This window comes from Acidovorax sp. (assembly GCF_046294525.1).
In the GTDB taxonomy this organism is placed as follows: domain Bacteria; phylum Pseudomonadota; class Gammaproteobacteria; order Burkholderiales; family Burkholderiaceae_C; genus Acidovorax.
The window spans coordinates 113132-168763 of record NZ_JBKBKQ010000001.1; the positions used below are offsets into that span (position 1 = coordinate 113132).

Annotated in this window: 53 protein-coding genes (2 of these 53 only partly in view); 20 read left to right on the plus strand and 33 right to left on the minus strand. The window is 66.6% G+C overall.

The annotated features are described in order from the left end of the window. Nucleotides 1-144, plus strand: the end of a protein-coding gene (locus ACK4HJ_RS00465; RefSeq protein WP_409826694.1) for a GNAT family N-acetyltransferase. Its footprint begins 303 nt before the window's first position; the window shows 144 of its 447 coding nt (coding positions 304-447); the start codon falls outside the window, past its left edge; the stop codon is at nt 142-144. Nucleotides 145-247: 103 nt separating this feature from the next. Here the strand turns inward: ACK4HJ_RS00465 and ACK4HJ_RS00470 are convergent, their stop codons facing one another. Next, nucleotides 248-556, minus strand: coding sequence for a hypothetical protein (locus ACK4HJ_RS00470; protein ID WP_409826696.1), 309 nt, complete (start codon nt 554-556; stop codon nt 248-250). 299 nt (nt 557-855) lie between these two features. On the opposite strand from ACK4HJ_RS00470, the gene ACK4HJ_RS00475 reads away from it, so the two are divergent. Further along, nucleotides 856-1149, plus strand: a complete 294-nt coding sequence (locus ACK4HJ_RS00475) for a hypothetical protein (RefSeq protein ID WP_409826698.1) — start codon at nt 856-858, stop codon at nt 1147-1149. A 47-nt stretch (nt 1150-1196) separates the two neighbouring features. Here the strand turns inward: ACK4HJ_RS00475 and ACK4HJ_RS00480 are convergent, their stop codons facing one another. From ACK4HJ_RS00480 to apbC, 18 genes are all read right to left on the minus strand, one after another. Next, nucleotides 1197-1622 (minus strand): group II truncated hemoglobin, encoded by a 426-nt coding sequence (locus ACK4HJ_RS00480; protein ID WP_409826699.1) that lies wholly within the window; start codon nt 1620-1622, stop codon nt 1197-1199. Nucleotides 1623-1707: 85 nt separating this feature from the next. Continuing rightward, entirely contained in the window at nt 1708-4227 is a 2520-nt protein-coding gene (locus ACK4HJ_RS00485) for an ABC transporter permease (protein ID WP_409826701.1), read from the minus strand. Nucleotides 4228-4308: 81 nt separating this feature from the next. Beyond that, on the minus strand, nt 4309-6045 hold the full coding sequence (locus tag ACK4HJ_RS00490; protein WP_409826703.1) for a C13 family peptidase: 1737 nt from the start codon (nt 6043-6045) through the stop codon (nt 4309-4311). 75 nt (nt 6046-6120) lie between these two features. Beyond that, nucleotides 6121-7068, minus strand: a complete 948-nt coding sequence (locus ACK4HJ_RS00495) for a formate dehydrogenase accessory sulfurtransferase FdhD (RefSeq protein WP_409826705.1) — start codon at nt 7066-7068, stop codon at nt 6121-6123. Between the two features lie 160 nt (nt 7069-7228). Then, nucleotides 7229-7624 (minus strand): hypothetical protein, encoded by a 396-nt coding sequence (locus ACK4HJ_RS00500; RefSeq protein ID WP_409826707.1) that lies wholly within the window; start codon nt 7622-7624, stop codon nt 7229-7231. A gap of 13 nt (nt 7625-7637) precedes the next feature. Beyond that, nucleotides 7638-8855, minus strand: coding sequence for a formate dehydrogenase subunit gamma (locus tag ACK4HJ_RS00505; protein WP_409826709.1), 1218 nt, complete (start codon nt 8853-8855; stop codon nt 7638-7640). 8 nt (nt 8856-8863) lie between these two features. After that, entirely contained in the window at nt 8864-9109 is a 246-nt protein-coding gene (locus ACK4HJ_RS00510; protein WP_409827371.1) for a hypothetical protein, read from the minus strand. Next, nucleotides 9109-9729 (minus strand): formate dehydrogenase FDH3 subunit beta, encoded by a 621-nt coding sequence (gene fdh3B / locus ACK4HJ_RS00515; RefSeq protein WP_409826710.1) that lies wholly within the window; start codon nt 9727-9729, stop codon nt 9109-9111. Before fdh3B ends, ACK4HJ_RS00510 begins: the two co-directional genes overlap by 1 nt. Before the next feature lie 23 nt (nt 9730-9752). Continuing rightward, nucleotides 9753-12710: a formate dehydrogenase subunit alpha gene (locus ACK4HJ_RS00520; RefSeq protein WP_409826712.1), complete on the minus strand. Its 2958-nt coding sequence runs from the start codon at nt 12708-12710 to the stop codon at nt 9753-9755. Nucleotides 12711-12721: 11 nt separating this feature from the next. Then, nucleotides 12722-12931 carry a formate dehydrogenase gene (locus ACK4HJ_RS00525; RefSeq protein ID WP_409826714.1) on the minus strand — a complete coding sequence of 70 codons (210 nt, stop codon included), beginning with the start codon at nt 12929-12931 and terminating at the stop codon, nt 12722-12724. A gap of 142 nt (nt 12932-13073) precedes the next feature. Then, a complete protein-coding gene (locus tag ACK4HJ_RS00530; RefSeq protein WP_409827372.1) occupies nt 13074-13685 on the minus strand; it encodes a molecular chaperone in 612 nt (203 codons plus the stop codon). A gap of 20 nt (nt 13686-13705) precedes the next feature. Next, on the minus strand, nt 13706-15775 hold the full coding sequence (locus ACK4HJ_RS00535; protein ID WP_409827374.1) for a 4Fe-4S binding protein: 2070 nt from the start codon (nt 15773-15775) through the stop codon (nt 13706-13708). Then, complete coding sequence (locus ACK4HJ_RS00540) at nt 15735-16436, minus strand: DUF3306 domain-containing protein (RefSeq protein ID WP_409826716.1); 702 nt, start codon at nt 16434-16436, stop codon at nt 15735-15737. Before ACK4HJ_RS00540 ends, ACK4HJ_RS00535 begins: the two co-directional genes overlap by 41 nt. Next, nucleotides 16429-16989, minus strand: a complete 561-nt coding sequence (locus tag ACK4HJ_RS00545; protein WP_409826717.1) for a DUF3305 domain-containing protein — start codon at nt 16987-16989, stop codon at nt 16429-16431. The genes ACK4HJ_RS00540 and ACK4HJ_RS00545 overlap by 8 nt, the downstream gene beginning before the upstream one ends. A 65-nt stretch (nt 16990-17054) precedes the next feature. After that, nucleotides 17055-19940 (minus strand): formate dehydrogenase subunit alpha, encoded by a 2886-nt coding sequence (gene fdhF, locus ACK4HJ_RS00550; RefSeq protein ID WP_409826719.1) that lies wholly within the window; start codon nt 19938-19940, stop codon nt 17055-17057. Next, a complete protein-coding gene (locus tag ACK4HJ_RS00555) occupies nt 19937-21844 on the minus strand; it encodes an NADH-ubiquinone oxidoreductase-F iron-sulfur binding region domain-containing protein (protein WP_409826721.1) in 1908 nt (635 codons plus the stop codon). The genes fdhF and ACK4HJ_RS00555 overlap by 4 nt, the downstream gene beginning before the upstream one ends. A 204-nt stretch (nt 21845-22048) precedes the next feature. Next, entirely contained in the window at nt 22049-23008 is a 960-nt protein-coding gene (locus ACK4HJ_RS00560; RefSeq protein WP_409826723.1) for a LysR family transcriptional regulator, read from the minus strand. Between the two features lie 207 nt (nt 23009-23215). Further along, nucleotides 23216-24307, minus strand: coding sequence for an iron-sulfur cluster carrier protein ApbC (apbC, locus tag ACK4HJ_RS00565; RefSeq protein ID WP_409826725.1), 1092 nt, complete (start codon nt 24305-24307; stop codon nt 23216-23218). 132 nt (nt 24308-24439) lie between these two features. Between apbC and ACK4HJ_RS00570 the strand changes: the two genes are divergently transcribed. The 3 genes from ACK4HJ_RS00570 (at nt 24440) to metG (ending at nt 28634) form a co-directional block, all read left to right on the plus strand. Next, the gene (locus ACK4HJ_RS00570) at nt 24440-25021 is read left to right on the plus strand and encodes a restriction endonuclease (protein ID WP_409826727.1); all 582 of its coding nucleotides are present in this window, start codon (nt 24440-24442) and stop codon (nt 25019-25021) included. A 119-nt stretch (nt 25022-25140) separates the two neighbouring features. Beyond that, nucleotides 25141-26418: a patatin-like phospholipase family protein gene (locus ACK4HJ_RS00575; RefSeq protein WP_409826729.1), complete on the plus strand. Its 1278-nt coding sequence runs from the start codon at nt 25141-25143 to the stop codon at nt 26416-26418. 116 nt (nt 26419-26534) lie between these two features. After that, the gene (gene metG / locus ACK4HJ_RS00580; RefSeq protein WP_409826731.1) at nt 26535-28634 is read left to right on the plus strand and encodes a methionine--tRNA ligase; all 2100 of its coding nucleotides are present in this window, start codon (nt 26535-26537) and stop codon (nt 28632-28634) included. Between the two features lie 54 nt (nt 28635-28688). Here the strand turns inward: metG and ACK4HJ_RS00585 are convergent, their stop codons facing one another. Both ACK4HJ_RS00585 and ACK4HJ_RS00590 read right to left on the minus strand, forming a co-directional pair. Continuing rightward, nucleotides 28689-28931: a hypothetical protein gene (locus tag ACK4HJ_RS00585; RefSeq protein ID WP_409826733.1), complete on the minus strand. Its 243-nt coding sequence runs from the start codon at nt 28929-28931 to the stop codon at nt 28689-28691. Nucleotides 28932-28940: 9 nt separating this feature from the next. Continuing rightward, on the minus strand, nt 28941-29255 hold the full coding sequence (locus tag ACK4HJ_RS00590; protein ID WP_409826734.1) for a hypothetical protein: 315 nt from the start codon (nt 29253-29255) through the stop codon (nt 28941-28943). 262 nt (nt 29256-29517) lie between these two features. On the opposite strand from ACK4HJ_RS00590, the gene ACK4HJ_RS00595 reads away from it, so the two are divergent. After that, nucleotides 29518-29907 (plus strand): hypothetical protein, encoded by a 390-nt coding sequence (locus ACK4HJ_RS00595; RefSeq protein ID WP_409826736.1) that lies wholly within the window; start codon nt 29518-29520, stop codon nt 29905-29907. A gap of 27 nt (nt 29908-29934) precedes the next feature. Here ACK4HJ_RS00595 and ACK4HJ_RS00600 read toward each other — a convergent pair whose 3' ends face one another. Next, nucleotides 29935-30558, minus strand: a complete 624-nt coding sequence (locus tag ACK4HJ_RS00600; RefSeq protein ID WP_409826738.1) for a YitT family protein — start codon at nt 30556-30558, stop codon at nt 29935-29937. 300 nt (nt 30559-30858) lie between these two features. Here ACK4HJ_RS00600 and ACK4HJ_RS00605 point away from each other — a divergent pair, with 300 nt between their 5' ends. After that, nucleotides 30859-32556 carry a SulP family inorganic anion transporter gene (locus ACK4HJ_RS00605; RefSeq protein WP_409826739.1) on the plus strand — a complete coding sequence of 566 codons (1698 nt, stop codon included), beginning with the start codon at nt 30859-30861 and terminating at the stop codon, nt 32554-32556. A 41-nt stretch (nt 32557-32597) separates the two neighbouring features. Here the strand turns inward: ACK4HJ_RS00605 and ACK4HJ_RS00610 are convergent, their stop codons facing one another. Continuing rightward, on the minus strand, nt 32598-33110 hold the full coding sequence (locus tag ACK4HJ_RS00610) for an outer membrane protein assembly factor BamE (protein WP_409826741.1): 513 nt from the start codon (nt 33108-33110) through the stop codon (nt 32598-32600). A 74-nt stretch (nt 33111-33184) separates the two neighbouring features. On the opposite strand from ACK4HJ_RS00610, the gene ACK4HJ_RS00615 reads away from it, so the two are divergent. From ACK4HJ_RS00615 to bioF, 9 genes are all read left to right on the plus strand, one after another. Next, the gene (locus ACK4HJ_RS00615) at nt 33185-33391 is read left to right on the plus strand and encodes a DUF3460 family protein (RefSeq protein ID WP_409826743.1); all 207 of its coding nucleotides are present in this window, start codon (nt 33185-33187) and stop codon (nt 33389-33391) included. Between the two features lie 77 nt (nt 33392-33468). Next, nucleotides 33469-34332 carry a segregation and condensation protein A gene (locus ACK4HJ_RS00620; RefSeq protein WP_409826745.1) on the plus strand — a complete coding sequence of 288 codons (864 nt, stop codon included), beginning with the start codon at nt 33469-33471 and terminating at the stop codon, nt 34330-34332. Nucleotides 34333-34395: 63 nt separating this feature from the next. Continuing rightward, the gene (gene nadB, locus ACK4HJ_RS00625; protein ID WP_409826747.1) at nt 34396-35985 is read left to right on the plus strand and encodes an L-aspartate oxidase; all 1590 of its coding nucleotides are present in this window, start codon (nt 34396-34398) and stop codon (nt 35983-35985) included. After that, complete coding sequence (gene queE / locus ACK4HJ_RS00630) at nt 35982-36617, plus strand: 7-carboxy-7-deazaguanine synthase (protein ID WP_094291292.1); 636 nt, start codon at nt 35982-35984, stop codon at nt 36615-36617. The genes nadB and queE overlap by 4 nt, the downstream gene beginning before the upstream one ends. Before the next feature lie 25 nt (nt 36618-36642). Further along, the gene (locus ACK4HJ_RS00635; RefSeq protein WP_409826748.1) at nt 36643-37017 is read left to right on the plus strand and encodes a 6-carboxytetrahydropterin synthase; all 375 of its coding nucleotides are present in this window, start codon (nt 36643-36645) and stop codon (nt 37015-37017) included. 60 nt (nt 37018-37077) lie between these two features. Beyond that, nucleotides 37078-37458, plus strand: a complete 381-nt coding sequence (panD, locus tag ACK4HJ_RS00640) for an aspartate 1-decarboxylase (RefSeq protein WP_409826750.1) — start codon at nt 37078-37080, stop codon at nt 37456-37458. Between the two features lie 2 nt (nt 37459-37460). Further along, nucleotides 37461-38783, plus strand: coding sequence for an adenosylmethionine--8-amino-7-oxononanoate transaminase (bioA, locus tag ACK4HJ_RS00645; RefSeq protein WP_409826752.1), 1323 nt, complete (start codon nt 37461-37463; stop codon nt 38781-38783). A gap of 9 nt (nt 38784-38792) precedes the next feature. Next, nucleotides 38793-39464 (plus strand): dethiobiotin synthase, encoded by a 672-nt coding sequence (gene bioD / locus ACK4HJ_RS00650; RefSeq protein WP_409826753.1) that lies wholly within the window; start codon nt 38793-38795, stop codon nt 39462-39464. Nucleotides 39465-39496: 32 nt separating this feature from the next. Continuing rightward, nucleotides 39497-40699, plus strand: coding sequence for an 8-amino-7-oxononanoate synthase (gene bioF, locus ACK4HJ_RS00655; protein WP_409826755.1), 1203 nt, complete (start codon nt 39497-39499; stop codon nt 40697-40699). Between the two features lie 43 nt (nt 40700-40742). On the opposite strand, the gene ACK4HJ_RS00660 is transcribed toward bioF, so the two are convergent. Continuing rightward, nucleotides 40743-41501 carry a carbonic anhydrase gene (locus ACK4HJ_RS00660; RefSeq protein WP_409826757.1) on the minus strand — a complete coding sequence of 253 codons (759 nt, stop codon included), beginning with the start codon at nt 41499-41501 and terminating at the stop codon, nt 40743-40745. Between the two features lie 196 nt (nt 41502-41697). Between ACK4HJ_RS00660 and ACK4HJ_RS00665 the strand changes: the two genes are divergently transcribed. Further along, nucleotides 41698-42057, plus strand: a complete 360-nt coding sequence (locus ACK4HJ_RS00665; protein ID WP_409826759.1) for a 5-carboxymethyl-2-hydroxymuconate Delta-isomerase — start codon at nt 41698-41700, stop codon at nt 42055-42057. 26 nt (nt 42058-42083) lie between these two features. On the opposite strand, the gene ACK4HJ_RS00670 is transcribed toward ACK4HJ_RS00665, so the two are convergent. The 8 genes from ACK4HJ_RS00670 to nadC all read right to left on the minus strand — a co-directional run bounded on the left by ACK4HJ_RS00670 (nt 42084) and on the right by nadC (nt 49388). After that, complete coding sequence (locus tag ACK4HJ_RS00670; RefSeq protein WP_409826761.1) at nt 42084-43133, minus strand: SDR family oxidoreductase; 1050 nt, start codon at nt 43131-43133, stop codon at nt 42084-42086. A gap of 64 nt (nt 43134-43197) precedes the next feature. Beyond that, nucleotides 43198-43671: a CBS domain-containing protein gene (locus ACK4HJ_RS00675; RefSeq protein ID WP_409826763.1), complete on the minus strand. Its 474-nt coding sequence runs from the start codon at nt 43669-43671 to the stop codon at nt 43198-43200. A gap of 84 nt (nt 43672-43755) precedes the next feature. After that, a complete protein-coding gene (locus ACK4HJ_RS00680) occupies nt 43756-43989 on the minus strand; it encodes a hypothetical protein (RefSeq protein ID WP_409826765.1) in 234 nt (77 codons plus the stop codon). A 110-nt stretch (nt 43990-44099) separates the two neighbouring features. Then, the gene (locus tag ACK4HJ_RS00685) at nt 44100-44504 is read right to left on the minus strand and encodes a hypothetical protein (RefSeq protein WP_409826767.1); all 405 of its coding nucleotides are present in this window, start codon (nt 44502-44504) and stop codon (nt 44100-44102) included. An 82-nt stretch (nt 44505-44586) separates the two neighbouring features. Next, nucleotides 44587-44985 carry a hypothetical protein gene (locus tag ACK4HJ_RS00690; RefSeq protein WP_409826769.1) on the minus strand — a complete coding sequence of 133 codons (399 nt, stop codon included), beginning with the start codon at nt 44983-44985 and terminating at the stop codon, nt 44587-44589. A 451-nt stretch (nt 44986-45436) separates the two neighbouring features. Further along, nucleotides 45437-47287, minus strand: a complete 1851-nt coding sequence (locus tag ACK4HJ_RS00695; RefSeq protein WP_409826771.1) for a chorismate-binding protein — start codon at nt 47285-47287, stop codon at nt 45437-45439. A 62-nt stretch (nt 47288-47349) separates the two neighbouring features. After that, a complete protein-coding gene (nadA, locus tag ACK4HJ_RS00700; RefSeq protein ID WP_409827376.1) occupies nt 47350-48480 on the minus strand; it encodes a quinolinate synthase NadA in 1131 nt (376 codons plus the stop codon). A 59-nt stretch (nt 48481-48539) separates the two neighbouring features. Next, a complete protein-coding gene (nadC, locus tag ACK4HJ_RS00705; protein WP_409826772.1) occupies nt 48540-49388 on the minus strand; it encodes a carboxylating nicotinate-nucleotide diphosphorylase in 849 nt (282 codons plus the stop codon). Nucleotides 49389-49555: 167 nt separating this feature from the next. On the opposite strand from nadC, the gene panB reads away from it, so the two are divergent. Then, a complete protein-coding gene (gene panB, locus ACK4HJ_RS00710) occupies nt 49556-50446 on the plus strand; it encodes a 3-methyl-2-oxobutanoate hydroxymethyltransferase (RefSeq protein ID WP_409826774.1) in 891 nt (296 codons plus the stop codon). A gap of 37 nt (nt 50447-50483) precedes the next feature. Then, nucleotides 50484-51329, plus strand: coding sequence for a pantoate--beta-alanine ligase (panC, locus tag ACK4HJ_RS00715; protein ID WP_409826776.1), 846 nt, complete (start codon nt 50484-50486; stop codon nt 51327-51329). Between the two features lie 73 nt (nt 51330-51402). Here panC and ACK4HJ_RS00720 read toward each other — a convergent pair whose 3' ends face one another. Further along, on the minus strand, nt 51403-52125 hold the full coding sequence (locus ACK4HJ_RS00720; RefSeq protein WP_409826778.1) for an alpha/beta fold hydrolase: 723 nt from the start codon (nt 52123-52125) through the stop codon (nt 51403-51405). 158 nt (nt 52126-52283) lie between these two features. On the opposite strand from ACK4HJ_RS00720, the gene ACK4HJ_RS00725 reads away from it, so the two are divergent. Beyond that, a protein-coding gene (locus tag ACK4HJ_RS00725) for a DUF2126 domain-containing protein (RefSeq protein WP_409826780.1) crosses the window boundary here: on the plus strand, nt 52284-55632 show its 5' portion. The gene runs 149 nt beyond the window's last position; only the first 3349 of its 3498 coding nucleotides appear in the window; the start codon lies at nt 52284-52286; the stop codon falls past the right edge of the window.

Below are 55632 nucleotides of genomic sequence, written 5' to 3' on the forward strand. Positions count from 1 at the left end.
GCTGTGAAAATCGCGTGGGAACATAATTGCTACAAGGTCATGCTGATGACTGGACGCAAGGATGAGGCCACACTGCGCTTCTATACGTCTGCTGGGTTCGACCCAGAAGGCAAGCAAGCATTCATTGCCAAGCCCTCGGCCTAAACTCTGCCGAGGTCGTGCCTCCCGTGTGCTGACAGACTGTTATCGCAGTGCACCGGTGCCCGCTACGGGCCCAAAGCGGACCTCCTGGTAGGCCTTCCCACCATCATTGATGGCGCTGGGGTTCAGCTTGATTCAGCCATTCGGGGTAAGCATCGTTCTCCGCATAAAAGATGCACAGCGCTACGCGTTGCTCAGCTGACAGGCCTTGCAGCTCACCAATGACTTCATCTATAGCTACGCCGACTTCAAGAAAGTACTCATATCCCTCAGCCAACGCCGCAGCGGGTATGCGGCCGTCATCGCCTAACGGAACTAGCCTCGCCTCAGCTTCAGCTGTCCAAGGCCGACGTGCGACTATGCAAAGTTCGTCGTCGAAGCTATTGAGGCTAGCGATGATCTGGGTGAGTTGCACGATGAATCCTAGTAACGCAGAAACCGCATGTGCTCAATGTCCGCTTCTGGCCGAATTCTGCCCTACGAGCGCCGGGAACGGATGTCGGCGACCTCAGCCGGCAGAGTGATCAGATCGAAATGACTCCGTGTTCAGGTGTGTAGGGAATACGCAGCTGCGCCATCGCGCGCCACGCACACAACGGGTTGTGAAGCCCCCGCCCGCCCACGGACTGCGCAGTCACAGCGCGCTGTCTGACGCCCCCGCGGTGACTGCGCCCCCATGCTCAGGGCTCAACCCAGACACCAAGGAGCGGCCCCATGCTGAAACGATTCTTTGATGCCTCCACGATCTACCAGCGCCGCGCACAGCGCTGCCTGGACGATGCGCGCATGGCCGCGCTGGAGCATGAGACCGCTGCGGAGTACCACGCGGCGCTGGGAAAGATGTACCGCAACCGGGCCCTGCGGCTGGAGCGGGGACTGGCGCCCACCCCTGCGGCGAGCGAACTGCTGGAAGAAGCATCGACGCCGCCCCGCGTGTCGGCGTTGCGGCGAGGCGACGTGGGCAGCGGGCAACCGTTTCTGTCGCAAGCGGGGATGGCCACGGGCTGAAGGCGCAGCGTGCAACAGGCGGCAGTGCACCCCGCCGCCACCTGTTCTCACACGCCTCGGTTCCGCATCCAGTCTGCGGTTCCCATGAAACTTTCCTTCAACCGTGCCCGCAATTCAGCAGGCACGCCCGTCTCGCCCATGGCCTGGTCCATGCAGGCAACCCACTGGTCGCGCTCCTGGATGCCGATGGAAAACGGCATGTGCCGCATACGAAGGCGGGGGTGGCCAAAGCGGCTTTGGTAGTGGTCGGGCCCGCCCAGCCAGCCGCACAGAAACCAGAACAGCTTTTGCCGGGCGCTCGCCAGGTCGCTGCCATGCGCGGCGCGCAGCTCGGCGTATGCGGGCTCCAGGTCCATCAGGTCGTAAAAGCGTTCGACCAACGCGTGCACCCGCTCCTCGCCTCCGATCCATTCAAAGGGCGTGGTGGCCCGAGCAGGGCTGGTGTTGTCGGGGTCCGAAGCTTCAGAGTTCATGGCAAAAACAGGCCCCAGCGCTTATCCGTCAAGCGCTGGCAGCTATCAATTTAAAAGCATCTGTACGCAGCAGGTCTAGGGCGCTTCACTCCGCCGCACGGCGCAGCGTGTCCACCACGGGGCGAAGCAGCACCTCGCGCAGTCCCCACCAGCCTGCGGCCAGGGCCAGCACGGCGCCGGCCACTGCGCCAGCCAGGGGCACCCAGGGCGATGCGGTCCAGGCAAAGTCGAACACGTAGCGCGCCAGGCCCCAGCCCACACCCACTGCCACGGCGCTGGCCAAAAAGCCCGCCAGCAGGCCCACCCCCACCAGCTCGGCGCGCTGCACCTGGCCCAGCAGGCGGGCCTGGGCGCCCACGGCGCGCATGATGGCGTATTCCCGCGCGCGCTCCTCGCGCGTGGCGGTGACGGCGGCAAACAGCACCACCAGGCCGGCCGCCAGGGTGAAGGCGAAAAGGAATTCGACCGCCCGAATCACCTGCTCCAGCACGCGCTGCACCTGTGCGATGGTGGCGCCCATGTCCACGTTGGTGATGTTGGGGAATTGGCGCACCAGCGCGTTGTCGAAGCCGTTGACCTCGGGCGCGCGGTAGGCGGCCAGGTAGGTGACCGGCACGTCTTTCACTTCGGCCACGGGGTACATCACGAAGAAGTTGGCGCGCATGGAGCCCCAGTCCACCTTTCGCAGGCTGGTGATGCGCGCTTCGTTCTGCACGCCGCCCATGTCGAACTGCAGGCGGTCTCCCATCTTCAGGCCCAGGGTTTCGGCAATGCCTTCCTCCACGCTGATGGCGCCCTCCTCGCCCGGCGTCCAGCGGCCGGCCACCACCTGGTTGTGGGGCGGCGCCTCGGTGGCGTTGGAGAGGTTGAATTCGCGGTCCACCAGGCGCTTGGCTCGGTCGTCGGTGTAGTCGTCGGGCCCCACCGTGCGGCCGTTCACAGCGATGAGGCGGCCGCGGATCATGGGGTACCAGTCGTAGCGGTCCACGCCGCTGCCCTTGAGCGTCTGCTGGAAAGCGTCGGCCTGGTCGGGCATCACGTTGATGACGAAGCGGTTGGGGGCATCCGGCGGGGTGGCGTTGCGCCAGCTGCTGATGAGATCGGTGCGCAGCAGCACCAGCAGCACCAGCGCCAGCAGGCCCACGGCCAGGCTGCTGACCTGCACCACGGCATAGGCCGGGCGCGCGGAGATCTGCCGCGTGGCCAACACCAGCCAGCGCGGTGCGGTGGCCTCGTTGACGCTTTTGCGCAGCAGCTTGACTGCCACCCATGACAGCCCCGCAAACAGCGCCACGGCGCCCGCAAACCCGCCCACGGCAATCAACCCCAGCTTCACATCGCTGCTGACGGCCAGCAGCAGTGCCGCAAAGCCCGCAATACCCACGCCCAGAACGGCCAGCGATGCGGGTTTGAGGCCACCCACGTCGCGGCGGATGACGCGCAGCGGCGGCACCTGGGCCAGCTGCAGCACGGGCGGCAGGCCAAAGGCCAACAGCAGCGTGAGCCCCATGCCCAGCCCAAAGGCCACGGGCCATAGGCTGGCGGCCGGCAGGGCGGATTCGACCAGGCCCGCCAGCAGCAGCACAAACACGTAGTGCACCAAGTAGCCCAGCACCACGCCCAACGTGCTGGCAAACAGGCCCACCAACGCAAACTCGGTGGTGTAGGCGCCGGCGATGGTGCGCTGGCTCTGGCCCAGCACGCGCAGCATGGCAGAGGCATCCAGGTGGTCGGCCGCAAAGCCGCGCGCGGCCAGGGCCACGGCCACGGCGGAGAGCAATGCGGCCAGCAGAGCCACAAGGCTGAGGAATTTCTGCGCGCGGTCCAGCGTCTGGCGCATTTCGGGGCGGCCGCTTTCCAGCGACTCCAGGCGCACGCCATGCACGTCCGGGTTTTTCAGCTCGGCCGTGGCCCAGGTGGTGAAGTCCTTGACGGCTGCCGCCGGGCCGATGACGGCAAAACGGTAGGTGAGCCTGCTGGCGGGCTGCACCAGGCCTGTGGCGGGCAGGTCCGCCTCGTTGACCATGACGCGGGGCGCAAAACTCATGAAGCCCGCGCCGCGGTCGGGCTCCAGCACGATGATGCGGGCAATGCGCAACTGGGCATCGCCCAGCAGCAGCATGTCGCCCATAGACAGGTTCAGCGACTCCAGCAGGGGTGCGTCCACCCACACCTCGCCGCGCGCAGGAATGTCGCGGGTGGGGGCGTCCACCGCGCCCGGCGCATCGGCCACCGTGAGGCTGCCACGCAACGGGTAGCCTGGCTGCACGCTCTTGAGCGCCACCAGCTTGCTGGCGCCGCCCTGCGCATCACCCGCCCGGCCCATGGTCGGAAAGCCCAGCGTGGTGACAGCCTGCAGACCCAGGTCGCGGGCCTTGTCCACAATATTCGCGGGCGTGGGGTTGTCGCTGGCCACCACGGCATCGCCGCCCAGCAGCTGCAGGGCATCCCGCTGCAAGCCGCCCTGCAGGCGGTCAGCAAAAAAGCCCACGGACGTGAGGGCCGCCACCGCCAGCGTCACCGCCACGATGAGCAGCCGAAGCTCGCCCGCACGCAGATCGCGCAGCAGGGTGCGCCAGCCAAGTCGTAGAAAGGACAGTGTCATGGCGCGGACCTTAGCGCAAAGTGAAACGGCTGGCCGATTGTGGGGTGTTGCGTGCCGGGCGTGCAGTGTGGGCGCCCCCACTCAGGGCTTGGCTTCCACCAGCGCATCGGCCGCCGATGTCTGCACGGCAGCGGTTGCGGGGGCCGCGTCGCCCTGCGCCAGGCGCTGCTCCAGCGCCTTCAGCACGGGCTCGATCTGCGGGCCCACATGAATCTGCGGGTTGGAGAATCCATCGGCCTTGCCCGCCTCCACCTCGCGCTGTGCGATCAGCGGCACGGCATTGTCGAACGCTTCCTTGAACGAATAGGTCTTGCGCAACTGTTCATGAAACACCGCGCGGCCGAAGAACGTGAGCTCTGACCGCGTGCCGCAGCCATACGACGTGTGGGTGGCGTCGGCGGCGGTTATGATGAGGGTGCTGTCGTTGGCCAGGGGTTCGATCCAGCCGCCCGAATAACAGGCCGACACGGCGATGACGCGGTGGCGGATGCCGGCGTCGTCCAGCGCGGCACGAAGCATCTCGGGCGTGGCGGGGGCCACCTTCAACGGCCAGTGGGCAGCGGCCAGTTCGTGGTTGCGCGCGCCGTGCGATGTCATGTAGACCACCAGGATGTCGCGCTCGCGGTCCATGCGGTCGGCCAGGCCCGCGATGGCGCGCTGCAGGTTCTGCGGCGTGGCCCAGGCGTGCGTACCGGCAGTTTCAGCGTGGTTGAGCAGGTGGACCACACGGCCTCGGGCGTCAAACCGCTCTTGCAGCACGCCGCTGACCATGGTGCTTTCGCGGCGGAACACTTCTTCGCCTGCATAGGGCGCAAACACCAGCCCGTAGACATTGGCCTCGCCCGGCTTGCCCGGCGCCAGGGCCTGCAGTTGCTGCTGCAGCAAGGGTTGCTGCGCCTCAATAACCTCCTGGGTCAGCGACAGGCGCACGGGCTCAGGCGCGGGCTCCTCACCGGCCGCGGCGGCCTGGGCACGCGCCGCGGCGGCGTCATATTCCCAGGGCCGGTCGGGAAACTGCCAGGTACCCAGCGCAATCACGCCCACCAGCGCCGCCGAGTACACGGCCGTACGGGGCCACGACCCTACAAAGCGCGCGCTGACAGCGATCAACGTGGCCACCACCCAAACGGTGAGCACACCGTAGATCGCCCAAAAGACATTGCCCGCCAGGTCGCTGGCCCAAAAGTCTGGCTTGCGCGCCGCCCAGGCCAGCAGACCGTACAGCGCCACGGTCGGAACGAGGGGCGCCCAGCCGCACAGAACGTACCAGGCGGCCACGCCGCCGGACGGTGGGGCTGCCTGCGCCGTACCCGCCCCCCGACCCGTATGCGCAGCTGCCGCACGGCGTGCCGCCTGAGCGGGCGCCATGGCCCACCATCCAAACCACAAAATCACCAGCCCCGTCCACAGTGGTGTGAGCCAGCCGCGCAGGTTGAACTGCGCAGGCCCTGCCACCTCCAGACGCGCCATGCCCAGCAACAGCCCGGTTTGCAGCAGAACCAGCACGATGAATTGCCATGGCGTGGGCGCACTGGCGCCGGTGCGCGGCCGCAAAAACAGCGTGGCACGCAGGCCTTCGGTGATCCACCTGAGCATGGGGAGCACTGCGGCACTCGGTGCGGATGGCGACGTTGGCGCGGCGGGCGCGGCCAGCGAGGTGGAATGAGCCCGCGAAGCGCTGGGCACTGCTGCGGGCGAATGGGTGAGAACCGCTGCCTCTTCCAGCGGGACCTCGATCTCAGCCACTGGCTCCGGCCCCCATTGGCTGGGCAGGGTGTCCGCCCAGTCGCTCTTATTCTTGGAGTTCAGGTCTTTCATGCGCGCATCATGCCATCGCTGCATGACGGGTCTACGCCCGACTGGAGCACCTTCGCAGCGGGTGGGTTGTACGGGCTAAGACTCTATGGCGACCCCGGCAGTTGCTGGTGCGGGCGTCGGGCCTGCAGGCAACACCGCCAGCTCGGGCTGCAACACTAGGCGATCCGCCCCGCTGTAGCAAACAAAGCGCCGGTTCGTGGCCCGCCCGATGGCGCACAGACCCAGTTGCCGCGCCACGGCATGGCCCATCTGCGTCATGCCGCTGCGGGACACCACGATCGGCACGCCCATCTGAGCGGACTTGATGACCATCTCGCTCGTGAGGCGGCCGGTGGTGTAGAAGACCTTGTCCGCCCCGGACATGGGCGCTGGGTACTGCCCTGAGCTGTCTGCAGTCTGGCCGCTCATCCACATCCAGCCGGCAATGGTGTCGATGGCGTTATGCCGGCCCACGTCTTCCACAAAGGTCAGCAGCGTCTCACCCTGGAACAGGGCGCAGCCGTGCACCGAACCGGCTGATTTGTAGGTGCTCTCCTTAAGGCGGATGGCGTTGACGATGCCGTAGAGCTGGGCCTGGGTGAGGCGCGCGTCGGGCAGCACGATGCGGTCCACCTCGTCCATCAGGCCGCCAAAAACGCTGCCCTGGCCGCAGCCCGTGGTGACAACCTTGCTGGCGGTGCGCTCTTCAATGCGCTCGATACCGTGCCGGGTCCGCACGGCGGCGGCGTTGACGTCCCAGTCCACGGTGATGGACTCGATGTCGTACACCGAATCCACCAGCCTCTGGTTGCGCAGATAGCCCAACACCAGCAGTTCGGGCTGTGCACCCAGCGTCATCAGCGTGACCAGTTCGCGCTTGTCCACATACACGGTGAGCGGCCGTTCGGCAGGTATTTGCACCTGCTCGCGTTCGCCGTGCTCGTTGACCACCTCGACCGCATGGGTGAGGGGTGCCTGGGCCTGCGTGAGGCGTGGCAAGGCCCACGGGGCTGGTGTGGGCGTACTGGAGATCGAAGTAGCCATAGGGCGGATGGTAGGGGGGTTCGCGAAATGCCGACGGTTACCCAAACAATAAAGCCGTGCCATCCGGGGACAGCACGGCTTGACGCCGGGGCCGATACGAACCAGAGCCCGCGGGGCTGCAGCCTTCAGCCGAGCACCGCAACCCGAGCTGGGCCGGTCTTCAGGACTTGGGTGCGGACGCAGCAGCCGCCGCCGGCACCGTGGTGTTGGGCGGGCTGCTGGCCGTGCCCGGTGGCGAATGGGCACCCGCCGCTTCAATCGGCTTGGCGGCTGGAGGCGTGTAAGCAAAGGGGCCCGGGTCGGTGCAAGCGGCCCCAGCGGCGGTGGCGGGCTTGGCCGATGGCGTGGTCTTGCGGTAGTGCGCGGCCACACGGTCTTGGGACAGGCAGAGCTTGTAGTTGTCCACCTTGCCGGCCCACGCCGCACGGGCGGCCGTCTCGGCCGCCTTGGCTGCGGCTTCGGGCGTGGGGGGAGGCAACTTGGCCGATGCCAGGGCGCAGAAGCCGGTGGCACACAGGGCGAGCAGCGTTTTCTTTGCGAAGGATGTATGGGTCATCATGGTGTATGCCTTATGCCTGAGCGGGCTTGCGCGCCACGGCATCGCCTGCGGGCTGCGTGGTGTGGGTGTGGCTGCGCTGCGCGGGAATCTTGCCGGCCTGGATGTCGTCGTACCAGAGCTCGTGGTGCTCCTTGGCCCAGCCTTCGCTGACATAACCAGTGCGCATCGCCTTGTAGGCTCCGCGCATGCCTACCGTGCCCATGTAGATGTGGCCGCAGATCAAGCCCATCATCCAGATCGCGAGCGTGGCGTGGATCATGTGGGCGATCTGCATGTCGCTGCGCACGTCGCCAAAGCCGGGGATGAGCTTGTCGAGCACCAGGCCCGAGCCCACCACAAAGATGCCGGGAATGGTGATACCCCACCAGAACAGGCCCTTCTCGCCCGCGTTGAAGCGGTGCGAAGGCACCTCGTGGTCACCCTTGCCCAGCATGCCGCCGCCCTTGGCCAACCACACAAAGTCAGCCCGGCTGGCGATGTTGTCCTTGATGAACGTGAGAATGATCACCAGCAGCGACACCGCAAACAACGGCCCCATGAAGTTGTGCACGTTCTTGAGCGCGTAGGTCAGCCAGCCAAACAGCGTGGCTCCCATGATCGGCAGCAGGAAGAACTTGCCAAACGCCATGACGATGCCGGACACGGCCAAGGCGATGAACGCAAAGGCGTTGGCCCAGTGCGCGGCGCGCTCAAACGGGGTGAAGCGTTCGATGCGGCGCGTGCCTGTGCCATCGGCGTGGTCCTTGCCCATCGGACCTTTCACGAAGTAGAAGATGCCCAGAGCCAGCAGCACGATGGCGAAGAACGCCGCGCCGTAGGGAATGATCCAGTTGTTGCGCACCTGCCTCCAGGCCTCGCCCGCGTTGGTGACTCGCGAGCCGGGGTACTGCACAAACGGCTGGATCAGATTGCCCGCTTCGGGCGCTTGACTGAGGGGCAGGCTGCTGTAGCCTGTCACGCCCTGCCCCACCTGGCGCCACATGGGCGCATTGTTGCCGGGCTGGACCTTGGCGCGCTCGCCGTTGGTCTGCTGGGCATATTGGGGGTCGGCGCTGGCGTCTGGCTTGACGTCGAAGATGTTCTGGCTCTGGATGCCGCCGGGCGCAGGCGCTGCGGCGGGAGCTGTAGCCGCATCCGGAGCGGCCGAGGCCTGCTGCGCAAATGCGGCACCACCGGACAATCCGGCCAGACCCGCTACCAGAGCCAAGGACCACACGATGTGTTTCATGGTGGACCTCACTTGGTTTGGGTGCGGGTGTACTCGTTCTGGCCGTACTGCTGGCGGGCCTTCAGCTGGGCTTCCCAACTGGCTTTGTCGCCCGCCTGCCACCCCGGCTGGGTGAAGTTGCTGCCAGTGCCTGCGTAGGGTGCGGCATCGCTGCGGATGCCCATGCCCGTTTGCGGCTTCTCGCCGCACGCAGTGAGCGCGGCTACAGCGGCCACAGCAAGGGTGGTTCGGGCAAGGGGATGAAGGCGCTTCATCATGACTTGGCTCCTGCAGGCGGCTGGCCTGCCTGTTGCGAACCGTAGGCAGTGCCCCAGCCCCACACCTCGGCGCCCTTGCCACGCTGCACCACGCGGTTGCGGAAGATGTCGGCGACCACGTCGCCATCACCGGCCAGCAAAGCCTTGGTGGAGCACATTTCCGCACACGCAGGCAGCTTGCCTTCGGCCAAGCGGTTGCGGCCGTATTTCTCAAATTCGGCCTGGCTGCCGTGGGTCTCGGGACCGCCGGCGCAGAAGGTGCACTTGTCCATCTTGCCGCGCACACCAAACGTGCCGCTCGACGGGAACTGTGGCGCACCAAACGGGCAGGCATAGCTGCAATAGCCGCAGCCGATGCACACGTCCTTGTCGTGCAGCACTACACCCTCTTCAGTGCGATAGAAGCAGTTGACGGGGCATACCGCCATGCACGGCGCGTCGCTGCAATGCATGCAGGCCACCGAGATGGATTTTTCGCCCGGCACACCGTCGTTGAGCGTGACCACGCGGCGGCGGTTCACGCCCCAGGGCACCTCGTGCTCGTTCTTGCAGGCGGTCACGCAGCCGTTGCACTCGATGCAGCGCTCTGCGTCACAGATAAATTTCATACGTGCCATGTGTGTCTCCTTGCGTGGCGCGATCAGGCGCGTTCCACGTTGCAGATCGTGGTCTTGGTTTCTTGCATCATGGTCACGCTGTCGTAGCCATAGGTGGTAGCCGTGTTGACGGCCTCACCGCGCACCACAGGGGCCGCACCCTTGGGGTAGTAGGCCAGCATGTCTTTGCCCTGCCAGTGACCCGAAAAGTGGAACGGCATCCACACCGTGTCGGGCGCCACACGCTCTGTGACGAGCGCCTGCACGTTGATGCGCGCGCCGGTGGGCGAGCTCAGCCACACCCGCTCGCCGTTGCGAATGCCCCGGTCGGCAGCGGTCTTGGGGTTGATCTCGACGAACGACTCCTGCTGCAGTTCGGCCAGCCAGGGGTTGGAACGGGTTTCCTCGCCACCGCCTTCGTATTCGACCAGGCGACCCGAGCTCATGATGAGCGGGAACTTCTCGTGCACCTTGTCGGCCACGTTCTTTTCCTGCACCGTCTTGTAAAGCGTGGGCAGGCGCCAGAAGGCCTTTTTGTCGTCGTGCGTGGGGTACTTGGCCATGAGGTCAGGCCGGGTGCCATACAGCGGCTCGCGGTGCTGCGGAATAGCGTCGGGGAAGTTCCACACCACCGCGCGGGCCTTGGCGTTGCCAAACGGATGGCAGCCATGCTTGAGCGCCACGCGGATGATCGCGCCCGTAGGGTCGGTCTTCCAGTTCTTGCCTTCGGCCTTGGCCTTCTCGGCATCGCTCAGGTCGTCCCACCAGCCCAGCTTTTTCAGCAGCACGTGGTCGAACTCGGGGTAGCCCGTGGTGATCTCGCAGCCCAACGAATGCGATCCATCTTCAGCCAGCAGGTTGACGCCGTCCTTTTCCACACCGAAGTTGGCGCGAAAGTTGCCACCGCCATCCATGACGTGCTTGGAGGTGTCGTACAGATTGGGTGAGCCGGGGTGCTTCAGCTCGGGCGTGCCATAGCAAGGCCAGGGCAAGCCGAAGTAGTCGCCGCCAAAGTCATAGCCGGTTTCCTTGTCCTTGCCACCCTTGGCCTTCAGGGTCTTCACATCGAACAAATGCATGTTCCGCATGTGGGCCTTCAGCCGCTCGGGGCTCTGGCCGGTGTAGCCAATGGTCCACACCGATTTGTTGATTTCGCGCAGGATGTCCTCAGGCACGGGCTCGTCCATGCCCTTGACCTTTTGCATCTTGTAGTTCTTGGACAGCTCGGCCGCGAAGCCCAGCTTTTCGGCGAACTGATGCATGATCATGTGGTCCGAGCGGCTTTCCCACAGCGGCTCGATGACCTTTTCGCGCCACTGGATGGAGCGGTTGGAAGCCGTACACGAACCGCTGGTTTCGAACTGCGTAGCTGCAGGCAGCAGGTACACCGCGCGGTTAGGGTTCAAATCCTCTGCCTTGCCGGGCATGGCAGCCATCGCAGCGGTGGCCGATGGATATGGGTCCACCACCACCAGCAGGTCCAGCTTGTCCATGGCGCGCTTCATTTCAAGGCCACGGGTCTGCGAATTGGGCGCATGGCCCCAGAAGAACACGCCGCGCAGGTTGGAGTCCTGGTCGATGAGCTCGTTGTTCTCCAGCACGCCGTCAATCCAGCGCGACACGGTGATGCCGCTCTTGGTCATCATCGCGGGAGAAGCATATTGCTTCTTTATCCATTCAAAGTCCACGCCCCAGACCGCGGCAAAGTGCTTCCATGAGCCTTCGGCCAGGCCGTAGTAGCCTGGCAGCGAGTCGGGGTTGGGGCCCACGTCGGTCGCGCCCTGCACGTTGTCGTGGCCGCGGAAGATGTTGGTGCCGCCACCGGTCTTGCCCACATTGCCCAGCGCCAGCTGCAAGATGCACGAGGCACGCACCATGGCGTTGCCGATGGTGTGCTGGGTCTGGCCCATACACCACACGATGGTGCCGGGGTTGTTGTCGTGCAGCATCTTGGCGACCTTGAACATCTGGTCTTCCTTGACGCCGCAGGCCTCTTCCACCTTGTCAGGCGTCCATTTCGCCAGCACATCTTCGCGCACCTTTTCCATGCCGTAGACACGGTCCTGGATGTACTTTTTGTCTTCCCAGCCATTCTTAAAGATGTGGTAGAGCAGGCCGAAGAGGAAAGGAATATCAGTGCCCGAGCGGATGCGCACGTACTCGTCGGCCTTGGCCGCAGTGCGGGTGAAGCGCGGGTCCACGACGATCATCTTGCAGCCGGTTTCCTTGGCGTGCAGCATGTGCAGCATGGACACTGGATGGGCCTCGGCGGCGTTGGAGCCGATGTACAGAGCGACCTTGCTGTTCTGCATGTCGTTGTACGAATTGGTCATTGCCCCGTAGCCCCAGGTGTTGGCCACGCCCGCCACGGTGGTCGAGTGGCATATGCGCGCCTGGTGGTCGCAGTTGTTGGTGCCCCAGAAGCTCACAAACTTGCGCAGCAGATAGGCTTGCTCGTTGTTGTGCTTGGACGATCCGACAAAGTAAACACTGTCTGGGCCGCTGGCGGCACGCAGCTCTTTCATCTTGGCGGTGATTTCGTTCAGCGCCGTGTCCCAGCTGATGCGCTCGTACTTGCCGTTGACCAGCTTCATGGGGTAGCGCAGACGGTACTCGCCGTGGCCATGCTCACGCAGGGCCGCACCCTTGGCGCAGTGGGCACCCAGGTTGATGGGCGAATCGAACACAGGCTCTTGACGCACCCACACACCGTTCTCCACCACAGCATCCACGGCGCAACCCACCGAACAGTGGGTGCAGATGGTGCGGCGCACTTCGATCTTGCTGTCGCCGATGGCAACCTTGGCACCTTCGGCTGCGTTGGATTTTTTGACCAGCGCCAGCTGCGATGCCGCAATGCCAACGCCCACCCCCAGGCCCGAGCGGCGCAGGAAGGAGCGGCGGTCCATGGTAGGCAGCGCGTGCGACAGGCCGCGGCGCAGGCTGTGGACAAACGGAGAAGCAGGCGCGGACGTGTGGGAAGACTTTTTGGTTAGCAACATGGCACGCCCCGTCAGAGTTGGGTGGTCTTGTAGTACTGCTTCACATGGGCAGACAGGTGGTACCCGCCGCCTTTCTCTGGAGCGACACGCGCGGGCTCAGACACGACCGGGTCTGACGGAACCACATGGGGGAGGGCCACGACGGCTGCTGCTGCAGCCCCAACGGTGGCAGCACCGGAGAAGAAGCTCCGGCGGGAGGAATTCGGCTGGCGGTTCTGCATGTTGTCTCCAGAATGGCTGGCAGCTATGAAAAGGTATTCATACAGTCTATGACAGTGTGTAAAACCCTGCAATCCAGCTTTACACCCCCTACTAACCCACTCATCTTTTATAGCAGCAGCATGGGTGCTGCGGGGCCACAGGTCAGTCCAGCATGTCGAAGCCCTGCGACTCCACCGCGATGAAAGACCGCGTGAACAAAGCGATTGCGCCATAAAACCGTGCTTGCGGATGGGCGCCTAACACATCGCACAGCTGCTGCACCCAGGGCTGCAAATGCGTTGCAAAAAAGTCGCGCTGCGACGTCAGGTTGCAGACAGCCACATCGTCGCCCGCAATGAGGTAGCGCATCACTTCACACACATACGCAATGTGATCCTCGGTTTCCGACATGCCCTCATCACGCGCCAGGCCCAGACGGTCCAGGTCGGCACGCAGGCGGGCCAGGGGCTTTTCGTTGAGAAATCCGCTCAGGTAGTGAGACCCATACAGAAACACCTCGGGCTTGCCGACGCCGCCAAACAGGCGGTCGTACTCGCGCGCGATCTCGGCGTCGCTTTGCGCCCGGGCCGCGCCCACCACCTGCTGCCAGGGCTCTTGCAAAAAGCCCCCCTCAGCCGGTGCTTCGGTTACCGCCACGCGCAGGGCAGACAGCAATTCGGGGCCGGGCGCTGCGTAATACAGCTGCGAAAGCAGGCCATACAGCTCGGCGCGCGCGGTTTCTTCGTCCAGCGCCGAACTGCCGCCGGGCGGCATCAGCGAAGCAGGTTGGGCGCTCACAGGTCGGTCACTTTCGTTTCGTTTTGGGAGGAATACAGGTCGATCACGCGGCAGTCGCTGCACATCTTCAGACGCTCCAGCGCGTCGCCCTGGAACATCGCGTGGCCCGACAGTTTGCCCAGCATGGCCTCGATGGCTTTGACGGTGCCAAAGGGCTTGCTGCAGCGCACGCAGGCCCAGGGCTTGGCTTCGTTGAGCACACGCAGCTGCGCGCGCTCGGGCGCGAGCAGCAGGCGCGGCTGCAGGGTGATCGCGTCTTCCGGGCAGGTGGTGGCGCACAGGCCACACTGCACGCAGTTCTTTTCGATGAAGCGCAATTGCGGCAGCTGCGGGTTGTCCTGCAGCGCACTGGCGGGGCAGGCGCTCACACAGCTCAGGCACAGGGTGCAGCGGTCCTTGTTGACCTCGATGGTGCCCAGGGGCGACCCCACGGCGGGCAAGGCGATGGCCGCAGGCCGTTCGGCCACGGGCATGGGAGCCTGCTCGATGAGGTGGTCAAGTGCCATCTCCAGCGTGCTGCGCTTCTCTTGGGCCACCGCAAAACGTGCGGCCACGGCGGGTGTCTTCTGACGCGTCTGGCCCAGCCCTTGCAATGCGGCGTCTAACTCTGTGGGATGCGTGGCACGCAGCAACTGCACATGGGTGCCGGTGTACCCCAGCCCTCGCAGGATGGCCTGCGCAACGTCCATCTGGGCCTGAAGGCCGTCGAGATATTGCGGCGCTTCTTCGTCGGTGCAGAGCACCACGACCTGCGAGGCGCCGTAGGCGATGGCACTCAGCCACAGGTCTACCCCCGTGCTGGCCGTGTGCCACAGTGCCACCGGGATCACGTTGGCAGGCACGCCCTGCGCCAGCTTCAGCTGGGCAGCACGCCCCAGCTCCTCCACCAGCGCCTGGCCGCGCTCCTGGCTGTGCAGCAGCAGCACCGCATCCTTGCCACCGGCAGCCGCGTAGGTGGACAGCAGCGTCTTGAGCTTGGTGCCCAGCTCTGTCGCACGGGGGTAAGCATAGGTCAGCGCGCCCGTGGGGCACACGGTGGTGCAGGCGCCGCAGCCCACGCACAGGTTGGGGTTCACCTTGATTTGCTGGCGGCCCTTGTCGCTGCTGATGGCTTCGGCGGAGCAGATGTCCACGCAGGCGTTGCAGCCCACGGTGGCGTTGCGGCTGTGAGCACACAGCTTTTGTTTGTAGGCAAAAAACTTGGGCTTCTCGAACTCGCCCACCAGTTCGCGCAGCTTGAGCAGCGTGCCCAGGTCCCGCCCATCCCAGCGCAGGTAACCCTGCGGCAGCGTGTGCTGCAAAAATGTGGGTGTGGCGGTGGGCGAACGCAGGTCGAGCACCAGGTCAAAGCGCTCGGTCTGCGCCGTGGCGTCACGGGTGAAGTCGATGGCACCCGCCACCTGGCACACCTTCACGCAGGCGCGGTGTGACTGGCAGGCGGCCAGGTCGATCTGGTAATCCAGGCCAATGGCGTTCTCAGGGCAGGCCGCTACACAGGCATTGCAGCGCGTGCACAGGTCCAGGTCGATGGGGTTGTCGGCCTTCCACTGCAGCTCAAACGCACCCAGCCAGCCGGTGAGGCCCGTGATGCGCCCGCCCAGCACGGGGTAGCGCCGCGCCTGCGCGCCACCCGCATTGCCGGGGCCCTGGGTGAAAAGGGTCACATCCAGCACATCCGACACCAGCGCGGCGGCCTGCTCGGCCTGGTCCAGCGGGCCGATGATGAGCAAGCGGCCTGTGCTTTTGTAGGTGACGGTGGGTACCGGCTCGGGCTCCGGCAGATGGGCTGCGGCCAACAATGCAGCGACCTTCGGGCTGGCCTTGGCGGCGTCGCGGCTCCAGCCACCAGTCTCGCGAATGTTCACAAACCGGATGGGCGAGACCGCACCTTCGGTCTGCTGACCAAGGTCGGCAAACAGGCGCTGCTCCTGGGTGCAGGCCACCACCACCTCCTGCCCGGACTGGATTGCTTTCTGAAACGCCCCCGCGTCGCGGCGGCACAGGGTGGAGTGGAGGGTCAGGTCTTCATGCAGTGCCTCGCCCAACGCCTTGGCGTTGAGGGGCATCGTCTGGTTGCAGTCGCAAATGAGCGTCGTGGTCATCGTGGGTGTGGCTGGCTGGCATGGCCACCCCATCCTCTTCAGAACGGGCGACCCGCACAGGCTCGCTGGTGGGAACGCCAGGAACAGCGTTGCATACCCCGGACTGTGCCACGTCTGTGCGGCCGTCGGCCTCCGCATCATCCCGAGGCTGAGCGGCCTCCGGGGCTATTGCATCGCCGCCTTGGTCTGCTACTTCACCCCCGGCCTTATTTTCGTCGTCAAAGAAGCCCATCGCATGCGCGCTGGCCATCTGGCGCAGCATGCCTGCGGGCAAAGGGTCGGGCTGGGTGTAGTCGTCGATGTAAATATCGAGCCCATCCATCACATTGAAGTGCGGGTCGGCAAACAGCTTCTTCATCGCCAGGTTGCGCACCTCGGGCGAGACGGCACGGGACACAAAGGGTTTGAAGTCGGATGCGGGGGTGAGCGCCTGCGCGTCGGCCAGCGTGGGAGGTGGAGGCTCAGACGCCGGGGCAGCCTCTGCAGGCGCGGACACGGGTGCAGGCGCAGCAATCTGGGCAGCCACAGCAGGAGCAGGCACTGGCGGCACAGGCTCCTCCACCGGCCTGCCCTCCCGCACGTCCTGCTTGCGGCGCGACCAGCGTCCCAGGAAGCCGTCAGCCATGGCCACGCCCTCCTCCACCGCCGCCACGTTGCTTCTCGGTGGACACCGACGCAGGGTTGCCAAAGCGGTCCGTCAGCGACTGGAAACTGTCCGGCCGCTTGCGGCGTTTGGGCTCGGGCTGGTAGTGCTCGGCCACAAAGGCGCGCAGCGCCTCCAGCACCTCGGGGGCGGCGGGCACCTGCTCCACAGTCTCCTGCGCATCCAGCCAGCGGCCGGCGTCGTGGTAGCTCAGGCTCACGGCCACGGGGCGGGCCAGGGGGATCTCGCCCGTGCCCGTGTCTTCATCGCGGCGCCACATCACAAACCAGCAGGGCGCGGGCGAGGTGAGGTTGAGGTGGTAGCCCTCGGCATCGTCGCGGAACAGCTCCACGCGAAAGCCGGGAAACAGCCAGCGCTGCTCACGCTCGTCCTGGATCAGCGGGCGGGGCTCGCTGCCGAAGGTGGGTTCGTGGATCACCACCTCGGCCAGCGACCAGCGCCAGGGCTGCCAGCGGTTGTCGATGTGCTCGCACCGCATGATCACTGCAACGTCGGTGTAGGGGCGCTCTGTCATGGGCGCTGACTGTACCCCGGCGCACGGCCAGGGTCAGCGCGGCCTGCAAAGCCCCTTGATCGCCCTCAGATTGCAACGGCTTCCAGCCGCTCCACCGCTACGGCGCAGTACTTGAATTCCGGAATCTTGCCAAACGGGTCCAGCGCCGCGTTGGTGAGCAGATTGGCCGCCGCCTCCACGTACGCAAAGGGCATGAAGACCGTGCCGCGCGGCGTGCCGTCGTCACGGCGCACACGCACCTGCACCCTACCGCGCCGCGAGCGAATGTCCACCAGCGCACCGGGCGCCACGCCCAGCCGCGCCAGCTCGTCACCATGGAGCGACGCCGTGGCCATGGGCTCGATGGCGTCCAGCACGGTGCTGCGCCGCGTCATGCTGCCCGTGTGCCAATGCTCCAACTGGCGGCCGGTGATGAGCACCAGCGGAAAGTCGGCGTCGGGTTTTTCGGCCGCCGGGATCACGCTGGCAGGCACCAGTTGCAGGCGACCTGTGGGCGTGGGAAATTTCTCGGTGAAGACAATGGGCTGGCCGGGGTCGTCAGGCGTGAGGCAGGGGTAGGTGACGCTGGACTCGCGCTCCAGCCGGTCCCACGTGATGCCCTCGATGCTCGCGTGCATCGCCTGGCGCATCTCTTCATACACCGCCGCCACGCCAGACTCCTCTCCCTCGTAGTTCCAGCCCAGACCCATGCGCTGCGCAATCTGCTGAATGATCCACAGATCCGGCCGGGCATCGCCCGGTGGGTTCAGCGCGCGGCGGCCCATCTGCACCATGCGGTCGGTGTTGCTCGCCGTGCCGGTCTTTTCAGGCCAGGCACTGGCGGGCAGCACCACGTCGGCCAGCCAGGCGGTTTCGGTCAGGAAGATGTCCTGCACCACCAAATGCGAGAGGCTGGCCAGCGCGTGGCGCGCGTGGTTCAGGTCGGGGTCGCTCATGGCGGGGTTTTCGCCCAGGATGTACATGCCGCGCACCTTGTGCGGGTCGGAGTCAGGCGCCAAGGCCTTGTGCATGATCTCGACCACCGTGTAGCCGGGCGCCTTGTCCAGCAATGTGCCCCAGAAGTCCTCGAACCACGCGTGCGCCCCGGCGTTGTCCACGCGCTGGTAGTTGGGGAACATCATGGGGATCAGCCCCGCATCGCTCGCGCCCTGCACATTGTTCTGGCCGCGCAGGGGGTGCAGGCCGGAGCCGGGCTTGCCGATCTGGCCCGTGACGGCGCACAGCGCAACCAGGCAGCGCGCGTTGTCGGTGCCGTGCACGTGCTGGCTCACGCCCATGCCCCAGAGAATCATCGACGCCTTCGATGTGGCAAACGCGCGCGCCACTTCGCGCAGTGTCTCAGCCGGGATCCCGCACACGGGCGCCATGGCCTCGGGGCTGCAGCCCATCACGTTGGCCTTGAGGGCCTCGAAGTTGTTGGCGCGGTCGCGGATGAAGGCTTCATCCACCAAGCCTTCGTCAATCACCGTGTGGATCAGCGCATTGAGCAGGGCCACGTCGGTATCCGCCTTGAACTGCAGCGTGCGCCACGCATGCCGGCCGATGTCGGTCACGCGCGGGTCGGCCAGCACGATCTTGGCGCCGCGCTGGGCCGCGTTCTTCATCCAGGTCGCGGCCACGGGGTGGTTGGCTGTGGGGTTGGAGCCAATCACGAAGATCAGCTCGGCGTGCTCCACATCGTTTACCGGGTTGCTCACCGCGCCCGAGCCCACACCTTCGAGCAGCGCTGCCACGCTGGAGGCGTGGCACAGCCGCGTGCAGTGGTCCACGTTGTTGCTGCCAAAGCCGGTGCGCACCAGCTTCTGAAACAGGTAGGCCTCTTCGTTGCTGCCCTTGGCCGAGCCGAAGCCCGCGAGCGCCTTGGGGCCATGTGTATCGCGCAGGGTTTTGAGGGTGCCCGCTACCAGGTCGAGCGCTTCGTCCCACGTCGCCTCACGGAAGGTGCTGCGCCAGTCGGCGCCGTAGGGCTGCACTTCCTTGGGCACACCCGGCTTGCGGATCAGCGGCACCGTCAGGCGGTCCGGGTGGTGGGCGTAGTCAAAACCAAAGCGCCCCTTCACGCACAGGCGGCCGTGGTTGGCCGGGCCGTCGCGGCCCTCGACGCTGATGATCTTTTCATCGCGCACGTTGTAGGTGATGAGGCAGCCCACGCCGCAGAAGGGGCAGACCGAATCGACCTTGCGGTCCACCTTTTGCGAGCCGATATGCGTCTTGGGGCTGAGCGCGCCCGTGGGGCAGGCCTGCACGCATTCGCCGCAGGCCACGCAGGTGCTCTCGGCCATGGGGTCGTCGAGGTCGAAAACGATCTTGCTGTCGGCACCGCGCAGCGCGTAGCCGATCACGTCATTCACCTGCTCTTCGCGGCAGGCGCGCACGCAGCGGTTGCACTGGATGCAGGCGTCCAGGTTCACGGCCATTGCGGGGTGGCTCAGGTCGGGCGCGGGCTGCTCTCGGCGCAGGGCTTGGAGTGCCGGTCGCACGGTCACGCCCAAACGATCGGCCCATTCGCTCAACTCGCCGTGCTGGCCTATGACTTCTGGATTTTTTGAGTCATATCGGCCGCTAGCGCTTGATGGATAAGCGCTACCAGCTATCAATTCAGGAGTATTGGCCTTTTGATCGTTCCACCGGTATCCCACGTCAGGCATGTCCGACAGCAGCATCTCCACCACCATCTGCTGGCTCTTGCGCGCGCGCGGGCTGGTGGCCTGCACCTTCATGCCCTCGGTCGGCGCGCGGCAGCAGCTGGGGGCCAGCGTACGCTCGCCCGCGATCTCGACCACGCAGGCGCGGCAGTTGCCGTCAGGGCGCAGGCCGTCGGTGTAGCACAGGTGCGGAATCTCCACGCCATGGCGCTGCGCGGCTTTCAGGATGGTTTCGCCGGGATGGGCGATGACAGGCTGACCGTCCAGTTCAAAGGCCACGCCGGGGGTGTGGTGCGCCGCGCTCATGGTTTGCCTCCTGCGGGCAGTTGCTCGGCCAGCGGGCTGTTGCGCGGCTTGGGCAAATCGCCCGGCCACGGCCCCTCACCCACCTCGTGCGGGAAGTATTTGTGGATGCAGCGGATGGGGTTGGGCGCCGCCTGGCCCAGGCCGCAGATGGAGGCATCGCCCATGACCTGCGCGAGGTCGTCAAGCAACTCTTCGTCCCACTGCGGAGCTTCCATCAGCGTGGCCGCCTTGGCCGTGCCCACACGGCAGGGCGTGCACTGGCCGCAGCTTTCATGTTCAAAAAACCGCATCACGTTCAGCGCCGCATCGCGCGCGCGGTCGTGCTGGCTGAGCACGATGACGGCGGCGGAGCCGATAAAGCAGCCGTAGGGCTGCAGCGTGTCGAAGTCGAGTGGAATGTGGCTCAGGCTGGCGGGCAAGATGCCGCCCGAGGCGCCGCCGGGCAGGTAGGCATACAGCTGGTGGCCGTCCAGCATGCCGCCGCAGTATTCGTCGATGAGCTCCTGCACCGTGATGCCCGCAGGCGCGAGCTTGACGCCCGGGTGCTTCACGCGCCCGCTCACGCTGAAACTGCGCAGCCCCTTGCGCCCGTGGCGGCCAAAGCTGGCAAAACACTGTGGCCCGCGCTCGACGATGTCGCGCACCCAGTACAGGGTCTCGAAGTTGTGCTCCAGCGTGGGTCGGCCAAACAGGCCCACCTGCGCAATGTAGGGCGGGCGCATGCGGGGCTCGCCACGCTTGCCCTCAATGCTCTCGATCATGGCCGACTCTTCGCCGCAGATGTAGGCCCCCGCGCCGCGCCGCAGCTCGATGTGCGGCAGGTGGCAAGGCGGCTCGGCGCGCAGGTCGTCCAGGGCCTTTTGCAGCAGCGCGCGGCAGCCGTGATACTCGTCGCGCAGGTAGATGTAGACGGCCTCGGTGCCCACCACCTGGGCGGCGATGAGCACGCCTTCCAGAAAGCGGTGCGGGTCGCGCTCCAGGTAGGTGCGGTCCTTGAAGGTGCCGGGCTCGCCTTCGTCGATGTTGACAGCCATAAGGCGCGGCGCGGGCTGGTCCCGCACAATGCGCCACTTGCGTCCGGCCGGGAAGCCAGCGCCACCCAGGCCACGCAGGCCGGAGTCTTCCATGGCGGCCAGCACCGCCTCGGCGTCCATCTCGCCATTGACCAAGGCGGCAGCGGTCTGGTAGCCCCCGTGGGCGCGGTAAGTGGCCAGGTTGGTGTGCGCGGGGCTGACGCCCTCGGGCTGCGCAGGCACGCTCGCCTCCACACACCCAGAAACGTCAAAATTGATAGCATCTTGGGCTTTAGGATGTAGCGCTACCGACCGATTGGGCTTCAGTTCGACGGCTTCAAGCAACCCGTCGACTGTGGCGTGAGGCACCGGGCACTGGTGCACCACCGCCACGGGCGCCTGCTCGCACCGGCCCACGCAGGGCACGGCCAACACCTGGACATCGCCCTGCCCGGCCGCGCGCAGACGTTCGGGCAACGCGGCCAGCAGCTCGCGCGCACCCGCCAGGCTGCAACTCAGGCTGTCGCACACCCGCAGCACCAGGCGCGGTGCCTGGGCGTCTTCGCCGCGCACGATGTCGAAGTGGTGGTAGAAGCTCGCCACCTCGTACACCTCGGCCATCGGCAGGTTCATCTGCTTGGCGAGAGCCACCAGGTGCCGGTCGTGCAGCACGCCAAAGTGGTCGTTCAGGCGGTGCAGGTATTCGATGAGCAGGTCGCGCCGGAAACCGCTGGCCGGGCGGGGGCCCAGCAGTTGCGCCACCTCGGCCATGGCCGCGTCTTCGGGCTGGCGGCCCTTGAGGCGGCTTTTGCGGCGGATGCGCTCGCGCATGTCGTTGACCGACACGGCGGCGACAACGGTTGCGGGGGGGGCTTCGGGAGCAAGGTGCATGGGCCGGGGGCGTGGGGCGCGTTGTTTTGTATGAAGGCGCCTGCACAGGCCAGGCGCGCCGCCGCAGTGTCGGCCACGGCGGCGACGCGCGTCAAATTGCCGATGCACATCGGGCGATCACAAAAACAAATGAAATGAGATGCAATGAGCTGCCCGCCTGGCGCGGGGCTATGCATCCACTGTGGCCGCCCCAACAGGCAGGCTTCAAGATGGCGACAACAGCCCGCTGTGCGCGGCGGCGTGCTGCAGCCAGTCGGCGTCCTGAGCCAGCGCCAGTGCGGCATCCAGCGCGCGCGTAGGCTGCACTAGGCGGTGCGATATGAAGCCGATGGGCGTGGTGAGCACCGGGCCCGTCAGCGGCAGGGCCTCCAGCCCGTCATGGCCGCGCACGGCGTCCACCAGCGCACCGGGCAGGATGCTACACATCTCGCCAGCCACCACGCAGAGCGCCAGGGTCAGCACCGAATCCGTTTCCATCGCAGGCCGCACCGTGGCACCCGCGCTCAGGAACGCGCCGTCCACCAGGCTGCGGTTGTGCATCTCGGGCGTGAGCAGGCACAGCGGCAGCGCCGCAGCCTCCGCCCAGCCCAGCGGCGGGCCGATCTGCAGCCCGTGCGCAGGGCCCTGCTGCGTCAGGCGTGGCGCCCGACGCAGCAGAAAGTAGTGCTCCACATACTGCGGCCACGCCCGCAACGGGCTGCCGCGCGCGGGCATGCGGTCGGTGTAGCCCAGGGCCAGGTCCAGGGAAATGTTTTCAAGCCCCGCCTCCAGCGCCTGCGAGCTCATCGACAGCGCCACCGGCACGATGCCCGGGTGCCGCGCCTGCAACTGCGCTGCAAACCGCGCGAGGATGGGCATGGCGGTGGGCACGGCGCCCAGCTTCAGCGTGCCGCGCGGGTGGGCAGCGTCGCTCTGAAGGTCCTGCTGCAGCACCTGGTGTTCGTGCAGCATGCGCTGTGCCGTGGCCAGCACGCGTTCGCCTTCCGGTGTAAAGCCTTCAAAGCTGCGGCTGCGGCGCACCACGACTACGCCAAATTCTTTCTCCAGCGCGCGCAACGCGTTGGACAGCGCCGGCTGGGTGATGTGGCAGGCCTGCGCGGCCCGGCCAAAGTGCCGGTGTTCGTGCAGCGCGACCAGGTAGCGCAGGGAGGCGAGGAGGTTCATGGGGAATCCGGCACCTCTACATCACAGCGCTCAAACACCGGCCCGCGAAACTGTCCAACAGCCTGTTGGACAGTTTCCGCATATGGGCAGGCCAGGCAATTTGCACATGCTGATTTTTACGTGTTTTTGGCCTCTAGCGCTTATCCATCAAGCGCAAGCAGCTATTCATTTAATAGCATCCAAAAGGTGAGAATGAATCCGGCGTTTTTAAGTGTTCTTGCTGATCGAAATCGTCGGGAACTTGCTCGAAAAATCCTTGGCCTGCTGCGCGATCTTCACTGCCACATCGCGCGCCACCTTCTTGTAGATGGCGGCAACTTCGCCATCCGGGTCGGCTACCACGGTGGGCTTGCCGCTGTCGGCCTGCAGGCGGATGCTCATGTTCAGCGGCAGCGCGCCCAGGTAGTCCATGCCGTACTCGGCCGCCATCTTCTTGCCGCCATCGGCGCCAAAGATGTGCTCCACATGGCCGCAGTTGCTGCACACGTGGGCAGCCATGTTCTCGACGATGCCCAGGATGGGCACGCCCACCTTTTCAAACATCTTGATGCCCTTCTTGGCGTCCAGCAGGGCGATGTCTTGCGGGGTGGTGACGATCACCGCACCGGTCATGGGCACGCGCTGGCTCAGCGTGAGCTGGATGTCGCCAGTGCCGGGCGGCATGTCGATGATGAGGTAGTCCAGGTCCTTCCAGTTGGTCTGGCGCAGCAGTTGCTCCAGCGCCTGCGTGGCCATGGGGCCGCGCCAGATCATGGCTTCGTCCTGGTCCACCAGGAAGCCGATGGACATGACCTGCACGCCGTAGTTCTCCAGCGGCTCCATGGTCTTGCCGTCTTCGCTCTCGGGGCGGCGGTTGATGCCCAGCATCATGGGCTGGCTGGGGCCGTAGATGTCGGCGTCGAGCACGCCCACGCTGGCGCCCTCGGCAGCCAGGGCCAGGGCCAGGTTGGCGGCCGTGGTGCTTTTGCCCACCCCGCCCTTGCCAGACGCCACCGCGATGATGTTCTTGACCTGGGGCAGCAGCTGCACGCCGCGCTGCACGGCGTGGGCGATGACTTTGGTGGTGATGTTGACGGACACGTTCTCGACGCCCGCCACGCCCTTGGCGGCGGCCACCAGCTGGCGGCGCAGATCGGGCACCAGGCTCTTGGCGGGGTAGCCCAGTTCCACGTCAAAGGCCACATCGCCGCCGGTGATCTGCACATTGCGCAGCGCGCGCGTGGTGACGAAATCCTTGCCCGTGTGCGGGTCCAGCACGCTGGAGAGAGCGGCCAAAAGGCCCTGTTCGGTGACTGCCATTCAATTAACTCCTGTGGGGCCGGTAGTCTATCCAAGCGCCCTGCCCTCTGGCGGTGAAGGACAATGCGGGCGCTTTGCCCCGGCAAACCCTCGCCGCCGCAACGCGTGAATCAAAGAAAGAAAAGGACCCCCGTGAAATTCAAGATGGCCGAGAAATCCCTGTTCGCCGTGCTGCTGCGTTCGCCCTGGTGGATCAGCTTTGTGGTGGTGGGCCTCATCGTTCTGGCGTCGGGCGCGCTGCTGCCCAAGGAATATTTTGTGGTTGGCGCGCTGGCGGGGTTTCCGATCTTTGTGGTGGGCTGCATCGCCGCCTGGCGCCAGCTGCGCGCCCCCAGTCCCGCCAAGGTGGCCGAGATGATTGGCGCCGTCAACAGCATGCCCTGGCGCAGCTTTGCCGACACCCTGGCCGCCGCCTGGGAGCGCGACGGCTGCACGGTGGAGCGCCTCGCCGGCAACGGCGCCGCCGACATGGCACTGACCCGAGGCGGCAAGACCACCCTGGTGAGCGCCCGCCGCTGGAAAGCCGCCACCCATGGCGTGGAGCCGCTGCGCGAACTGCGCGCCGCCATGCAGGCACGCGATGCGTCCGCCGGCGTCTATGTGGTCACGCAGGGCCAGCTCAGCGACAACGCACGCATCTTTGCGCGCGACCATGGCATTGCCGTGCTGCAGGACGAGGGCGTGGCGCGCCTGCTGCTGGACAAGCGGGGCTAAAAAAAGAGCCGCTCCCGGCGCCCGGGACGCCACCCCGGGTTTTCCCATCTGGCGCAACCTCGGCCGCTGCCCACACTCACAGCCATCCCTGCCCCACCCGCACGCCCGGGTTGCCTTCCATGCCTTTTGCCGACCCCACCGCGCCCTTTGCCGCTGCTGCCCCACCCGCAACGCCCGGCACGCCGGCCACCGGCCTGCTGCTGACGGGCGGCGGGGCCCGCGCGGCCTACCAGGTGGGGGTGCTGGAGGCCATTGCCGACCTTCGCAACGCCTGCGGCGCGGGCGATGGGCCCAACCCTTTTCCCATCATCACCGGCACATCGGCCGGCGCCATCAACGCGGCCGCACTGGCCTGCGGGGCCGACAACTTTGACCGCGCAGTGCGCCGCATCGCCCGGGTGTGGCGCCAGTTCCACGCCGGCCAGGTGTACGGCGCCGATTCGCTGAGCGTGATGCGCAGCGGTGCCCGCTGGCTCACGCTGCTGTCCGTGGGCTGGGCCCTGGCGCGCTGGCGGCGCATGCGGCCCCGGTCGCTGCTGGACAACGCACCGCTGGAAAAGCTGCTGGTCAAGATGGTGCCCCTGGTGCGCCTGCCCCGGCTGATCCGCAAGGGCCACCTCACCGCGCTGGCCGTCACGGCGTCCAGCTACAGCTCGGGCGAGCACGTCACGTTTTTTGAGGCTGCCTCGCCCGTCAAGCCGTGGGTGCGCTCGCAGCGCAAGGCCGCCAGCGACCGCATCACGCACGAACACCTGCTCGCGTCCTCGGCCATCCCGTTCATCTTCCCGGCCAAAGGCATCGAAGTGGACGGGCATACCGAATACTTTGGCGACGGCTCCATGCGCCAGTCCGCGCCCATCGCTCCGGCCATCCACCTGGGGGCCGAGCGCATTCTGGTCATCGGCGCCGGGCGCATGCACGAGCCCAAGGGCGACGCCGCCGCCAACCCCACGCCCACCTACCCCACGCTGGCGCAGATTGCGGGGCATGCGCTGTCCAACATCTTTCTGGACGCCCTGGCCGTGGATGTGGAGCGGGTGCAGCGCATCAACCAGACGCTGTCGCTGATCCCCGAGGAAAAGCGCCTGCACAGCGCCCTGCGCCCCATCGAGCTGCTGGTCATCGCCCCCTCGCAGCGGCTGGACGCGGTGGCCGCCAAACACGTGGGCGACCTGCCCCGCCCCGTGCGCACCATGCTGGGCGCCCTGGGCGTCACCTCCAACATGGCCGACGTGCGCGGCGCCGCGCTGGCCAGCTACCTGCTGTTTGAACAAAGCTACACGCAAGAGCTCATCGCCCTGGGCCGCGCCGACACCCTGGCCCTGCGTAGCGAGGTGTGCCGGTTTTTTGGCTGGACGGACACGGGCGCCGAAGTGCAGATGCGGCACCACAGCTGACGGTGCCGCTTCAGCTTGCGTGCGGGCGCGCATGCTGCGGGCGGGCAGGCAACGACAGAAGGCATGCCAGCCAACCGCCTAAAATCGCGGGTTCCGCCTGAGAAAGCCGCATTCCCATGACGACACCCGCCCGCAAACTCTTCGTGACCACCGCCCTGCCGTACGCCAACGGCAACTTCCACATCGGCCACATCATGGAATACATCCAGGCCGACATCTGGGTGCGGTTCCAGCGCATGCAGGGCAACGCGGTCAACTTTGTGGGCGCCGACGACACCCACGGCGCGCCCATCATGATCGCCGCCGAAAAGGCAGGCAAGACACCCCAGCAGTTCGTGGCCGACATCGCTGCGGGCCGCAAGCAGTACCTGGACGGCTTTCACATCAGCTTTGACAACTGGCACAGCACCGACGCGCCCGAAAACCACGAGTTGGCCCGCCAGATCTACCGCGACCTGCGCGACCGCGCCGACGGCAGCCTGATCGAGGTGCGCACCATCGAGCAGTTCTTCGACCCTGAGAAGAACATGTTCCTGCCCGACCGCTACATCAAGGGCGAATGCCCCAAGTGCCACGCCAAGGACCAGTACGGCGACAACTGCGAGGTGTGCGGCACCGTGTACGCGCCCACGGACCTGATCAACCCCTATTCCACACTGAGCGGCGCCAAGCCCGAGCTCAAGCACTCCGAACACTTCTTCTTCAAGCTGTCGGACCCACGCTGCGTGGAGTTTCTGCAGAACTGGACGCAGGACGGCAAGTTGCAGCCCGAGGTGGCCAACAAGATCAAGGAGTGGTTCACCGTCCGCACCAACCCCGACGGCACGCAAAGCGAAGGCCTGGGCGACTGGGACATCAGCCGCGACGCGCCCTATTTCGGTATCGAGATTCCCGACGCGCCGGGCAAATACTTCTACGTGTGGCTGGACGCCCCCGTGGGCTACCTCGCATCGCTCAAGAACCTGCTGGCAAAGCGCGGCGAAAGCTACGACGCCTACATGGCCGACCCGCTTCTCGAGCAGTACCACTTCATCGGCAAGGACATCGTCACCTTCCACACCCTCTTCTGGCCCGCCATGCTGCACTTCAGTGGCCGCAAGACGCCCAACAACGTGTTCGTGCACGGCTTTTTGACCGTGAACAACGGCGAGAAGATGAGCAAGAGCCGCGGCACCGGCCTGGACCCGCTCAAGTACCTGAGCCTGAACATGAACGCCGAATGGCTGCGCTACTACCTGGCCGCCAAGCTCAGCGCCCGCAACGAAGACATCGACTTCAACGCCGAAGACTTCATGCTGCGCGTGAACAGCGACTTGATCGGCAAGTACGTGAACATTGCAAGCCGCGCGGCGGGCTTTCTGACCAAGCGCTTTGACGGCAAGCTGACCGACCAATTTGGCATCACGGGCGCGGCCCTGCTGGCCGAGGTGCGCGGCGCCAGCGACGCCATCGCGCAGCTGTACGAAACGCGGGAATACAGCAAGGCCACGCGCGAGATCATGCTGCTGGCCGACAAGGTCAACGCCTACGTGGACCAGAACAAGCCTTGGGACCTGGCCAAGGACGCTGCCAACAACGAGGCCCTGCACCAGGTGTGCTCCGTGCTCGTCAACGCCTTTGCCACACTCACCCGCTACCTGGCCCCCGTGCTGCCAGGCCTGGCCCAGGCCGTGCAAGCGTTTGTGGGCGTGAACATGCAGCAGTGGAACGTGGCAGGCGACGTGCAGGCCATCCAGCCCTACCAGCACCTGATGCAGCGCGTGACGCCCGAGCAGCTGGAAGCACTGTTTGAGCCCCCAGCGCAAGCAGAAAAAGCGCCAGCAGCTACTGAAACCGTAGCAGCCAACTCCCATCCTGGTGGCGAAGAACTCGCCCCCACCATCACCATCGACGACTTCACCAAGATCGACCTGCGCATTGCGCTGATCGTGAACTGCGAGCCGGTCGAGGGCTCCACCAAACTGCTGCGCCTGACGCTGGACGTGGGCGAAGGCCGCACGCGCAATGTGTTCAGTGGCATTGCCAGCGCCTACCAGCCGGCCGACCTGATCGGCAAGCACACCGTGATGGTGGCCAACCTGGCCCCACGCAAGATGAAGTTTGGCGTGAGCGAAGGCATGGTGCTGGCCGCCAGCCATGGGGATGAGAAGGCCAACCCTGGGATCTACGTGCTCAACCCCTGGCCGGGCGCCACGCCGGGCATGCGGGTGCGCTGACAAGGCTCAGAGGGGGGCCAGGTGGCGGGTGGCGGGTGACGGGGGAAATGCTCTTCACCCGCCCACAAAGCGTACGGGCTTTCCACTCAGGGGCACACGCACCCACCGGACCAAAAAGACGCCCATCGCTGTGCACATCAGAGCTGGCTTGGAGGCGTCGTCCTCGGGCTGGCGATGAACGAACTGCACTTCGATGTGGCTGGCTCGTTCCACGATGTTTCTGAAGTACAGGCCGTGGCAGCCGCTGTAGCCGTGTCCGCGTGAAACCCCAATCACCATGTAGCGGCTGAAGTCCACCACCGGCCTTCAATTGCGGGGAACGCCTTCGTCGCGCGGGTCCATCGCCCGCCCCTCGTTCCACACGCGCTCCCACTCGTCCTCGTTGCGAGCCACATACTCTGCCAACGGCCACATCCGTGCAACGCCATGCTCCGGTTGCAGGTACATCAACTCCACAGGCCGCTCTTCGGCTTCCACAACAGCTCCCGGAAACGAGCCACAGGCGGCGAGTGCGCCGATAACGCCGAGAACGCCGAACGCGGCAAATCGTTTCAAATTTGTGCCTCGGATCGCAGTCCCCATGGTCACCCCCTTGTCGATCGGCCCGCGATGCGACGCCATGGGCACGATTGAACAGATGAAAACTGTTCTTTACCAGCTTGATTTGCGCACCCCTCCGACAAGACCTGACCGACCCCGCCGCGGGTTCAATTCCGACACACGCACCGCGCCATCCGTCGCTCAATAGATTGCATGGGGGCCCCGCGCCGGGTTGCTGCCACCAGGACGATGTCAGCCCACGCCTAGCGGAGCCTGTTGCAGAAGCAGCAAGCGTTGCTCGCTGTGCCTGCAGATTGACCACCTGTTCTGCGAGGTATCACCTATGCCCAAATCTACTGTTTTGTCCGAAGCCCACATCCTGGATTCCATCGCGGGCGAGGAAGACCCCGGCGCGTCGCTGGATGTGGTGCGCAATCTCATCGTCATGGAGCCGCCGCAGCGCGCCCGGCCACATCCCCAGCCTGGGCCCACCCCGCAGATTCACATGGACTGCGCCGAAGGGACGGAGGTCATTCAGGTGGATGTGGGGTGGAACCGCCGCCGCGCGCGGAGGCATTCGGCAGCCGAGCTGCTGGGGCTGGTGGTGGCGCACCACGGTGCGATTGCCAATGCGGCGTGGTCGTTCTTCAACACCACAGGGCAGCGGCGGGTCGCGCTGGAGGTGGATGAGAACGCCGAGGGAGTGCTGCGGGTGAACCTGGCAGGGGTCTAGGTCGGGCTTGCGCGCCGAGTCCAGCCCTCAATGGCCCACGTACCGCCCTGGCCGGTGGCTGATCCACAAAAACCCGCTCATCACCAGCACGGCCAGCACCGAGTACGCCACGCGCTCAGGTGGCACCACAAACAGGGCCAGCAGCACCACGGTGCCGTCGATGATCATCTGCACCTTGCCGGCGCGCATGCCGTAGCGGCCCTGCAGGTACAGCGACACCACGGTGGCACCGCCCAGGCTGGAACGGTGGCGCGCCAGAAAAAGGCAGCCCGTGCCCAGCAGCAGCCCGCCCAGCAGCGACGCGAACAGGGGGTTCAGGTAGTCCACGTGCATGACGTGCGGAAAAATTTCTGTCAGCAGCGACAGCAGGCCCACACACACAAATGTCTTGATCGTGAACTCATGGCCCATGCGGGTCCAGGCGAACCAGTAGAACGGCAGGTTGACCACAAAGAACAGCTTGCCGAATGAGATGTCCGTGACGTAATGCAGCAAGAACGCCACGCCCGCCGTGCCCCCCACCAGCAGCCCCGCCTGGTTGAACAGCATGAGCGCCATGGCCACAAACAGCGTGCCCGCAAACAGGGCCTGGGCATCTTCAAACAGGCCGTGGCGCAGCGAGGGCGGGAGGGAGGTTTCGGGCGTGGACATGGTGATGGGGGTCTGTGTACGAACCAACGGGGTACGCAGCCGAGTTAGCAAACAGCGCGCCAGTGCTGCATCGTAGCCGTGTGGCAAGCGCCTGCGCGCGCCGCAATGCCTCAAGGTGTTTTAGGCACCTAGCGCTTATTCGGCAAGCGCTTGAAGCTATCAATTAGTGAGTAAATACCCCACAACGCTGACACCACGCTGAAACCGGGCCCGGGGCGGCTGCACTGTTGCAGCACTGTCGCGCCCTGGGGGTTGCAATCGGTTGCACTTCAAGAAGCGCTCACTACACTGGTGAGCGCCATGTCGTTTTCGCCCGCCTTCCGCCCACGCCTGATCGACGCCTTGCGCGGCTACACCCAAAGCCGGTGGCTGGCCGATGTGGGCGCGGGGGTAACGGTGGGCATCGTGGCGCTGCCGCTGGCCATGGCGTTTGCCATTGCCAGCGGCCTCAAGCCCGAGGCGGGCCTGTGGACGGCGATCATCGCGGGCTTTCTGATATCGGCCCTGGGCGGCACGAATGCGCAGATTGGCGGGCCCGCGGGCGCATTCATCGTCATCGTTTACGGCATTGTGGAGCGCTACGGCGTGGCCAACCTGCTGATCTCGACTGCCTGCGCAGGCGTGATTTTGGTGCTGCTGGGGCTGTTCCGCCTGGGCACGCTGGTGCGGTTTGTGCCCGTGAGCATCGTGATCGGCTTCACCAACGGCATTGCGGTGCTTATTGCGCTGTCGCAGGTGAAGGACTGGCTGGGCCTGTCCATCGACCGCATGCCAGGCAATTTTTTCTCGCAGGTGAGCACGCTGGCCCGGCACATCGACACGTTCAACCCCTACGCGTTCGGGCTGGGGCTCGCCTGCGTGGCGCTGCTGTTCATCTGGCCGCGGCTGTTCCTCAAGGGGTCGCCGGTGATCCGGTTGCTGGAGGGCCACAAGGTGCGCCAGTTTGCGCGCGTACCCGCGCCCGTGGTGGCGCTGGTGCTGCTGAGCCTGCTGGCCTGGGGGCTGGGGTTTCCGGTAGAGACCATCGGCTCGCGTTTTGGCGGCATTCCGCAGGGGCTGCCCACGTTTGAGCTGCCCGCGTTTTCGTGGGACACGGTGCGCCTGCTGGTCACACCCACGCTCACCATTGCGCTGCTGGGCGCCATCGAGTCGCTGCTGTGCGCACGCGTGGCGGACCAGCTGGCCACCGATCCGCACCACGTCAAGCACGATCCCAACCAGGAGCTGATGGCCCAGGGTGTGGCCAACGTGGTGGTGCCTTTTTTTGGCGGCATGCCAGCCACGGGCACCATTGCCCGCACGGTGACCAACATCCGCTCGGGCGCGACCTCGCCGGTGGCGGGCATGGTGCACGCGGCCACGCTGGCGCTGATCGTGCTGGTGGGAGCGCCCCTGGCGCTGCACATTCCGCTGGCGGTGCTGGCGGGCATCCTGCTGTTTGTGGCGTGGAACATGGGCGAGTGGCACGAGTTCGTGCGGCTCAAGCATTTCAGCAACCATTACCGGCTGCTGATGTTGAGCACCTTCTTTTTGACCGTGGTGTTTGACCTCACGGTGGCGGTGGAGGTGGGCCTGCTCATGGCCTGCGCGTTGTTTGTACGGCGCATGAGCGGGCTGTTTCGCGCCGTGCCGCAGCCTGCGGACACCGCCGCGCCGTCAGCCTCATTGCAGGATGCAGTGACCACAACCGACACCCGCCCCGTGGCCCGCTGGCGCCTGCACGGCGCGCTGTTTTTTGGTGCCGCGGCCAAGATCGACCCTATCGTGCAAGCCGTGGAATCCGGTCCCCCCGGCATGGATGTGGTGCTGGACGCCTGCGAGCTGGTGGCGCTGGACACCACCGGGCTTGATGCGCTGGAGCAGGTGCTGAAAGCCGTGGCGGCGCGCGGCGGGCGCATGTCGGTGGTCAACCTGCATGAGCAGCCCCGGTCACTGATCGAGCGGTCCGGCTTCGCCGACCGGCTGGCCGCGCAAGGCGGCGCCAGCGTGGACGTGTAGCGGCGCCCGGCCTGGCAGGCCGTCACCTGCCGATCGTTCGGTTACTTGCCGCCCTTGTACTCGGGCGCGTCGAGGTCGGGCCCTGTCTGTGTGCGCAGCACGCGCTGGTCGGGACCGTACACCACGGTGAACACCTGCGCCTGGTTGGGTGGCTGCAGGTAGCGCCAGTCGGCGTGGGTCTCGTTCTTCAGTTCGTACGGCGTGACCTTGGCGGGCTTGCCCAGCATGCGGCGCACGGCGTCCATGCCCGTGCCGGGCACCACGCGCGCAAAATTCTCGGGCGTGAGCACCTGTTGCAGCGCGGTCATGCGGCCGTCCGCGCCGATGGTGATCATGTAGTTGACCTGGCCCGCGGGCTGGCGGTTGTATTCGAAGGTTCGGGCGCCGCCGGGCTCGTCCCACACGTTTTCGGGTGTGCCAAAGCGGTCGCGCACATCGGCCTCGGTGGAGACGCCGGGCTGCAGCTCGCTGATGCGCTGGGGGTCGCAGCCGGTGGCGGCCAGCAGGCAGAAGGCGGCAGCCGCCAGGGTGGCTGCGCGATATATCAAGGACATGGGGGCTCCCGGTAAAATCTTGGCCGCGTGGCAGCGGCTGGCCGCCTCCACGCTCTCAACCAAGGTTAACAGTCATGTCCATTTTCCGCCGCCCCGACTACCAGTCCGACGCCACCCAGTTCATCAACCAGCTCAAGGCCGCCCGCCCTGAGTTGGACCAGCAGCAGCAGGCCGGCCGCGCGCTGCTGTGGGACAAACAGGTGGACCGCAAGATCTGGGTGGAGTACCGCGACGCCCAGGTGCCCCAGAAGCCCTACGTCTACCAGACCAACGCGGACTGATCGAGAAAAATACGCATCAAAATGGCCTCCAGCGCTTATTCAGCAAGCGCTGGCAGCTATAAAAACCATAGTTATCCATGACCTCCCCCCGCGACGCCGAGGCCCAAGACGCCCCCGGCACGCCTGCGCTGGGTGCGGAGGGCATGCCCGACGTGGTGGACCAGGTGGCGCTGGCGCGGTTGTATGGCGAGCCGCTGTTTGCCATGCCCACCGACCTGTACATCCCGCCGGACGCGCTGGAGGTGTTCCTTGAAGCCTTTGAAGGCCCGCTGGATCTGCTGCTGTACCTGATCCGCAAGCAGAACTTCAACATCCTTGACATCCCGATGGTGAGCGTCACGCGCCAGTACCTGGCGTATGTGGACGAGATCCGCAGCCGCAACCTGGAGCTGGCGGCCGAGTACCTGCTGATGGCAGCGATGCTCATCGAGATCAAGTCGCGCATGCTGCTGCCGCCCAAAAAGCAGGAGGGCGGCGAGGAGCCTGAAGACCCGCGCGCCGCCCTGGTGCGCCGGCTGCTGGAGTACGAGCAGATGAAGATGGCCGCCATGCGCCTGTCCAACCTGCCCCAGTACGGCCGCGACTTTCTGAAGGCCCAGGTCTACATCGAACAAAGCCTGCAGCCGCGCTTCCCCGACGTGCATGTGGTGGAGCTGCAGGAGGCATGGCGCGACATTCTGAAGCGCGCCAAGCTCGTGCAGCACCACAAGATCACACGCGAAGAGCTGAGCGTGCGCGAATACATGAGCATGGTGCTCAAGACGCTGCAGGGCCGCCGCTTTGTGGAGTTTGAAGAACTCTTCGAGCCCGAAAAAGGCAGCACCGTGCTGGTGGTGACCTTCATCGCCCTGCTGGAGCTGGCCAAAGAGACGCTGATCGAGATCACACAGGCCGAGGCGTTTGCGCCCATCTACGTGCGCCTGGCGTACACGCCCGCCTAGGGCCGCCTTCTACTTTTCACCGCCCTGGCCGGTGGCCCTGGCGTTACCCCATACCCGCAAGCCATGGCATCCCACGACTTCGACGTTCTCATCGTAGGCAGCGGCCTCGCCGGCCTCTCGGCCGCGCTGCACCTGGCGCCCACGCACCGCGTGGCCGTCATCACCAAGCGCGCGCTGCAGGATGGCTCCAGCGGCTGGGCCCAGGGCGGCATTGCCGCCGTGCTGGCCGACGACGACAGCTTTGCCGCACACATCGAAGACACGCTGGTGGCCGGTGCGGGCCTGTGCGACCTGGCCACCACCCGCTTTGTGGTGGAGAACGCGCCCGCATCGATTGCCTGGCTGCGCGAGCTGGGTGTGCCCTTCACACTCGAAGGCGACCAGCTGCACCTGACGCGCGAAGGCGGTCACAGCGCGCGCCGCATCGCCCATGTGACCGATGCCACCGGCGCAGCCGTGCAGCGCACGCTGATCGACGTGGTGCGCAGCACCCCCGGCATCACGCTGTTCGAGCAGCACACGCTGGTGGACCTGATCACCACGCGCAAGCTGGGCCTGCCCGGCCAGCGCTGCCTGGGTCTGTACGCGCTGGACAGCGACACCGACGAGGTGGTGACATTCCGCGCGCCACAAACCATCCTGGCCACGGGCGGCGCGGGCAAGGTGTACCTGTACACCACCAACCCCGACACCGCCACCGGCGACGGCATTGCCGCCGCTTGGCGCGCGGGCTGCCGCGTGGCGAACATGGAGTTCATCCAGTTCCACCCCACGGGGCTGTACCACCCGCACGAAAAGTCCTTCCTCATCAGCGAAGCCGTGCGCGGCGAGGGTGGGCAACTCAAGCTGCCCCCCTCTGCCGGCGGCGCGCGCTTCATGCTGGACCACGACCCGCGCGCCGAGCTGGCCCCGCGCGACGTGGTGGCCCGCGCCATCGACTTCGAGATGAAAAAACACGGCCTCGATTGCGTGCACCTCGACATCTCGCACCAGAGCCCCGCGTTTTTGCAAGAGCACTTCCCCAACATCCTGGCGCACTGCGCATCGCTGGGCATCGACATCACCAAGGAACCCATCCCCGTGGTGCCCACCGCCCACTTCACCTGCGGCGGCGTGCTGACCGACCTGGCCGGCCGCACCGACCTGCCCGGCCTGTACGCCGTGGGCGAGGTGGCCTGCACCGGCCTGCACGGCGCCAACCGGCTGGCCAGCAACTCGCTGCTCGAATGCATGGTGTTCGCCCGCGCCGCTGCGCAGGCCATCGCTGCAGCCCCGACCACAGAACTGCCCACCGTGCCCGCGTGGGACGACAGCCGAGTGACCGATGCCGATGAGTCCGTCGTCATCTCGCACAACTGGGACGAGCTGCGCCGCTTCATGTGGGACTACGTGGGCATCGTGCGCACCAACAAGCGCCTGGAGCGCGCCGCGCACCGCATTGCGATGCTGCAGGGCGAGATCCAGGAGTTCTACGCCCACTTCCACGTCACGCGCGACCTGCTGGAACTGCGCAACCTGGTGCAGGTGGCCGACCTCATCGTGAAAAGCGCCCAGCTGCGCCGCGAAAGCCGAGGCCTGCATTTCAGCCGCGACTACCCCGAGGTGGCAGCGCCTGCCGCCCCCACCATCCTTGTTCCGCCGGTGCCCCGATGACCTACAGCGTCAAAGAAATTTTCTACACCCTGCAAGGCGAAGGCGGCCAGGCGGGCACACCCGCGGTGTTCTGTCGCTTTGCGGGCTGCAACCTCTGGACTGGCCGCGAGCAGGACCGCGCGCAGGCCATCTGCCAGTTCTGCGACACCGACTTTGTGGGCACGGACGGCACGCTGGGCGGCAAGTTCGAGACGGCCACGGCACTGGCGGAATTGATCGCCGCCCAATGGCCTGCGGGCGCGGGCCACCGGCTGGTGGTGCTGACCGGTGGCGAGCCTCTGCTGCAGGTGGACCGTGAACTCATCGACGCCCTGCACGCGCAGCAATTCCGCATCGCGGTCGAAAGCAACGGCACCGTGGCCGCGCCCGAAGGCATCGACTGGCTGTGCATCAGCCCCAAGGCGGGCGCGCCCTGGGTGCAGCGCAGCGGGCAAGAGCTGAAACTCGTCTGGCCCCAGCCCGGTTTTGACCTGTTGGCGCTGGAGCAGGACACGCAGTTCACCCACCGATTCCTGCAGCCCATGGACGGCCTGCTGCAGCGCCAGAACACTGCCGCCTGCATTGATGCCTGCCTGGCCCACCCCGCATGGCGCCTGAGCCTGCAAACCCACAAGCTCACCGGCATCCGGTAAGCGGCTTTCTTTTTTTGGTTCCCGTATGTTGTTCACCATCTCCCAGCGCTTCTTCTTCGACGCCGCCCACACCCTGCGCCGCGAAATCGAGGCCGAAGGCAGCCGCCGCGTGCACGGCCACACCTACCACGCCGAAGTCTTTCTGAGCGGCCCGCGCGATCCGGCCACCGGCATGGTGCTGGACCTGGGCCTGCTGCGCCGGGGCCTGGACGTGGTGCGCGAGCAGCTGGACCACCACATGCTGGACGACGTGCCCGGCCTGGGCACCCCCACGCTGGAGAACCTGTGCGTTTTCATCGCCCAGGCCCTGCCCGCCGACCTGCGCCCCAGCGTGAGCCGCGTGCGCGTGTGGCGCGAAGCGCTGGGCGACAGTTGCGTGCTGGACTTTCCGCAGCCCTGATCGATCACGGCCCTGCCGCCGGCAGGCCCCCCATTCACAGACTTCATTGAAGGAAGCCCGATGTTCCGCACCCTGCTCAAATCCAAGATCCACCGCGTGGCCGTGACCCAGTGCGAGCTGCACTACGAAGGCTCCTGCGCCATCGACGAAGACCTGCTCGACGCGGCCAACATCGCAGAGAACGAGCAGATTCACATCTGGAACATCAACAACGGCGAGCGTTTTGTCACCTACGCCATCAAGGGCCAGCGCGGCAGCGGCATGATCTCGGTGAATGGCTCGGCCGCACGCCGCGCTTCCGCAGGCGACCTCATCATCATTGCGGCCTTTGCGCAGGCGCATGAAGACCAGGTCGGCACGCACCGGCCGCAGCTGGTGTTTGTGGACGAGCACAACCGCCAGACCGGGCTGCGCCACGCCGTTCCCACGCAGGCCGTCTAAACATGCAACAGCCGACACACGACGCTCTGGTGGCCCGCAGCCTGGCCAGCGTCTGGCACCCCTGCACGCAGATGAAGCGCCACGAGGAGCAGCCGCCCGTGGCCATAGCGCGTGCCCAGGGCCCGTGGCTCCATGGCACCGACGGCCGGCGTTATCTGGACGGCATCAGCTCCTGGTGGGTCAACCTGTTCGGCCACAGTCACCCACACATCCAGGCCGCGCTGGTGGACCAGCTGGGCCAGCTGGACCATGTGATGCTGGCGGGCTTCACCCATGCGCCTGTGGTGGAGCTGTCCGAGCGCCTGGCCGCACTCACGGGCTTGGGCCATGCGTTCTATGGCAGCGACGGCGCAGCCGCCACCGAGATCGCGCTCAAGATGAGCGCGCACTACTGGCGCAACACAGGCCGCCCCGCCAAAAGCCGCTTTGTAGGCCTGGCCGGTGGCTACCACGGCGAAACCGTGGGCGCGCTGGCGGTGACCGACATTGCCATCTTCCGCGAGGCCTATGCCCCGCTGGTGCGCCTGGCCGACACCGTTCCCAGCCCCGATGCACGCGGTGCAGCCCCGGGCGAGACCACCCAGGATGTAGCCCGGCGCGCTGCTGCGGCGCTGGAGGCATGGCTGCAGGAGCACCACAGCACCACCGCCGCCTTCATCGTCGAGCCCCTGGTGCAATGCGCCGCAGGCATGGCCATGCACGACCCCGAATACCTGCGCCTGGCACGCACGCTGTGCGACCGCTACGAAGTGCACTTGGTGGTGGACGAGATCGCCGTGGGCTTTGGCCGCACGGGCACGATGTTCGCGCACCAACAGGCGGGCATCCGACCGGATTTCATATGCCTGTCCAAGGGACTGACTGGCGGCACGCTGCCGCTCTCGGCCGTGCTGACCACGGATGTGGTATACGCCGCGTTCTACGACGACGATGTGGCGCGCGGCTTTCTGCATTCACACTCGTACACCGGCAACCCCCTGGCCTGCCGCGCAGCGCTGGCCACGCTGGAGCTGTTTGAACAGCTGGATGCGCTGAATGCCAACAAGGCACTGGCGCAACGCATCGATGCGGCGTGCGCACCCTTGGCACAGCATCCACGTGTGCGCCATGCGCGCCGCCTCGGAATGATCTGGGCCTGGGATGTGGACACCACGCTGCCCGACTTTTCCCGCCGCTACCACCAGCACGCCATGGCGCGGGGGCTGGTGCTGCGGCCGATCGGGAAAACGCTGTATGCCATGCCGCCCTATGTGCTCGACGACGAGGCCGTGCAATGCCTGGCCAGCGGCGCGCTCGATGCGCTGAACGCCACCCTGCAAGAGTAGAGTTAGTTGATGATTGGATGTTTTGTAACCGGCACTGATACGGGCGTAGGCAAGACGCTGGTGTCCGCCGGGCTGCTGCACGCGCTGGCACCCCACCACCGCCGGGTGGTGGGCATGAAGCCCGTGGCCGCCGGCTTGGTGCCCTGGGGCGAGGACTGGGCCAGCGAAGACGCTATTGCCCTGCGCGCGGCATCCACCCTGGCCGTGCCGTCCGAGCTGGATAACCCCGTGCTGCTGCCCGACCCGCTGTCGCCCCACATTGCAGCGGCGCGCGCCGGGGTGGAAATTGACCTGGAGGCCATCGTGCGCAGCTACCACTCGCTGGCCGCTCAGGCCGATGCCGTGGTGGTGGAGGGCGCGGGCGGCTTCCACGTGCCATTGACCGAGACGCTCACCGGCGCCGACCTGGCCGTGGCTCTGGGCCTGCCGATGGTGCTGGTGGTGGGCCTGCGCCTGGGCTGCCTGAACCACGCCCTGCTCACGGCCGAGGCCATCCGCGCGCGCGGCCTCACGCTGGCGGGCTGGGTGGCCAACCGCATGGACCCCGGCATGGAAGCCGCGGGCGACAACATCGCCTACCTGCGCGCGCGCCTGGGCGCTCCGCTGTTGGCCGAGGTGCCCTACCAGGACCTGCCCGACCCGCGCAGCCTGGTGCTGGAACTGCCTCCTGCATGGCTGTGATGCATTCGCCCACCGCCGCGCCCATCGCTGCCATGTCCTCGACCGCGACCTCGTGGCTTGACGACATTCCCGCATGCCTGGCCGACTTGGAGACCGCCCACCTGCTGCGCCGCCGCCGCGTGGTGGCGCCCGCTGGCGGCGCCCGCTTGCTGGTGGACGGCGAGCCGCTGCTGGCCTTTTGCAGCAACGACTACCTGGGCCTGGCCAGCCACCCCGCGCTGGCCCAGGCCGCGTGCGATGCCACGCAACGCTTTGGCGTGGGCTCCGGCGGATCGCCCCTGGTCAGCGGCCACAGCACGGCCAACGATGCGCTGGAACACGAACTGGCCGCCTACGCGCAGCTGCCCCGCGCGCTGTACTTCTATGCGGGCTATGCCACCAACACCGGCATCATCCCGGCGCTGGTGGGCGACGGCGATGCGCTGTTTTCCGATGCACTCAACCACGCCTGCCTGATCGACGGCGCCCGCCTGTCGCGCGCCACCATCCACCGCTATCCGCATGCGGACCTGGCCGCGCTGGAGGCACAACTTGCCGCCAGTCCCGCGCGGCGCAAGCTGGTCATCAGCGATGCGGTGTTCAGCATGGACGGCGACCTCATCGACATCCCCGCCCTGCTCGCCTTGTGCGAGCGCTACGACGCACTTCTGCTGCTGGACGATGCCCACGGCTTCGGCGTGCTGGGGCCGCAAGGGCGCGGCAGCTTGGCGCAGGCGGGGCTGACGGGCGCAAACGCCTCGCGCCGCGTGCTCTACATGGCCACGCTGGGCAAGGCCGCCGGGGTGGCCGGTGCGTTTGTGGCGGGTGATGTAGCCCTCATCGAATGGCTGCTGCAAAAAACACGCACCTACATCTTTGCCACCGCCGCGCCACCGCTGTTGGCCAGCGCCCTGCTGGCCAGCCTGCGCGTGATGGAGGCGGCCGACGACCGCCGCACCCACCTGGCCGACCGCATTGCACAGCTGCGCAACGGGCTGGCCAGCCTGCCCGCGCACCTGGGCTGGCACCTGCTGCCGTCGCACACGCCGGTACAGGCGCTGGTGGTGGGCAGCAACGAGGCCGCTCTGGCGCTGATGCAGGGGCTGCGCGCGCAGGGCCTGTGGGTGCCAGCCATCCGCCCGCCGACGGTGCCCGCGGGCACAGCACGCCTGCGCATTGCGCTGTCGGCCGCGCACACTGAGGCCGACGTGGCCACACTGATCGCGGCGCTGCGGCACTGCGCCGCTGCCCTTTAGGCGCAACCTGCAGCGCCGCAGCCGCAAGGAGTCTTGCGATGCCTCAGGTGCTCTCTTTGACCACCCGGCCGTGCAGGGGCTGCAGCGGGCGGGCATTGGCGCTGTAGCGCTGGCGGAAGGGCTTGATCTGCTGCGCGCCGAGCTTCACCGGCTCCTTCAGCACCATCCACTGCACGCCCTCCGAGCAGGGCGGTGTGGTCAGCGAGCCGGCAAAGCTGTAGTAGCCCCTCCTGGATGGCAACAGGGTGCTCACGTCCAGCGTGAGTCCGTCCACCGTCACCTGCTCGCCCACGCGCGGCAGATGCGCAAAGATGGGTGCCCAGGCGGCGTTGGTCTTGCCCGGCTGGATCAGCACGGCCACCACGCCCAGGGTGCCGTCCTCGGCCTTGTGCACGAAGTGAGCCACCATGGCGGCGTGCTTGCCGCCAATGGCCTCTTCGCTAGGGGTGTGGAAGTGGAACTGCAACAACTCCATCGCCTTGCCATCCACCACCAGCTTGCTGCCGGCGGGCACGTTCACCTGCACGGTGTGGCCGTTGTTGACCAGCGTGGGCGCGCCTGCGGTGTACTGGAAGTCCAGCACGGGCAGCGCCTCTTTCACGCTGTTGCGAATGTCGATGGGGCTTTGCGCCACGCCCCGCGCACACGCCTCGAAGCCAGGCTCAAGCTCGCCCCAATGGGCAGCGCCGTGTTTGCCTGTGTATTCCCAGTGGGCATGCCCCCCCTCCGCGTGGGCCCAGGTGGCGGCCGCCAGCGCAAGGGCAAGCAAGGTGGATTTCTGAATCAGGTGGAAGGTGGTCATGGCTTTGAAAATACAACGAATGAATAAATTGCTGCACTGCAAGCAGCAATGTGATCGTTGTGAGCCATTCTTAACGGCAGCTTAAACTGGCTGGTGCCACTGATGGCCCCAGGGTTGTTGGCCGGCGCCATCGGCGCTCCAGCACCATCGCTTTAGAACTGCGTCGAATCCCATCGACCGAACCGAACCCTACCCCATGCCCCACCTCACCATCGAATACTCCGCCAACCTGCCCCACTACCCTGAGGCCGACACGCTGACCGCCCTGAACGGTGCCCTGTGCGCGCACCCCCAGGTACAGGATGAGGCCGACCTCAAGACGCGTTTCATCGTGGCCGACAGTTTCGAAATCGGCATTGCCCCCGCCAACCGCGCCTTCGTCCATGCGCAGCTGCGCCTGCTGGCGGGCCGCACAGCGGAGGCCAAAAAGGAACTTTCCGATCTCATCGCCGCCGTGCTGCGCGAGCGCACGCCCCGCCCGCAAGGCGTAATGGTCCAACTCAGCGTGGAGATCGTGGACATGGACCGGGGCTCGTACGCCAAAGAGCGGCTGTAGGCTAGCAAGCCCCGACAAATCAAGGCCTACGCCCCGTCACCCGCGTTACCAGTAATGGGCAACACGATGCCCGTGATGTAGCTGGAGCAGCACGGCGCAGCCAGAAACACGTAGGCAGGCGCAATCTCCTCAGGCTGCGCCGGGCGACCCAGTTCGGTGCTGGCGCCAAACTTTTCGATGTCGTCCGCGTTCTTGTCCGCCGGGTTGAGCGGGGTCCACACCGGCCCTGGCGCCACCGCGTTCACGCGGATGCCGCGCTCCACCAGGTTGTGGGCAAGCGCCTTGGTGAAGGCGTGGATCGCGCCTTTGGTGGCCGAATAGTCCAGCAGCTCCTTGCTGCCCTTGAGCCCCGTGACCGACCCCGTGTTGATGATGGAATCCCCGCGCTGCAGGTGCGGCAGCGCGGCCTTGGCCATGTGGAAGTAGCCGTAGATGTTGATGCGGAAGGTTTCGTCAAAGCGCTCCTCGCTCAGCTCTTCGAGCGACGCCGCATGCTCCTGGAAGGCCGCGTTGTTCACCAGCACGTTGAGCTTGCCAAAGCTGGACACCACCTTCTGGACCGCGCCTTGGCAGAACTCCGCGTCCTTCACGTCGCCTGCCACGGCGAGGCTGCGTGTGCCCTCGGCCTCGATCAGCGCACAGGTCTTGCGCGCATCGTCGTGCGAATCCAGGTAGGCGATGGCCACGTCGGCGCCCTCGCGCGCGCACAGCACGGCCACCGCGCGGCCGATGCCCGAATCGCCCCCCGTGACCAGCACGGCCTTGCCCTGCAGCTTGCCGCTGCCACGATAGTGCGGCGCGTCGGAGCGGGGCTGCAGCTCCATCTCGCTTTCGCGGCCGGGCTTGGTCAGGTGCTGGCGGGGCAGGGGCGGCGCGGGCTCCTCGCGGCCTGGGCCGGGGGCGGCCTTGGACTCCTGTTCCTTGCCCTGGCCGGTGGGCTGCTCCTTTTTCTTCTGCTTCTGCTGCGCGTCGCGCTGGTCCTGCTCGGCCTGGATCTTGCGCTGGCGCTCTGCAGTGTTCTTGGCAGTGGGCGAATCGGTGGTGATGGTGTCATCAACGGTGGTAGGCGGTGTCATGGCGAGGGTCCTGGAACAAAGCGAAGAGGGAGAGAAGAGAAAGAAACAATGGCAGGCCACGCGCTCAGCGCGTCTGCCCGCCACCGGCCGCGCCGCTGGCGGCTGACTGGTGGCTGCGATCAGGCTCCGACGGTTCGGAGATACCGCGGATGGCTTCCTCGGTGTCGCTGCCCTCGGCCTTGGTGGCTACGTCGCCCAGCGACAAGATGCCTACCAGGCGCTTGTCCTTGTCCACCACCGGCAGGCGGCGCACCTGCTGGCTGCGCATGGATTCCAGGGCCGAATCCACCGGGTCATCCTCGCGGCAGTACAGCAGGCCTTCGGACATGACCTCGCGCAGCGGGGCGTTGGCGCGCTCTTCGGCCACACCGCGCACGACGATGTCGCGGTCGGTCACCATGCCGACCAGGCGCACGCCGTCGCACACGGGCAGCGAGCCCACATCGAGTTCGCGCATGGCCTGCGCGGCTACCGTCACGGAGTCGGTAGGGGCCATGGTGCGTACGCCGCGGGTCATGACTTCAGATACGGTTTGCATGGGTTACTCCTTGGGATGGTGGTGGGTGGGTCGCATGCCGCCTGAGCTTATGCGGCAGGTTTGGCGGCCCGCAAAAAGCCAAAGTCAGGCGCGATCGCGTAGCTCGTGCACGCCCACTGCGGTGGCGCAGTGGTTGCAGCAAAAGAGCACGTCGTCCTTTTGCACACCGTGGCCCACGATGGGTACGCTGCAGTGTGCGCAGCGGGGCGCCAGTTCATAGATCGCGCATTCGAAGCTGTCGAAGGTGTGGGTCTTGCCTTCCATGTGGACCTCAAAAGTCCGGTCGTAGTCGTTGCCGCAGGTTTCGCATCGGGCCATGGGAATGCTCCTTGGTGTGATGGGGGTGGTTCTTGTGCGCTACCGCCCCGTCGCGGCATCGGGCGGGCCAGGCACCGTGGCACCAACGCCCGCGCGCACGGAAAGAAAGATCAGCGCAGCGGCCCCTTGCCCTTGCTGCTGGTGCTGCCGCTGTTGCCGGTCCGCACGCTGCGCGAGGGAGGTCCAGCGTAGGGGTTGGCCGGGGCACCTGCAAAGCCTTGGGCAGACTTCTGGTAGCTCTGGTAGCGCTCCTGGCGCCATGCGTCGTAGTCCTCGTCCAGCAGGCGCAACGCTTCGTCCCGCCACTGGCGGTCCTCGTCGTGGGGTCCACTCGCACTGCCCGGGAGTCGCCCGCCGGGGCTGTTGCGCAAGAAGCCATAGGCGCCGCCATGTCCGTGGTCCTGGTACGCATCGCCCACAGAATGACCGCGCTGGTCATGGCGCAGGTCGCCTGCATCCCGGCCCATGCTGTGGCTTACGCCCCCGCTGGTCTGGTCACTGTCTCGGTAGCCCATGAAGGGTCCTCCTGGTCTTTCAACACAAAAGGGAAAAGCCGTGTGCGGCAGATGCGCACAACGGCCTCGCTCCGTGGGGCTGTCAGATCTGCTGGTCGTTGGAAGACCGGCCGCCGGGCTGCTGCTGCCCGCGCTGGCCCTGACCGTTCTGGCCAATGTCGGCATTGCCAGGGTTGTTGCCGCCTTGCGAGCCGCCCTGCTGCGGGCCCTGGCCCGTGCCGATGCTTTGCTCGGCTTGGCGCTGCTGGCCCTGGCCTGGGTTGCCCTGGTCACGCTCAGCGTTCTGCTGGCCCTGTTGGCGTTGGTTGTCCTGCTGCTGGTTCTGCTGGCTTTGGCGCTGGTTCTGCTGGTCCTGCTGCTGATTTTGCTGGCCCTGCTGACCTTGCTGACCCTGTTGGCCTTGCTGAGGGTTCTGCTGGTTTTGTTGCGCGTTCTGGGGGTTGTTCTGGTTCTGCTGGTTCTGGGGGTTCTGGTTTTGCATGGCTTGGCTCCTTGGACGTGGATGAATGTTCAAAAGCAGCACACGACTCCATCAGCAAACGAGATGAGATGGCATTGATGCCGTGTGTGAATCCATGTTCGAAGCGGCGCGGGGTGCGTTGTGTAGGCGCATGCCTATAGGCGCGTCGGCATCGCGCCATGCGGTGTAAGCAAGCGCACGGGGTGTTGCGACGTGTGCAATAAAGCAGCCCCGGCGCGCAGCGAACGACCGCAAACCCGTGGCTTCGCTTGCTCAGCGGGCTGCGGCAAACATACTTAGACCATCAAAAAAGATAGCACTTAGCGCTTTCCAGATAAGCGCTACAGCCCTTTTTATCCATAAATTGCCCATCTTCCGCTGGGCGCAGCACCCCTTTGCGCCAACACAGGAGAGGGTCGAGATACAGCGCACACGCACAGCGCCTCACCGCAATCCCTATACGCCGCAGAGGTTAGCGGCCCGGCCACTCCAGCGTGGCCGCCAGCCAGCCGCGCAGACTGTTGATGAAGGCCCATTCCTGCACGCGCGCGAGGGCGTCGCGGTGCAGCACGGCTTCTTGCACACGGCCGTCGCGCAGGGCCACGGCGCGGCCCACGCCGGGCAGCAGGCCACACGACAGGGGCGGCGTGATCCAGGTGCCGTCCACCAGCGCGGCGATATTGCCGAAGGTGGTTTCGGTGATCTCGCCCGCAGCGTTCCACAGCAGCGTGTCGAACACGCCGGGCGCCGTGGGGGCAAACGCTGCGTAGTGCGCGCGGCGGGTGGTTTTGTAGCGCACGAACTCGCTTTGCGCGTCGTCAAACGGGCGCGTGGCCAGCGCCAGGCGCACCGGCTCTTCGGTGGGGTGCAATGCAAAGCCCTCGGCACGCGCGCTGCCGTCGGCGGCCAGCAGCAGGCGCACGCGCCAGTCGCCGTCGCGGTGCTGCAGGGCGGCAATCTGCAGCTCCTGGCGCACCGCGTGCGCGTTGAAGGGGTAGCCAAAATGCGCGGCGGCCTCGCCCATGCGGCGCACGTGCAGGTCGGCGTGGTGGAACTTGCCGTGGTGCAGGCCCAGGGTTTCCAGAATCTCGAAGGGCGCGCTCGCGCGCTCCACAAACGCGCGCTTGTGCCGCCATTCGGCCCACTCCCCCGCGGCCTCTGCGCCCGAGGTAATGCCGCTGCCGATGCCGCACGTAGCCCGCATGGGCGCCGGGCCGGGGCCGGTGCCCGCGTCCGTTGCCTTGCCCCGCAGCACCACGGTGCGGATGGGCACGTTGAAGGTGGCAGCCACGCGGTGCAGGCCCTCGGGGCCTGCGCCGCCCTCCACAGGCCGCACCACGCCCACCGCGCCGCAGTACACGCCCCGGGGACCGGCCTCCAGGTCGCGGATCAGCTGCATGGCGCGCACCTTGGGCGCGCCAGTGACGGACCCGCACGGGAACAGCGCCGCAAACACATCGGCCAGCGTGGTGCCGGGCCGCGTGCGCGCGGTCACGTCCGACGTCATTTGCCACACCGTGGGCAGCGGCTGGGTGTGGAACAGCGTGGGCACCTGCACCGTGTGCGGCAGCGCAATGCGCGAAAGGTCGTTACGCAGCAGGTCCACGATCATCACGTTCTCGGCGCGCTCCTTGGGCGCCGTGCGCAGGTGCTCGGCGTGTGCGGCGTCCTGCTCGGGCGTGGCGCCGCGCGGGGCCGTGCCCTTCATCGGCCGCGCGATGATGTGGCCGCCCTCGGCGTCGTCATCATCCCGCCAATCGAAGAACAGCTCGGGCGAGACCGACAGTACCTGCTCGTCGCCTGCGTCAATGTGGGCGGCGTAGCCGCCGGGCTGGGCGCGGTGCAGCGCGGCAAACAGCGCGTCGGCACTGCCCTGCTGCAATTGCCCGGTGAAGGGCGCGGTGTAGTTGACCTGGTACAGCTCGCCCGCCGCAATCGCGCGCTGGATGCGGTCCATGGCGGCGTCAAAGTCTTCGCGCGCAAGGCCGTCGTTCCACGCCACCTGGGCGGCATCTGCGGGTGCGGGCGCGGGCGCGTCGTCTGGCCAGGGCAGCGCGGTGTCGTACACCGCAAACCAGGCCAGCGGGCCGTCTGCCACATGGGTTTGCAAGGCGGCGTCAAACGCGGGCGCGGCCTCGTAGCGCACATGGCCTACGCACCACTGGCCGCGCTGCGCGGCGGCGTGCACCGCGGCGAGCACGGGGCGCACCTCGTCCAGGGCCTGGGCCACCAACACGGCGCGCGGCGCACTGAAGGCATGGCGCAGTCGCGGCGCCCCAGCGTCCAGCGCCGGCGTGAAGTCAATGCGAGAAATATGATTCAAAACAGGCTCCAGCGCTTTACAAACAAGCGCTAGCAGCTATCAAAAATGAAGCGATCTCATTGTCAAGCTGCCCCGAGGTGAGGCACCAACGTTGCCACAGGTTCCCCTTTTTTCAAGGCGGCAGTGAACGCAAGCATGCGGTCAATCGGTTGGCGCGCACGCGGGATGAGCGCAGGGTCCACGTGGATGGCGTTGGCGCCGGTCTCCAGCACGCGGGCCACGTCGGCCAGGCCGTTCATCGCCATCCAGGGGCAATGCGCGCAGCTCTTGCAGGTGGCGCTGTTGCCAGCCGTGGGCGCTTCGTAAAACGTCTTGCCGGGGTTGAGTGTGCGCAGCTTGTGCATCATGCCGTTGTCGGTGGCCACGATGAATTCGGTGGCATCCATCTCGCGCGCAGCCTTCAGGATGGCGCTGGTGGAGCCCACGGCATCGGCCAGGGCCACCACGTCGGCGGGGCTTTCGGGGTGCACCAGCACCTTGGCGTTCGGGTGCTCTTTTTTCAGCAGCTCCAGCTCCAGGGCCTTGAATTCGTCGTGCACGATGCAGGCACCGTTCCAGAACACCATGTCGGCACCCGTCTCACGCTGGATGTAGGCGCCCAGGTGGCGGTCGGGCGCCCACAGAATTTTCTGGCCTGCGGCATGCAGCGCGCCCACGATCTCCAACGCGCAGCTGGAGGTGACCAGCCAGTCGGCCCGCGCCTTCACGGCCGCGCTGGTGTTGGCGTACACCACCACGGTGCGGTCCGGGTGCGCGTCGCAAAACGCGCTGAATTCGTCGATAGGGCAGCCCAGGTCCAGCGAGCAGGTGGCGTCCAGGTCGGGCATGAGCACGGTCTTCTCGGGGCTCAGGATCTTGGCCGTCTCGCCCATGAAGCGCACGCCGCTCACCACCAGGGTCTGCGCGGCATGGTCGCGTCCGAAGCGCGCCATCTCCAGCGAATCGCTCACAATGCCGCCGGTTTCCTCGGCCAGATCCTGCAGGTCGGGGTGCACGTAGTAATGCGAGACCATGACCGCGTTCTTCTCTTTGAGCAGGCGGCGAATCTTGTCTTTGAGCGCCGTGCGCTCGGCCTGCGTGGGCTCGGCTGGCACGCCCGCCCAGGCGTGTTTGGTGGAGCAGACGCCGCCCGATGCCGCCTCGTCGGGCTGCTCGTACTCGACGTCGATGCGGTTCAGGGTTGCGGTGCTCACTGGTGTACCTTCGGCTTCGCCTGCGGTGCGAGCTTGCTTGGGGCGGCCCGGCGCGGCGCTCATGCCAGCTCCTGCAGGCGCATCGAAAAGTCCGTGGCCTTCACGTCCTTGGTCAGCGTGCCGATGGAGATGCGGTCCACGCCCGTCTCGGCCAATTCGCGCAGGCCGTCGAGCGTGACGCCGCCGGAGATTTCGAGAATCGCGCGGCCGGCATTGATGTGCACCGCCTCGCGCAGCGTGGGCAGCGGCATGTTGTCCAGCAGCACCATCTTCGCCCCCGCGTCCAGCGCCTCGGCGAGCTGCTCCAGCGTTTCGACTTCGATCTCGATGAACTTTGCATGCGCCGCCACGGTCTGCGCGGCTTTCAGAACGGCCGTCACTCCGCCAGCGGCGGCGATGTGGTTCTCCTTGATCAGCACGGCGTCGTGCAGGCCGATGCGGTGGTTGGTGCCGCCGCCCACGCGCACCGCGTACTTTTGCGCCAGTCGCAGGCCGGGGAGGGTCTTGCGTGTGTCCACGATCTGCGCGCGGGTGCCGGCCGCCATGTCCACATAGGTGCGCGTCTTGGTGGCGACTGCCGACAGCAGCTGCAAAAAGTTGAGGGCGGTGCGCTCGGCACTGAGCAGTGCGCGGGCCTGGCCCTCCATTTCCAGCACCACCTGGTCGGCGGCGCAACGCTGGCCTTCGGCCACGTGCCAAGTGATTTGCACCGACGGGTCCAGCGCGCGCAGCGCGGCCTCGGCCCAAGGCGCACCGCAGATGACGGCCTCTTCGCGCGCCAGGATGCGGGCGCGGGCGCGGCGGGCGGGGTCGATGAGTCCGGCCGTAAGGTCGCCGGCGCCCACGTCTTCGGCCAGGGCGCGGGCCACATCGGCCTGGGCCAGGGCCATCACTTCGGTAGCTTGCATGGATGTCTTCGCGGGGTGTAACGCTGCTGTCATGGGCCGCGAGCATACCGGGAACACAAAGGCCACGGCACCAGCACAGGCCCGCTTCTGCACTGGTGCCAGACCGTAAGTACACCCAGTATTGGTCCCCTAGACTCGCGGCACTTTTTTGCCCCCTCGCGAGCCCCATGACCGCCCCCAGCCACACGGCGCCAGCATCCACCACGCCCTACGGCACGCTGCCGCCTGCATCGCCCCTGCCCCAGCGCAAGCCCGTGAGCCTGCCGCGCCTGGCGCAGATGCGCGCTGCAGGCGAGAAGATCACCATGCTCACCGCCTACGACGCCACCTTTGCGGCCGTGGCCGATGCGGCGGGGGTGGAATGCATTTTGGTGGGCGACTCGCTGGGCATGGTGTGCCAGGGCCTGCCCAGCACGGTGGGCGTGCTGCTCGACACCATGGCCTACCACACGGCCAGCGTGGCGCGCGGCCTGCACCGCGCGCAGGGCACCGCCTGGCTGGTGGCCGACCTGCCCTACGGCACCTATGCCGAAAGCCGCGAGCAGGCGCTGCGCAGCGCCTGCGTGTTGATGCAGGCGGGTGCACACATGGTCAAGCTCGAAGGCGGTGGCTGGACAGCGCCCACGGTGGAGTTTCTGGTGCAGCGCGGCGTGCCGGTGTGTGCCCACCTGGGCCTAACGCCGCAGACGGTGCACGCGCTGGGTGGCTACCGCGTGCAGGGCAAAACCGACGATGCTGCCCGCACGCTGCGCAAAGAGGCCCATGAACTGCAGGACGCAGGCGCCGCCATGCTGGTGCTGGAGATGGTGCCCGCCGTGCTGGCCGCAGACATCACGACCGAGCTGCCGCACTGCCACACCATCGGCATTGGCGCGGGCAACGGCACGGCCGGGCAGGTGCTGGTGTTGCACGACATGCTGGGCATGAACCTCGGAAAGATGCCGAAGTTCGTCCACAACTTCATGCAGGACGCGGGCAGCGTGCGCGGCGCCATGGAGGCCTATGTGCAGGCCGTGAAACAAGGGCGCTTCCCGGACAACGCTGTACACGCCTGGTAAGCCCTTTTCCTTCCTTTTTTCTGCCCCCTCCGAACCCATGCTGATTGCCCGCTCCGTTGCCGACCTGCGCCAGGCCCTGGCCCCCTACCGCCGTCCCGCCTTTGTGCCCACCATGGGCAATCTGCATGAGGGGCACATTGCCCTGGTGCGCCAGACCAAGCCCCTGGGCGATGTGACCGTGGCCAGCATCTTTGTGAACCGCCTGCAGTTCTTGCCGCACGAGGACTTTGACAGCTACCCCCGCACCTGGGAGGCCGACTGTGCACAGCTGCAGGCCGCCGGTTGTGATGTGCTGTTTGCCCCGCGCGAGGCCGACCTGTACCCCGAGCCCCAGACCTTCAAGGTGCACCCCGACCCGCAGCTCGCCGACATGCTGGAAGGCCATTTCCGCCCCGGCTTTTTTGTGGGCGTGAGCACGGTGGTGATGAAGCTGTTTGCCTGCGTGCTGGGCCAGACCAGCGGCACGGCCGTGTTTGGCAAGAAGGACTACCAGCAGCTCATGGTGATTCGCCACATGGTGCGGCAGTTTGCGCTGCCCATCGACATCGTGGCGGGCGAGACCTGCCGCGCGGCCGACGGGCTGGCGCTGAGCTCGCGCAACGGCTACCTGGGCCTGGAAGAGCGGCAAGAGGCCGTGGCCCTGTCGCAAGCTTTGCAGCGGCTGGCGCAGCAGTGGCTGGGCACCGCCCCGAGCGACCGCAACCTGCTGGAGACATTGGCCCTGGACGCCCTGCGCGCACGCGGCTGGGCGCCCGACTACCTCACCGTGCGCCGCCGCGCCGACCTGTTGCCCGCCACAGCCAGCGATGCGGCGGGCACGCTGGTGGCACTGGGCGCCGCGCGGCTGGGCAGCACACGGCTGATTGACAACCTGGAGTTTTGATTAGCTACCAATTTCATAGCTATCAGCGCTTACCCATCGCGCGGCAGGGGCCAAAAAGGCCTCAGACCCCGGATCAAATCCACCCGTTGCGGCCCAGCCACTGCACCAGCAAGCGGGTCACCACCTCGGGCTGCTCCATGGTCAGCATGTGGCCGCTGTCGGGCAGCAGGTGGTGCTCGGCGCCGGGCACCAGCGCCGCAATCTCCGCCGAGCATTCGGGCGGCGTGAGCTGGTCGGCCGCGCCACACACCACCAGCACGGGGCACGCCAGCTGGGGCAGGTGCAACCGCGCATCGGGCCGGTGGATCACGGCGCGGTTCTGGCGCACCAGGTGTTCGGGGCCCGCGTCCAGCACAAAGTTCAGGTAGGCCTGCACCAGGTCCGCGTTGGCGGCGTTCACGGGGTGGAAGGCCAGGGCCACGTTGGGCTCTATGACCTCGCGCACCCGGCCCTGTTCAAACAGCTCAATGGCGCCTTCGCGCAGGGCGCGCATGTCGGGCGTCTCGGGCCGTGCGGTGGTGCCCAGCAGCGCGAGCCCTGCCACACGCTGCGGCGCTTGGCGCGCGGCCTCCATGGCGACCATGCCGCCCATCGACGCACCGGCCAGCACCAGTGGCCCCGCGTGCTGCGCCAGCAGGCGGGCGGCAAAGTCCTCGATGCGGTGCAGGTTCACATCCTGGTGGGCGGTGGCGACCTCGGGGCGCAGCGCGGCGGGCAGCAGCTGCAGCACGCCGCGCCACATGCGTTCATCGGCGGCCAGGCCGGGGAGGAGCAGGAGTTGGGGGGAGTGGGACATGGGTGAAAGAGGCATCACCAAGTTGGTGCGCGATGAGAAGCATGCAGACAGCCCCGGCAGCGGGGCACGGACCGCACATTGTGAACAGCCGATGACCGCTTGTCACCGCCCCCGGAATAGTTGCCCGCGATGGCTCGGGACTTGCTAGCATGGCCTGCATGCCCATCCACGCCGCGCTCCACCACGTCACGCATTACCAATACGACCGGCTGGTCGGCCTCGGGCCGCAGACCATTCGATTGCGGCCTGCGCCCCATTGCCGCAGCAATGTGATTTCGTATTCGCTCAAGGTCGAGCCTGCGCAGCACTTCATCAACTGGCAGCAGGACCCGTTTGCCAACTACCAGGCGCGGCTGGTCTTCCCCGAGAAGACGCGCGAGTTCAAGGTCACGGTGGACCTGGTGGTGGAGATGGCGGTGTACAACCCCTTCGACTTCTTCCTGGAGCCCGAGGCCGAGAACATCCCTTTCAAGTACAACAGCGATGTGCAGCAGGAGCTGGCGCCCTACCTGGCCACCGACCCGATGACACCGCTGGTGCAGGCCTATCTGGACAAGGTGGACCGCAGCAAGCAGCGCACCATCGATTTCCTTGTCAAGCTCAACCAGCAGGTATCGCAAGACATCCGCTACCTGATCCGCATGGAACCCGGCGTGCAGACGCCCGAGGAAACGTTGCAAAAGGCCAGCGGCTCGTGCCGCGACTCGGGCTGGCTGCTGGTGCAGCTGCTGCGCCACCTGGGCCTGGCGGCGCGGTTTGTGTCGGGCTACCTGATCCAGCTCACACCCGACGTGAAGGCGCTCGATGGCCCCAGCGGCACCGACCACGACTTCACCGACCTGCACGCTTGGTGCGAGGTCTACCTGCCCGGCGCGGGCTGGATCGGCCTGGATGCCACCAGCGGCCTGATGGCGGGCGAGGGCCATATCCCGCTGGCCTGCACACCCCAGCCCTCGGGCGCCGCGCCGATTGAAGGCGGCGTGGACAAGGCCGAGGTGGAGTTCAGCCACGAGATGCGCGTGACGCGCATCTTTGAATCGCCCCGCGTGACCAAGCCCTACACCGAAGACCAGTGGCAGGCCGTGCTGGCGCTGGGCGAGCAGGTGGACGCCGACCTGGTGGCGGGCGACGTGCGCCTGACCATGGGCGGCGAGCCCACCTTTGTGGCCGTGGGCGACCGCGATGCGCCCGAATGGAACACCGACGCGCTGGGCCCCACCAAACGCGGCTTTGCCACCGAACTCACGCACAAGCTGCGCGCCGAGTACGGCCAGGGCGGCTTTCTGCACTTTGGCCAGGGCAAGTGGTACCCGGGCGAGCAACTGCCGCGCTGGGCGCTGTCGATCTGCTGGCGCGCCGACGGCCAGCCCGCGTGGCAGAACCCCGCGCTGTTTGCCGATGAACGCAACCCCTCGCACTACACCAGCGCCGACGCCGAACGCTTTGTGCGCCACCTCACGCGCAGGCTGGGCATCACTGATCGCTACATCCAGCCAGGCTACGAAGACACCTTCTACTACCTGTGGCGCGAGCGGCGCCTGCCCATCAACGTAGACCCGTTCGACGCACGCCTGGACGACGAGCTGGAGCGCGCCCGCTTGCGCCGCGTGTTCGAGCAAAAGCTCGACAGCGTGGTGGGCTATGTGCTGCCGCTGCAGGCGGGCGTAGGCAATGGCACGCTGGCAGGCAGCGTATGGAGCACCGGGCCGTGGTTCTTCCGCGACGACCGCATGCTGCTCATCCCCGGCGATTCGCCCATGGGCTACCGCCTGCCGCTGGACGCCCTGCCCTGGGTGAAGGCATCGGACACCGAGCACCTGATCCCGCACGACCCGACTGCACCCCAGGGCCCGCTGCCCGCTGCGACCACGCTGCGGGCGCGGTATTCCATTCCAGCGGGCCCGGTCACCGGCGACCGTGACCTGCCCTACCTGGCGGGTGCCACCGCGCCGGGCGAGGCACGCCGCATGGCGCAAGGCACCGCAGGCGGCGACCACGCACGCCAGGCCGGGCAGCCCGACCCCCATGCGGGCATGCAGCCCCCGGGCAAGTTCCAGTCGGCCGCAGGCCTGTCGCGTACGGCCCTGTGCGTGGAGGTGCGCGACCCACGCCGCGCTAGCGGCCCCAAGGCCGAGAAGGTGGGCGAGAAGTACGGCGTTTTGTACGTCTTCATGCCGCCCCTGGCACGCCTGGACGACTACCTGGACCTGCTGGCCGCCATCGAAGCCACGGCCGAAGAGCTGGGCATGAAGATCGTGCTCGAAGGCTACCCGCCCCCGCGCGACGCACGCCTGAAGGTGCTGGCCGTCACGCCCGACCCCGGCGTGATCGAGGTGAACATCCACCCCGCCACCCACTGGAAGGAGCTGGTGCAGCACACCGAGTTTCTGTACCAGGCCGCGTGGGAGACGCGCCTGTCGGCCGAGAAGTTCATGACCGATGGCCGCCACACCGGCACCGGCGGGGGCAACCACTTTGTGATGGGCGGCGCTACACCGGCCGACTCGCCCTTCTTGCGCAAGCCCGAGCTGCTGGCCAGCCTGCTGCTGTACTGGCACAACCACCCGAGCCTGAGTTATCTGTTCAGCGGCCTGTTCATCGGCCCCACCAGCCAGTCGCCCCGCGTGGACGAGGCGCGCAACGACCAGTTGTACGAGCTGGAGATTGCCCTGCGCGAGATCGAGGCCAACCGCGCGATCTACGGCCAGGATATGCCGCCCTGGCTGGTGGACCGCACGCTGCGCAACATCCTGGTGGATGTGACGGGCAACACGCACCGCAGCGAGTTCAGCATCGACAAGATGTTCTCGCCCGACAGCAGCACGGGCCGCCTGGGGCTGCTGGAGCTGCGCGCCTTTGAGATGCCGCCCCACGCCCACATGAGCGTGGTGCAGCAGCTGCTGCTGCGCGCCTTGATCGCCCGCTTCTGGAAGGCGCCCTACCGCGCCCCCGCCGCCCGCTGGGGCACTGAGCTGCACGACCGCTGGATGCTGCCCACCTTCATCCAGCAGGACATGCACGACGTGGTGGCCGAGATGAATGCCGCAGGCTACGCGTTCGACCCCGCCTGGTTTGCACCGCAGTTCGAGTTCCGCTTCCCCATGGTCGGCACGGTGAAATCGATGGGCGTGGAGCTGACCCTGCGCAATGCGCTGGAGCCCTGGCATGTGATGGGCGAGGAAGGCTCGGCCGGGGGCACCGTGCGCTACGTGGACTCGTCGCTGGAGCGCATCGAGGTGCGCGTGACGGGCATGAACGAAAGCCGCCATGTCGTCACCGTCAACGGCCAGCCGCTGCCGCTGCAAAGCACAGGCACCACCGGTGAGTTTGTGGCGGGTGTGCGCTACAAGGCCTGGAACCCGCCCTCGGCCCTGCACCCGACCATTGGCGCCCATGCACCGCTCACCTTCGACATTGTGGACACCTGGATGAACCGCTCGCTGGGCGGCTGCCAGTACCACGTGGCCCACCCGGGCGGGCGCAACTACGACACCTTTCCGGTCAACG

Excerpts from the sequence above, each read along its gene's own strand:
- ACK4HJ_RS00495 (WP_409826705.1), bottom strand. The coding sequence starts at position 7,068 with ATGGCTACTTCGATCTCCAGTACGCCCACACCAGCCCCGTGGGCCTTG.
- ACK4HJ_RS00545 (WP_409826717.1), bottom strand. The coding sequence starts at position 16,989 with ATGACAGAGCGCCCCTACACCGACGTTGCAGTGATCATGCGGTGCGAG.
- ACK4HJ_RS00475 (WP_409826698.1), top strand. The coding sequence starts at position 856 with ATGCTGAAACGATTCTTTGATGCCTCCACGATCTACCAGCGCCGCGCA.
- apbC (WP_409826725.1), bottom strand. The coding sequence starts at position 24,307 with ATGGCAGTCACCGAACAGGGCCTTTTGGCCGCTCTCTCCAGCGTGCTG.
- ACK4HJ_RS00535 (WP_409827374.1), bottom strand. The coding sequence starts at position 15,775 with ATGCCCCTCAACGCCAAGGCGTTGGGCGAGGCACTGCATGAAGACCTG.
- nadB (WP_409826747.1), top strand. The coding sequence starts at position 34,396 with ATGGCATCCCACGACTTCGACGTTCTCATCGTAGGCAGCGGCCTCGCC.
- ACK4HJ_RS00485 (WP_409826701.1), bottom strand. The coding sequence starts at position 4,227 with ATGACACTGTCCTTTCTACGACTTGGCTGGCGCACCCTGCTGCGCGAT.
- ACK4HJ_RS00600 (WP_409826738.1), bottom strand. The coding sequence starts at position 30,558 with ATGTCCACGCCCGAAACCTCCCTCCCGCCCTCGCTGCGCCACGGCCTG.
- fdhF (WP_409826719.1), bottom strand. The coding sequence starts at position 19,940 with ATGAGCGCGGCGCACCACACCCCCGGCGTGGCCTTTGAACTGGACGGT.
- panB (WP_409826774.1), top strand. The coding sequence starts at position 49,556 with ATGACCGCCCCCAGCCACACGGCGCCAGCATCCACCACGCCCTACGGC.
- ACK4HJ_RS00505 (WP_409826709.1), bottom strand. The coding sequence starts at position 8,855 with ATGAAACACATCGTGTGGTCCTTGGCTCTGGTAGCGGGTCTGGCCGGA.
- bioD (WP_409826753.1), top strand. The coding sequence starts at position 38,793 with ATGATTGGATGTTTTGTAACCGGCACTGATACGGGCGTAGGCAAGACG.
- ACK4HJ_RS00605 (WP_409826739.1), top strand. The coding sequence starts at position 30,859 with ATGTCGTTTTCGCCCGCCTTCCGCCCACGCCTGATCGACGCCTTGCGC.
- bioF (WP_409826755.1), top strand. The coding sequence starts at position 39,497 with ATGTCCTCGACCGCGACCTCGTGGCTTGACGACATTCCCGCATGCCTG.
- nadC (WP_409826772.1), bottom strand. The coding sequence starts at position 49,388 with ATGCAAGCTACCGAAGTGATGGCCCTGGCCCAGGCCGATGTGGCCCGC.
- ACK4HJ_RS00720 (WP_409826778.1), bottom strand. The coding sequence starts at position 52,125 with ATGTCCCACTCCCCCCAACTCCTGCTCCTCCCCGGCCTGGCCGCCGAT.
- metG (WP_409826731.1), top strand. The coding sequence starts at position 26,535 with ATGACGACACCCGCCCGCAAACTCTTCGTGACCACCGCCCTGCCGTAC.
- fdh3B (WP_409826710.1), bottom strand. The coding sequence starts at position 9,729 with ATGGCACGTATGAAATTTATCTGTGACGCAGAGCGCTGCATCGAGTGC.
- ACK4HJ_RS00490 (WP_409826703.1), bottom strand. The coding sequence starts at position 6,045 with ATGAAAGACCTGAACTCCAAGAATAAGAGCGACTGGGCGGACACCCTG.
- panC (WP_409826776.1), top strand. The coding sequence starts at position 50,484 with ATGCTGATTGCCCGCTCCGTTGCCGACCTGCGCCAGGCCCTGGCCCCC.
- ACK4HJ_RS00560 (WP_409826723.1), bottom strand. The coding sequence starts at position 23,008 with ATGAACCTCCTCGCCTCCCTGCGCTACCTGGTCGCGCTGCACGAACAC.
- ACK4HJ_RS00620 (WP_409826745.1), top strand. The coding sequence starts at position 33,469 with ATGACCTCCCCCCGCGACGCCGAGGCCCAAGACGCCCCCGGCACGCCT.
- panD (WP_409826750.1), top strand. The coding sequence starts at position 37,078 with ATGTTCCGCACCCTGCTCAAATCCAAGATCCACCGCGTGGCCGTGACC.
- ACK4HJ_RS00520 (WP_409826712.1), bottom strand. The coding sequence starts at position 12,710 with ATGTTGCTAACCAAAAAGTCTTCCCACACGTCCGCGCCTGCTTCTCCG.
- ACK4HJ_RS00635 (WP_409826748.1), top strand. The coding sequence starts at position 36,643 with ATGTTGTTCACCATCTCCCAGCGCTTCTTCTTCGACGCCGCCCACACC.
- ACK4HJ_RS00680 (WP_409826765.1), bottom strand. The coding sequence starts at position 43,989 with ATGGCCCGATGCGAAACCTGCGGCAACGACTACGACCGGACTTTTGAG.
- ACK4HJ_RS00595 (WP_409826736.1), top strand. The coding sequence starts at position 29,518 with ATGCCCAAATCTACTGTTTTGTCCGAAGCCCACATCCTGGATTCCATC.
- bioA (WP_409826752.1), top strand. The coding sequence starts at position 37,461 with ATGCAACAGCCGACACACGACGCTCTGGTGGCCCGCAGCCTGGCCAGC.
- ACK4HJ_RS00510 (WP_409827371.1), bottom strand. The coding sequence starts at position 9,109 with ATGAAGCGCCTTCATCCCCTTGCCCGAACCACCCTTGCTGTGGCCGCT.
- ACK4HJ_RS00530 (WP_409827372.1), bottom strand. The coding sequence starts at position 13,685 with ATGCCGCCCGGCGGCAGTTCGGCGCTGGACGAAGAAACCGCGCGCGCC.
- ACK4HJ_RS00675 (WP_409826763.1), bottom strand. The coding sequence starts at position 43,671 with ATGCAAACCGTATCTGAAGTCATGACCCGCGGCGTACGCACCATGGCC.
- ACK4HJ_RS00555 (WP_409826721.1), bottom strand. The coding sequence starts at position 21,844 with ATGCACCTTGCTCCCGAAGCCCCCCCCGCAACCGTTGTCGCCGCCGTG.
- ACK4HJ_RS00480 (WP_409826699.1), bottom strand. The coding sequence starts at position 1,622 with ATGAACTCTGAAGCTTCGGACCCCGACAACACCAGCCCTGCTCGGGCC.
- ACK4HJ_RS00575 (WP_409826729.1), top strand. The coding sequence starts at position 25,141 with ATGCCTTTTGCCGACCCCACCGCGCCCTTTGCCGCTGCTGCCCCACCC.
- ACK4HJ_RS00660 (WP_409826757.1), bottom strand. The coding sequence starts at position 41,501 with ATGACCACCTTCCACCTGATTCAGAAATCCACCTTGCTTGCCCTTGCG.
- ACK4HJ_RS00525 (WP_409826714.1), bottom strand. The coding sequence starts at position 12,931 with ATGCAGAACCGCCAGCCGAATTCCTCCCGCCGGAGCTTCTTCTCCGGT.
- ACK4HJ_RS00590 (WP_409826734.1), bottom strand. The coding sequence starts at position 29,255 with ATGGCGTCGCATCGCGGGCCGATCGACAAGGGGGTGACCATGGGGACT.
- ACK4HJ_RS00670 (WP_409826761.1), bottom strand. The coding sequence starts at position 43,133 with ATGACACCGCCTACCACCGTTGATGACACCATCACCACCGATTCGCCC.
- queE (WP_094291292.1), top strand. The coding sequence starts at position 35,982 with ATGACCTACAGCGTCAAAGAAATTTTCTACACCCTGCAAGGCGAAGGC.
- ACK4HJ_RS00500 (WP_409826707.1), bottom strand. The coding sequence starts at position 7,624 with ATGACCCATACATCCTTCGCAAAGAAAACGCTGCTCGCCCTGTGTGCC.
- ACK4HJ_RS00540 (WP_409826716.1), bottom strand. The coding sequence starts at position 16,436 with ATGGCTGACGGCTTCCTGGGACGCTGGTCGCGCCGCAAGCAGGACGTG.
- ACK4HJ_RS00665 (WP_409826759.1), top strand. The coding sequence starts at position 41,698 with ATGCCCCACCTCACCATCGAATACTCCGCCAACCTGCCCCACTACCCT.
- ACK4HJ_RS00685 (WP_409826767.1), bottom strand. The coding sequence starts at position 44,504 with ATGGGCTACCGAGACAGTGACCAGACCAGCGGGGGCGTAAGCCACAGC.
- ACK4HJ_RS00690 (WP_409826769.1), bottom strand. The coding sequence starts at position 44,985 with ATGCAAAACCAGAACCCCCAGAACCAGCAGAACCAGAACAACCCCCAG.
- ACK4HJ_RS00610 (WP_409826741.1), bottom strand. The coding sequence starts at position 33,110 with ATGTCCTTGATATATCGCGCAGCCACCCTGGCGGCTGCCGCCTTCTGC.
- ACK4HJ_RS00615 (WP_409826743.1), top strand. The coding sequence starts at position 33,185 with ATGTCCATTTTCCGCCGCCCCGACTACCAGTCCGACGCCACCCAGTTC.